Origin of the sequence: Oscillatoria sp. CS-180 (genome assembly GCF_028330965.1) — a bacterium.
GTDB lineage: Bacteria > Cyanobacteriota > Cyanobacteriia > Phormidesmidales > Phormidesmidaceae > Halomicronema.
In genome coordinates this window covers 1-57,671 of the sequence record NZ_JAQMUB010000071.1, presented here as the reverse complement: position 1 = coordinate 57,671, position 57,671 = coordinate 1, and the positions used below count along the sequence as shown (strand labels likewise).

The following is a 57,671-nucleotide window of genomic DNA, read 5'->3' as shown; positions in this document are numbered from 1 at the left end:
AATGTCATGGAAGAGTCATCCCATGGCTCCGTACGTCATCATCCCCAGCGACTAGCCCGAGTGCTGATGCGTTGGTATTCCCGCACTCAAGGTCTTTGGTAGTAACCGTTTCTCAGCACATTGCATTCGAGCGTCGCCGGTTCCGTTGGGACAAGGCGACAAGCCATCTGAGCGATGCGCTGAGGCGTTTTTGGAGTCATCAATATCCCCACGGAGGTTGGTGTTGAGGAACGAGCCCCCAACAGTCTCAAAGCCTCTATTTCGTTGGGTGTCCTGACGTCAACCGCCAACCTATTACCTTAGCTTTCTCAGGTAATTTCTGGTTTAGAACTCTCTTAAGCACCCAAATGCTATTGGGTGCACAAGTCTAGCTGACTAAAGCTATCAGGCCTGACGCAATTGAATCCGGTGGCCCTTCAAACCCCAAATAGGAAGAAGCCGGATTCAACGTCCCAAAATTGGGAATGCAGGGGCACATGCGTAAGACCCAGCTATATTTTCACAGCAAATTACCAAGCAAACCCTTAACTCTGAGACATAAGGCAGAAACCAGGTTTCTGTTTCTTGTACGCTTATTGAGGAGTTACTGCGGAACGGGTATGACCAGGCGGGTACTGTTTCTAAGTAATGGACATGGTGAAGATCTCAACGCTAGCCTGGTGCTCAAAGCCTTGTGCCGAATTGACCCAGAGATTGAGGTAGCGGCAATGCCCATTGTTGGCAAAGGCAACGCCTACAAAAGGTTGGGAGTCAAAATTGTTGGCCCGACGCGGCAATTGCCGTCCGGCGGGTTCAACTACATCAATTTTGGTCGCTTCCTAAATCCAGTGAACTGGTGGCGAGACACAAATCCCGTTAGTCTTCTAAAAGACCTCCTGTCAGGGCTAATCAGCTTGACCTGGAGACAATTTCAGGCCGTACAGCGATACAGCCCCAGCTGTGACCTACTGTTTGCCTGTGGTGACATTGTGCCAATCTTGTTTGCAAGGTTAACGGGTCGTCCCTTTGTCGTGTTCCTCGTTAGTACCTCCAGCTATTACGAGGGCATGGTCAAGCTTCCTTGGCTAGCGCAATGGGGCATGAAATCGCCGCAGTGTTTGGGCGTTCTGACCCGCGATCGCTACACCGCCAAAGATCTTATCAATCGAGGGTTTACCCGGACTCAGTTTCTGGGCTATCCCATCATGGATGTCTTGGCACCAACTGGAAAAAAGCTCGATATCCCGTTTCAAGCACCACTCATTGCTCTCCTGCCAGGTAGTCGCTTACCAGAAGCTCAGGTCAACTTCTCCCTGATGCTGGAACTGTGCCAAGCGATCGCCCCATTAAGACCAGCCCACTTCCATGCAGCTTTAGTGCCGAGCTTCACTCGCGATCACCTCAAAACCTTAGCCGAAACAGATGCCTGGGACGCCAGCGAAGTCGGCATGCTCAAAAAGCGAAACATCATCGTTTATTATCACTACGATGCGTTTGCGGACATTCTACATCAGTGCAATTTGGTCATCGGGATGGCAGGGACCGCTGTCGAGCAAGCAGTCGGCCTAGGCAAGCCCATCGTTCAAATTCCGGGACCTGGTCCTCAGTTCACCTATCTCTTCGCTGAGGCTCAGATGCGGCTTTTAGGAAAGTCAGTGATCACGGTAGGTACTCGTCCTGCCAATAGCAAAACCCTTCTGTCTGCAGCTCGCAAAATCGATCAGATTCTCGACGATGCTGACTATTTAGACCTTTGCAAGGTGAATGGACGAGAACGAGTGGGCGAACCCGGCGGCTCAGACGCGATCGCTCACAAAATCCTAGAAGCCTTAGATAATATCTCGAAAGAAGCCTCTATTGTGTAGGCAGTTTCGTTAGCATCTAAATGTGGTGTATTGGAGGGCTCAATGCTGGCATCGTCTCGCATGTCCCGTCAGGGCGAAATTATTGAGGTTGTATTCCGCAACGGTTGGGACTACATGCGGCGTCTGCTGAGTGGGGGTAAAGCTGATGAGCCTGAAATTCCAACACCTGAAGTCCTGCGCAACATCCTGACTGAACTAGGCCCCGTTTACGTCAAATTTGGACAGCTGCTGAGTACTCGCCCTGATTTGCTGCCACCCCGATACATTGAGGCACTCAGCAGCTTACAGTCAACAGTCTTGCCTGTTCCGGCTAGTCAGATGGAGGTGTTCATCCGCCAGAACTTGCCGCGTCCCCCAGAAGAGTTATTTGAGTCAATTGAATATTCAGCGATCGCAGCCGGTTCTATTGGGCAGACCCATCGCGCCGTTCTCAAGGGGGGGCGTCAGGTCGCCATTAAGGTACAGCGTCCTGGCATCGAAAACCTCGTTGAGCGGGACATGGCGCTGATTCGAGATGTAGCTCGGCTCATGTCAGCGACTCAGTTTGGTCAGCGATATAACGTTGTAGAGCTAGCGTATGAGTTTAGCGAAGCTATCCGGGCTGAGCTGGATTTTGGCACTGAGGCCGAATATACCGACTTGCTACGGCGTAATCTGCATAGCAGTCCTTGGTTCGACTCCAACCAGATTGTTGTCCCCGAAATTATTTGGGAATTGACCAACTCTAAGATCATGGTGATGGAATGGCTGGATGGTGCGCCTATCCTCACTACGCCTGTCGCCAAAGACACTTCCGAAAAAGCTGAGCGCAAGCGACAACAGATTACAACGCTGCTCTTTCGGACTTTCTTCAAGCAATATTTTGTTGATGGCTTTTTCCACGCTGACCCTCATCCAGGCAACCTTTTCTTTCTAAGGGACGGTCGCATCGCTATTTTAGACTGCGGCATGATGGGGCGTCTTGACCCACGCACTCGGGCCACGATGACGGAAATGGTGTTAGCGATCGCCAGCTCTGATGCTCAACGCTGTACTCAACTCACCCTGAAACTGACCGAGCCGCTACAGCCAACCGACCTCTCAAAACTGGAGAGTGACTTCACACGTTTGATGGGACGCTATTACGGTCTTAGTTTGGAACAGGTGAATACCGCAGAGATGTTTGGTGAAGTGCTAGAAGCCGGTACTCGCAATCACTTGCGCTGGCCTGCGAACGTAGGACTATTCACCAAGTCCCTCGCCAATCTAGAAGGCGCTGCCCGTCAATTCAACCCTCAGGTGAATTTGCTCTCCGAAGTGCGCCCGCTGATGGCAGATCTGCTACGGCAGCAGATAGCCGGCGATGATCTAGCTCAGTCCCTGCTACGGACAGGGCTTGAATTCCGTAACCTCTCTCTAGAATCACCCCGTCAATTTGCCTTCCTCTTGGATCGCCTCAGCTCAGAAACCCTGAAGTGGAATGTCAGTCTCAGCGGTTTAGAAGGACTCCGTCGTAGCATTGACGATGCCGCTAATCGTCGCGCCTACAGTACGGTCGTTGCTTCGTTGATTGTAGGCGCCGCGATCGTGTCTACCAATCAACAAAGCTCTCAGGGCATTATTCTCAGCAATATCCTGTTCGCCGCAGCAACGTTTTTAGGATTATGGCTAGTGGTGAGTATTTTGCGATCAGGTCGGCTAAAGTAGCGAAGTTGTAAATCGCTAAGGACAGCTACAGTCAATCGGTAGGAAATTAAAGACGCTGGAATTCTGTCTGGGCAGGAATTTGATCATCCTAGCCTTATCAGTGGCGCAGAGCGGTATTGTTCGAGGCATACCCACACCCGCATTTCTCCAAGTCTGCGCATCTAAGGAGCTAGAAGTGGAATCCTGACATGAGGCCAATGGGAGCAGGCAGCATCTCACCCCGAAAATCAAGGAGCTGTACCAAAAGCAAATATCCGATCGCCAGCAGCAAAGATAGCGCTCCAGTAACAATCGCAACAACTTTAGAACGGTTCATAGCGGTGCAGTTTCCGGTAACCTGAATACAATTTGGAGGAGCCATTCGCCGCGGCTAATCCTATCGCGGTTGAAAATGCTCCTGTTCAGCACTAGCGTGACATAAAATCCTATCGCAATGAGTGCCTCACTTCCTAGCTTTGTCGATGCTCCAGAACAGCCAGCTGCGCCAGCCGTTGTCCAGACGCACAATCTTACAAAAACTTACCGCACTGGATTTTGGCTCAATCAGCGAGTCACTTCCTTGCGGCAATGCAGTCTGACAGTACAGCCTGGTGAGACGTTTGGCCTACTGGGTCCGAACGGTGCTGGGAAAACGACTCTACTCAAGATCCTATTAGGCATTGTCCGCCCGACTAGCGGTCGAGCAACGGTGTTGGGGCAGCCTATCGGCGATCGCACTCTCAAGCATCGCATTGGCTACTTACCCGAAAACGCCTACTTCTATGACTATTTGACAGGCACCGAGTTGCTGAAGTACACGGCTGGTATTTTTGGGCTTTCACATCAAGAGCAGCGACAGCGAATTGCCGCTCTACTGGACATGGTTGGTCTTGACGCCAAAGCAATTCATAAAAAGCCGTTGAAGAAGTACTCCAAGGGAATGCTCCAGCGAGTGGGATTAGCCCAGGCACTCATCAACGACCCTGAGGTTGTTTTTTTGGATGAGCCCATGTCAGGGCTGGATCCGACGGGGCGATTTCGCGTCAGGGAGGTGATTGTAGCGCTTAAAGAGCGGGGAAAAACCATCTTCTTCAACAGCCACGTTTTGTCGGATGTGGAGACCATTTGCGATCGCGTAGCCCTGTTAGATCAAGGAGATTTGCTCTGTACCGGAACGCTAGATGAACTATTAGGCACCTCTGCCAGCTATCGAGTTGCGGGTCGGGGTGGCAACCTTGAGGTGCTTCAGAAATGGCTGTCAGGACTCCAGTTTGAGCACGGTCTTTGGCATGGAATGCTCAATGGTGAGCCTTATGATTTTCTATCAAGCCTCCGAGGTATGGGAGGCAAAGTAGTTCGCCTACAATTAGCCCGCCCGACACTAGAAGAATTTTTTCTAGAGCAAATAAATCAGCGGCATTGAGGGAGTTTCCGTCACCGAAACTCCGTGAAAACACCGACATAATGCAATTATGAATAGGTTAATTTTTCTTTGACGTGTACTGATTGTTTTGCTAAAAGATATGGGTAGGCTTTACTTACGACACCTTTACAAAAGGTTGCTTTTTGTAAGAGGTTAACGATTATCCATCAGGACTATAGATTGCGCCTGTTGTAGCTAACGATAAGTTTGCTGCACAGCATTAACTACAGGAAGTTGCATAAAGCGAGTCAATCAGGCATTTTTTTTCGCTGGTTAGCTAGTATGGGGCTGCCAGACGTTTTGCTTTGATTTTGCGAAAGCCTGCTATCGTTTCGTCGCTCTGACTTGCTATTAGGGTGAGCCACTATGTCTTCAGATCGTCACTATTCTCGAAAATCAAACTCCCGGCAGCCGTTAAAGCGGTTTATGCAGAGCCTCTTAAGGCTTCTGTTCCGTCTTACGGGACGGCGCACGCCTCAAGCCGGATTTGTTTTTCCCACAACGTTGCTACTAGTACTGATGGTGCTGCTCACCGTTAGTGCTCTGACCTACCGCACCTTCACTCGCAGCACTCAGGTAATTGGTCAGCGCGAGCAACAAGTGATTTACAACTCAGCTACCCCTGCCATTGACCGCGCCAAAGCAAAACTAGAGTTCCTGTTTCGAGAAGACGATCGCTATCCCACGGCTACACCCAACAGCGACTTTCTAGCCAATATGATGCTGCCGGAGACCGACCGTCTTCCAGGTGGTGTTGTCACCGGCGAAACCTTACAGCCACTAGCAGGCATTACTGATGCCTACACATTACCTGACGAAACTCGCCTTGACCTCAACGGGGATGGAAAGCGAGACAACGCATGGAGTTTCAAGACCGATATTAACGGTGATGGCACCGCTGAAGATGAGGAAATCGCTGTTTACTCTATTTTAGTAGACCATCAGGCTCCTGATCCCAGCGGCGGGTCTGACATTGATGTACAGGCTCAAGTTACTAATGAGAAGGCTCAAGCCCTGGTAACTCGCACCGGCCCTTTAGCAACTACTCTGGCAGGGAGCGAATGCCCTAATGCTGCTGCGGTTGACCTGGAAGGAGGGTGGACAGAAGCTCAAGGCAATATTCAAAAGAATTTTCAGGTTAATGTATTTGTCGCTAACTCTAACCCTGCTAATCAAGCCTTTGAAACCCTAGAGTTTCAGCAGTCTAGAATTGCTTCCAGAGCAAACAAATGGGGCGCTTGGTTCCGGTATGACCTAGGTATTTTTCCAGGTGCCGACTTCAAATGGAATGGGGCAATGCACACCGACGGCAGCCTCATTGTTGCTCGGGAAATCACGTCTTACATGGTGACGTCTCACAATTCCTGTATTTACACGGAAGATGCTTCAGAAATTACTTTAGGCGAAGTCACAGCGGATGCAAACGCGGGCATTGAAGCCTTTCAAGGGCAGGCAATCAAGGGTCAGTTAAAGGACAACAACTTCTCAGGCGGCAACGTCGAGTTTCACCTTTTCGATGGTCGGGGCCAGGAACCTATATTGGGGACTTTTCTGACAGAAGGTAATCACTCCATTGCAGGGGCCGGAAGACCTGCGGACGTTGCGATGAATCCGATTGCTCTGTTTTTAGAAGATAAAACAGAGCACATCAACCCAGATAACTGGAATCGACGCGATGGTTGGGATGACTCAGATTTCGTGCAGCAGAAGCGCATCCGAAATGACGAGACGGCTCGACCCTATGTAGACGACTTTTTCAGGGCAGACAATCGCTGGGGGCCTAAGCCTCGCTATGACAGTCGCGATCTCAATGTCTCTTTGGATAGAGGAACCGTTGATCCAGCCGACGACAATACTGTGGGTCAAAATATTGATCCTGCTACGTACGCCAAATTGATAAACGCAGAGGATGGGCTAGACGGATATTGGGAACGACAGGCTGTTCGGAGCGGTCTGCGCCTAATCGTTGGAGAACGGTTTGAGCTGGGCAATACCAACGGTTGGGGATATGACCCGAGTGACGGCACCGCGACGGGACCTGCGGTTGGTGATCCACTCTATCCCCCCCAAGCTCAGAAAACTACTCTGACTGCTAATACTCAGATCAGCGGCGATCACCAATATCGCCAGCACAAAGCGCTGAGAGACAATTTGGCGGCGGTTCAAAGTATGGCGGTATACCACTACGATCTGGGCGGTGATTTTCCAGCGGCGTGTATGGCGCTGACCGCTCATCCGGGTACGGAGGCAGCTATCATCAACAGCCGTAAGTTCCGGAGTTGGGATGATTACACAGAGCCAGCAATCGGAGCCAATGCGCCCCTGCGAACCGACTTTTTGACAGGTAACGGAACCAACGGATGGGAGTTCCAGTACCCAGATACGTTTGACACTGGTGCTGAATTTGCCGGTGCAATAGCCAGCGGCCAACCTTTGGGCACAGCCTTAAGAAACTTAGTCCGCTTCGCGGGTGATCCAAACGGCGGCGCACCGTCTTTTCCACCTGTTCAGGATGCGAACATTCACCCCTATCCGCTAATGAGTATGTGGGGAGATTTTTCAATAGCTCGCCGCATCGTTGATGAGCAACTTGATGGGACTCCAGCAGTTGCCTACAGTGCTCTCAGTCCTGCGGATCAGTCAACTCTTCATACGGCGGCCTGCACGCTCAGCATGTTGGCTTATAACTTGAATGCTTTAGAAGCGATTAAAGAGCAGGTTTATGAAACTGCCACTTTAGAGAAGTTGGGCGAAACTATCTACGAACTGGTAGACGGCGTCTACGATGACACTACTGAAGTCGTCAATGGCATAAGCATTAAGATTAATCCCGAAATCGCAGTCATCGTGGGTGAGGAGCCCGAGTACGAAGGCGAATACGGAAATACTTACACCATCACTATTGGAGACCGGGACGGAGATGGCAACATTGGAGACCCTGGAGATCTAATTGACCTCAACACCAACCAAGTTAGAAACAATGGAGTGAACGGTGTTGATCCGACTTACTATCAAAACAATATTTTCACATCCGAAGAGCTTCTTCTGGCAGCTCTAGTAGAGCTTAACGGAGGCAATTTTGGTAATGATATTCCGCTTGCCAGCATCAACTACGCCAGCACGTTATCTGAGGCACTTCAGGCGCGGCGCGATCGCATCTGGGGCTTTAAAGACGGGGGTTTAGTACCGCTTTCAACCGAAACAGCAATTAACGACTATGGGTGGGATCCCAACGTTAATAACGTCGCCACCATTGGAACGGCTTCTCACAAGCTCTACTGCGACCCTGACGTGTTTTCAGCAGTACCCACCGGTGCCGTTGATCGCGCTAACAAGAAAATTGGGCTAGCAATGGCCCTCTGTAGTGACCTTCCCAAATATCCTGCACTGTATTACGTGTTCCCTTACTCTGCCCACGAGCAAGATGGGGAAAGCGATACCGGAGCTAGTTTGAACGCTTCAACCGATCTAACGTTTGAACCGGCTGTTACGGTCAATCACGATCAATCGGCTGAGGAATACGGTGGGGACACTTACATTACTACGACCAACGGCAGCACAGAGATCTATGGGGTTGTTGACCCCAGCGCTATTGCCGGAGAGCCAGGGCTTACTACGCCTGCGAGTTGGGTCATTCCAGCAACGGCGGCATCGGCGAGCACAGAACTGACTGATCCCAATGCTACGGATCAAGCCTTTAGGATCCAGATTGGTGCTGACACTGCTTCTGATGTTGCTTTCCTAGATAAAGGCATGTTCAATGGGCGAGAGCAGCTTGCGATTCGCGTATTGGATATTGATATCGATGCCCTGACAACTCAAACTGTCCCTGGTGGAACTAACGGTGACTTTTGGCTCACTGCAAAACCAGACGATCCGGCGATTGATACTGATTTTGCGACTGAGGGAATTGTTTATGCCTTCCGCGAAGATGCCGTTCGAGAAGATGAAATTGTACGGCCTGCAAATGCTGGAGCCGCGAACTGTGATGGCAAAGCAGGAGGTAACCCAGTCAGATTCAATATCGAGACCGTTAATGCCTGCAAGATGATTGTTCGTCCAGGCGGTGGGACCCCAGTCGTACAAGATCCTCCTTTGCAGAAGAACGACGTTAGCATCAAGCCTGTTGATTTTCTACCCGATCCAGATCGTCGTCCTCACGGATTCCGCTTTAAGACAGCAAGCGGTGACCCGGCTGATTTCCGAGGTGATACTGTATCGAGTCGTGATTTTGGTATGACCTTCGTGACCGACAATGCTGCTTACATTCAGGGAGACTTCAACCTGCACAGCACTGATGGAACAAGGGCTAACTTTGTCGAAGAATTCACGGATACTCTGCAAAACAGACCTAACTTCAACCCGGGTAACTTCTACAACGATAGAGAAGCCGATGAACTTAATCTAGAAACCTTTGCAGATCCTAATGTCGACCATTGGAGACCAGTTGAAATTCTAGCGGACGCACTGTCTATTCTTTCTCTGGGGTACGAAGATGGTGACATTGACGATGCTTTTCAAGGGAATAACTCAACGGACTCTTCCTATGCTGCGCTAAACCGTCCAAGAAATAACGGGCCTTGGCTACGAGAAGACCCTGGTGTTGATACGTCGCCAATCTGGGTTGACCGCAATGGAACTTTCTATATCAAGCCCAACAACCAGCCTGCCAATGAGTACTACGATGTTCTCACCAACGATAACCAGTTCATTTCTATGGAGGAGAATGGCGATCGCTGGAATAACATCAACGACGCAACGCCAACCTACGTCAATGCTGTCTTTGTCAGCGGCATCGTGCCTGAGCGCCCCAATCAGAGCTATGGCGGTCTTCACAACTATCCTCGCTTCTTGGAGGACTGGTCAGGACAAGAGCTATTTATCTCGGGTTCTTTCATTCAGCTCAGCTTTTCAACCAGCGCTACCGGTCCATTTGACCAAGACGCTTGGGAGCCTGATGATGCGACCATACCTGGTGATGTTGGCGAATACTATTACCACTATCAACCGCCTAATCGTCGATGGGGTTTCGACGTCGGTTTGCTATACGTGCCACCGGCCCCTGCCGCTCGTCGTTTCAATCAAATTGGACAAGAGCGCAGTGAATACTATCGCGAAGTACCTTCCGATGACCCTTACACCGAGAATCTGAAGTGTGCGACTGATAATGGCACGAAGGTTTTCCCTCAGTTCTGTCCCCAATAATGAAACAAACCTTGTCAGCATCTAATGGAGGGAAAACCTAATGAGCAGTAGATCACAACTACAATCCTTGTTCCAAAAGCTGCTTCGAGGGCATGGCTGTGCCGCTCCTGATTCAAGCAGCGAGTCTGGTTTGACTCTTGTTGAATGCATTATCGCGCTTGTAGTGATTGGCGTGACTGGGGCCGCGATCGCCCCTATGATGCTAGTTTCAGTTGCCACTCGTGTGCAAAGCCAAAAAACGGAACAGGCTATTGAGCTGGCTCAAAGCGAAGTAGATCGAGTTCGAGTCCAATTTGAAACCAGAGAGCTGACTGATTTACCCGCGATCGTGACTGCGGCAGACGACAAGGCCTTCAACCACCCTGCCCCAGCAGCACTTGCTGATACTCAAGAGGTTGATGTCGACAAAGATGGACGGTTAGACTTTGCGGTTCAAAGCTTCTTAGTTGAAAAGCCAGGAATTGCTGACAACTACGAAATAGGCGTTCGGGTTTATGACCATAATGCAGTTGCTAATAACGCAGCTGCGCTTTCCAAAGAGGGAACGGCTCGGGCAGGCATCACGGATTCCCGAGGCGATCGCCTGGAAAAGCCTTTGGCTGTCCTGTACACCGATGTCTCGATTACTGAAGAGGAAAACTCCCTTTGTAATCTAATTGACTATACTGACCCCGGTACCACACCTGTCGTTAAGCCTCCATCTTGTCCCTAGTTCTCCGTCTTCTCACTCAACTGCGGTGCACACCTATGACACCAACGCTCTCGACCAAATTTAAATATAGACTGCTTGCGGCTCGTCGATGGAGTCAGCAGGGTTTCACGCTGCTTGAGCTGTTGATTGCAGTATTCATTGGCAGTATTATCACCAGCGGACTCCTCTTCTTGGTGATCGAGCTGATGACGGTCAATAGTCGTGAGGAGAGTTTGACGCAAACGCAACAGGACATGAGGCGGGCAATTGATTTTGTGAGTCGCGACGTTGGTGAAGCTGTTTTCGTTTACAGTGATTTGACGGATGTTCTTAGCGAATTAGATGATGATGACGTTGGTGAGTTAGTTGGAGCGACTCCAGTTTTGGGTTTTTGGCGACTTGATCCGCTCACTGACGATCAAGTTGATGATGTGACCAGCTATTGTAATAGTCAATCTGATGGTACTCCTGAGAAAGATGAGTGTAGTACTCTTCTTGTAAGGCAAAACTATTACACACTAGTCATATATTTTCAACAAGACAATGACGGCACTGATATTTGGGAAGGTCCCTCCAGAGTTATTCGTTATGAACTGCCCAAGTATCAAAGTATTACCTCATCAGCATTAACTCAGAGAGACGGTTACGCCGACCCAACTCTATCACTTCCAACAGGAAATGGCTTTAACTCTTTTGCCGATTGGACAGCAGCCTCTTCAAGCACAGACGGTATTACCGCAGTTCTGACTGATTTTGTGGATGAAGTCCCCGATCAAACAACTGCTTGTCCCACAGCAAATTACGCACGTACGCCTGCAGACACTGATAGTTTCTACGTTTGTGTCTCTCGCCCTTCTGGTACTCCAGGTAATGATCCAAGTGATAACAAGTCTGTCATTGTGTATCTCCAAGGCAACGCTTCGAAAAATCCTGACGATCCCGATAGGGTAGTAGGGCTGAGTGAAGCTAGCAGCTTGCCCAAATTAGAGTCTCAAGTATTGATTCGGGGCGTCATTCAAGACGATCCAGACGATCCAACTGCTCCCCCCTAAGCTTTTTGTAACCTTCAGCGCGTTGGCTTCTCTATCATCAAAAGAACTATGAAACCTCTTGTCCCCCAAAAACGAACGTCGTTGGCTGGATACACCTTAGTCGAATTGCTTGTTGTCGTGATAATCGTAGCGGTTTTAGCGGCGATCGCGGCTCCTAGCTGGTTGCGATACATGAACAGTCAGCGTATCGGTGCGGTTAGAAGTGACTTGGTACAGGTGATTAGGCAAGCTCAGCAAGATGCTATTCAACGCAGACAAAGAGTCAAAGTTACGATTAATACCGCATCAGACCTACCGTCTGTCAATGTAGACAGAACTGTTGATACCGATGTCCTTACGGCTGGGGACGGCAGAGACATTGCCCTTGCCCCAAGCGATGGCATTAGACCCGGCATGATCATTATTGAACCTCCTGAACAAGGCGGTTCCGAGGAGAGCATTATTTTCGATTACCAAGGCATGGTCAGAGAACAAGCAAACCTTCCCTATGTCATCGATATTACAGTAGACGGTTCTAACCGAAAGCAGTGCGTTATTGTTTCCAACATTATCGGTTCGATCAAAAGTGCTCGTGATGGTGAATGTCCTTAACGTGTCTTGACCCTTGATGCACTCTGAATCGTTGATTGATATTGATTTACGGTCAGCAGTAGAAGAAGAATTCAATTCTATTAACGTAAATAGCTGATAGTTTTATCCCGCTAGGCTTGTGCACTAAACACCATCGTGTGCTTGGCCTATAGCGCAATAGCTTGCCGTCTTGTCCTAACGGAATGGGCGATCGCGACACCAGCCATACCCACGAACAAAGCCTTGTTTCCAGTTGGAAACAAGGCTTTCAAAGATCACTAGATTAGCTGTGCCTAAAGAGAGAATCTGAGGTTAGTCAAACAAGCACTTTTCGATTCAGACAGCCCAAAGACGTCATATAGCTTTAATGCTAATACTTCGCTAGATTAATCCCCGCTTCGCGAGCCATGGCGTCAATTCCTTTCTTTTCGAGGGTCTTAATTGCTTTAGTAGACAAGCGTAGCTTCACGTAACGCTTGCCTTGAGGCCACCACACACGCTTCGATTGCAGATTAGCCTCTTGCAACCGCTTAGTACGACGGTGAGAGTGGGAGATTGAAAAGGCGTTGTTGGCCTTTTTTCCCGTGAGATCACAATGACGAGCCATCGGCTTCTCCAAGTACTTGAATTATCCACGAATAACCATCATAAGCTATATCACCAGGGGCATGTCAATGCGTCAAAGATATCCTCATTGACAAAGGAATAGAGATAGATCCATCCTTGGCCCAGGTTGAGTTTGAGTGCTTTCAATTGTCCAGATAGCGGGCACAACAGTTTATGAGTTCGAGCGACATAAAGCTGTTTTTAGGAATTCCTTTCCGTTGTTACTCAATAGCGATCAAGAGGGTGTGATTGCTATCGAGTAACGCCTTGGTCGATCGCGCTCACCAACTGCAACCGTTGTGACCGCTGCCATAGTCTCAGCAAACGCTGCTCTAGGCAAAGGTCCAGTTCAGTCAAAAAGATACCTATCTCTTGATTGGGCTCTTCAGTCAACCAAACGCCTGAAAGCGTAATTTCTAACCAGTCTTGATCGCACCAAGCCCAGTCTAGTGATTGAAATTGCTCCCAACCCTTCTGGTTGATGAGCGCAGCAGGAAATGGGATGCTCGCTTTCGTCGGCTGGATAGAAACAGCCCGTCGAGCATGAACATACATACGGACGCGATCGCTCAGTAAGAGGTCTAACGGTTCGACACAATATTCCAGGCAGATTCCTGTGTCGGCATAGGTCACTTTCAACATGGAGACACCAAAAGTTAAAAACACAAAGCGGATCCAAGGTTGGTGCAAAATGGCAACCCTTTAGCAGTCTGAAAACAACACTCCAAAGCGGTTCATAACGGAGAACCCCGGATTGGGATGTTTTCATCGCTAACGGCGGCGATCGCCCAACTCCCGGTTTGACAAAACACGGTCGGGTAAAGACGATTGCTCGACTCAGTATTGGCTGCGGCTGTTCTCGAAAAGCGCTCTGTTCGCTGCTTCGATGAACGAAAAACCGCTGGGTTAAAGGGTGACGTTTAGCCCTGCTGTAATTGCCAATGGATAACTGGCAAATGCCAATAACGTAGTCGATGCGGATATGGCAGCCCAGCAGCCATTCGTTTACCCGCTGTCAGAAGGCGATAACTAGAAGCCGTCAGCCCATAGGCTGGATCAAGCAAGCCGGTAAATCGCCGCATCGACACGCCAATCATGCCAACCAGCCCATCAATCGAGCATCCGGTAGCGATATCGCCAACGTTGCGAGTTTGGATGCGGAAGAATTGATCGAGTTGATTAAGCATGGCACCTGTCTCCATGTAGAGCATTCGACAAAGAATGCTTGGGCACGGTTGCGTTCTAGTGTCAATACTACACTCGTATTACAAAAGTGTCCAGAATTTTCCCAAAAAGAAATGAAGGAGTGTATCAGCGCAGAAACAGGAGGAGTAAGCCAGTGATTTGCGGGGTCTATTACTCCACAACACTGGCTTCAATACCCAACTATTTCATCACATTACGGGTGCCGCCTGCATAGCAACTGCTCGACTTGAGGGTTCCTGAAAGTCAAGGTCGGGACCCACTGGCACAATCCCGGTTGGATTGATAGTGCTATGGCTCTGATAGTAGTGGCCTTTGATGTGGTCAAAATGAACTGTATCGGCAATCTTAGGCATTTGATACAGTTCGCGTACGTAGCTCCAAAGATTGGGATAGTCCACAATACGCTTGCGGTTGCATTTGAAATGGCTGTAGTAGACGGCATCAAACCGAACAAGTGTCGTGAATAAACGCCAGTCAGCTTCCGTCAAGCGATCGCCACACAAATAACGATACGTGTCGAACCGATATTCCAGCCAGTCTAGGGTTTCAAACAGAGGCTCAACGGCCTCTTCATAAGCGTCCTGAGCCGTAGCGAATCCAGCCTTATAAACGCCATTGTTGACAGTGCGATAAATGCGATCGTTGATGTCATGAATCTCGTCGCGCAGGTCTTCAGGATAGTAGTCTCCTGGAATTGCGCCTAACTCATCAAACGCGGTGTTGAACATGCGGATAATTTCAGCCGACTCGTTGCTGACAATGATGTTGGTCTGCTTATCCCACAGCACAGGAACCGTAACCCGTCCGGTGTAGTCCGATTTTGCTTGGGTGTAAATCTCGCGTAGGTAGTCGGCTTGCATTAAAGGATCTGGAATGACGCCCTCACCCTCTTTAAACGTCCAACCGTTCTCTCCCATGAACCAGTGCACAACGGAGATGTCGATCATGCTCTCCAGTCCCTTGAGTGCTCGAAAAATCAGCGTGCGGTGCGCCCAAGGACAGGCATAGGAAACGTAGAGATGATAGCGCCCTGGTTCTGCTTTAAAGCCTTTCTGACCATCGGGACCAGGACTACCATCTGCCGTCAGCCAGCTGCGAAAGCTAGATTCTTCGCGCTTGAAGCGTCCTCCCGTACTGTCTGTGTCATACCAGCGATCGCGCCATTCTCCATCCACTAGCAATCCCATCAGATCTCTCCCTTAGCAAGACATTTCGACTATTAAAACCGTAACGATTCGGATTTTTCCGTGCATCTGTCGGTGGTGCTGAACAAAAACTAGTCATAAATAGAGCCGTAGCGACTGGGCGGCCAGTAGATTGTTTGAACTTTGCCGACAATGTTTTCTTCAGGCAGAAATCCCCACAGATGACTGTCGTAAGCATTGTTGCGGTTATCGCCCAGGACCATATAAGCTCCATCTGGAATGGTAACCGCTTCGAACGTATACTCTGGCGATTCTTTAATATAGGGTTCTGATAAAGGAACCTCGTCAATCAAAACCGTTCCATCTTTGACGGCTAAGGTTTCACCTGGTAATCCAACCACACGAAAGATAATCCAATCCCAACTGCTTGAGCCAATAGTGAGACTAGGAGGAGGCTCGAAAACAACAATATCGCCTCGTTCAGGCTTCCGAGTGTTGTAGAAGTCCTGAGAGGCGAGTATGCGATCGTCAGCCTCTAGAGTCGGCTCCATGGAACTCGACACCACATAGAATGCTTTAGGATTTCCGCCCGGAACACAGCCGTAGCTAAGAGCGATTGACACAGCTGCCAGAACAATGCTTAATTGCCTGCCAGCATGAGATAGAGCAGCATTTTGACGTCTGTTGATTCGATATCTATTAACGAATACCATCTCAAAAAACTCTGACTCAATCCGTCAACTGTGACGTATATCCTTGCAAAGTGCCTACCAAGATTTGCAAAAGTATGCTCAGATCAGTGGGTACCCGATACAGTGTCAAGTCCTGAGTAACCTGTCTTGCAGACCGTTCGTACCGACTAAACTGCCAAATCGTTCCCGTCGAAACGGCACCGATGAAGGTAGGCTGCTCCGTCTCTACCCATGAATCGAGCGCAATGAATTCCACCGCTAGCTGCACAAACCCCCGTTCCAGATCCTCGTTTTTCGCTTCAATGACCAGCAGAGTGTTTTCAGCTTGCAAGAAATAATCGAGCGACCCTTTCAGTAAGTTGCTCACGGCAACGGGATATTCCACATTCAAGGTTGCCTTCGTATAGTGCAGCACCTCCATCAGAACGGGAGCAATTAAAAACTCCCGCCGAGCCATTTCACTGGTGAGACTCAGGCGTGGCAGGCTTTCCTCGATACGACTTTGCAGGTCTGCCGTTCGATCTAACGGCTGAGAATGTTCAGGAAATTGCAAAAACTGCTTCTTCAAAGTCACTTGGAAGTGGCTCAGAATATCGCTGGGAGCATAGTTAAGCCGAAAATAGTCTGCAAATGTATAGGACTGATTCGGCTGAATGATTGGGAGTTTAGGCATGGGCAACAGTCTCCCAGCAGGGTGAAAACGCTAGAACAAAAAGTAGCGCTGAGCCATTGGTAACACATCAGCTGGCTCACAGGTCAGGAGTTCGCCGTCGGCTCGGACCTCGTAAGTTTCAGGATTGACCTCCATATGGGGCTGATAGGCGTTCAGCTTCATGTCGGCTTTGCGAATGCTGCGGGTGCCGCTGACGGCGATCGCAGTCTTCTGCAAGCCTATCTGCTCAGCCACACCTGCCTCGACAGCGGCTCGGGAAACAAACGCAAAGTTGGTCGCCCCGATCGCGCCTCCATAGCTGCCGAACATGGGCCGCATATGAATCGGCTGGGGGGTCGGAATGCTCGCATTTGGATCACCCATCTGTGCCCAAGCGATCGTGCCTCCCTTGATCACAATCTCGGGTTTGACCCCAAAAAAGGCAGGCTTCCAGAGGCAGAGATCCGCGAGTTTGCCTTCTTCTACAGAGCCTACATGGCCTGAGATGCCGTGGGTTAGCGCAGGATTGATGGTGTATTTAGCGACATAGCGCTTGGCTCGATAGTTGTCATTGCGGTCTGAATCTTCAGGTAAGGCACCCCGCTGTACTTTCATTTTGTGAGCCGTCTGCCAGGTACGGATAATCACCTCGCCTACCCTGCCCATGGCCTGAGAGTCTGAGGCAATCATGCTGAAGGCCCCCAAATCATGCAGAATGTCTTCCGCAGCAATGGTTTCGCGACGAATACGGGACTCCGCAAAGGCCACATCTTCGGGAATGCTGCGACTCAGGTGATGACACACCATCAGCATGTCCAAATGTTCTTCGAGGGTGTTGGTGGTGTAAGGCCGTGTGGGGTTCGTGGAAGAGGGCAACACATTCGTTTCGCCACACACCTTGATGATGTCGGGAGCGTGTCCGCCGCCTGCACCTTCTGTGTGATAGGTATGAATGGCACGCCCCTTGAAGGCCGCGATCGTATCTTCCACAAAGCCTGATTCGTTCAGCGTATCGGTGTGAATGGCGACCTGGACGTCGTAGTCATCAGCCACACTCAGACAGGTGTCGATCGTGGCTGGCGTTGTTCCCCAATCCTCATGCAGCTTCAGTCCCAATGCCCCGGCCTGCACCTGTTCAATCAGTCCAGGCTGCAAGGCACTGTTACCCTTGCCTAAAAAACCGAAATTGAGCGGGAACGCATCAGCGGCCTGGAGCGTTCGAGCCATGTGCCAAGCTCCGGGCGTACAGGTCGTCGCGTTGGTGCCCGTTGCGGGTCCGGTACCGCCGCCAATCATGGTCGTGACCCCTGAGGCGATCGCGGTCTCGATTTGCTGAGGACAGATGAAGTGAATATGAGCATCAATGCCCCCCGCAGTGAGAATCATGCCCTCGCCTGCGATCGCCTCCGTGCCGGGACCGATGATGATATCGACATTATCCTGAATGTAGGGATTCCCCGCTTTCCCGATCTTGGCAATCCTGCCATCTTTCAGACCGATATCGGCCTTAACGATGCCCCACCAGTCCAGAATTAGCGCATTGGTGATGACCGTATCGACTGCACCGTCTTCCCGCGAAATGGGAGACTGGCCCATGCCGTCTCGAATCACCTTACCGCCTCCAAATTTCACCTCATCACCATAGGTTGTGAAATCCCGCTCAACCTCGATGATGAGAGCAGTGTCGGCTAGCCGAACGCGATCGCCCACCGTAGGGCCATAGGTTTCAGCGTAGGCGCGTCGATCCATGCGGTAGCTCATGGGCAATCCTTTAAGACTAAAGAACGAACTCTACAGCGCAACTGTAGGGAAAACAATCACCGCAAGCCGCTAAATCGCTTACAGTCGGCAATATTCTACGGCGACTTGGCGGCTGCGATCGCCCGTTTCGATCTTTCGTAACGATGCAGCAGTTTGTGCCATTGATCGACTCCTCGTAGAATAAGCCAGCGGGATATACTGACAAAGCTGACGTTTTATGGATTGTTTACTTTTCTTCAATGGTCCCGACTGATTCCCTCCAGAGGCCGTCTTTTGAATCTCAATTTCAAAAGGCTGCTCAGGCTGGCAAATTTCTGGTGACTGCAGAGGTCATGCCCCCCAAGGGAGGAAATCCTGACCATATGATCAGCATGGCGCAGAAGCTGAAAGGGCGCGTGCACGCAGTCAATATTACGGATGGCAGCCGCGCCGTTATGCGGATGTCTTCTTTAGCCGCAGCGGCACTTCTCAAGCAGCGGGGTATTGAACCCATTTGCCAGATGGCCTGTCGCGATCGCAACCGCATTGCCTTGCAGGCTGACTTGTTGGGTGCCCATGCATTAGGTATTCGCAACATCCTAGCGCTAACCGGTGATCCGGTTAAAGCGGGCGACAATACGGATGCTCGTTCCGTGTTTGATCTAGAGTCCGTCCGGTTATTGAAACTGATTCGGCAGCTCAACTGTGGTTTGGACGCTCAGGAGCGCCCATTACCTGATCAACCAACGAATCTATTTGCAGGAGCCGCGATCGATCCTCAATGTCGCAGTTGGTCAGGGTTGCAGCGTCGATTTGAAAAGAAGGTTGAGGCAGGTGCCCAATTCTTTCAAAGCCAATTAATTGCAGACTTTGAGCGTCTGGAGAAATTCATGGATCAGGTAGCAGTAGGATGCGATCGCCCAATCTTGGCCGGCATATTTCTTCTGAAATCGGCGAAAAATGCTCAGTTTATTAATCGGAACGTTCCCGGAGTGCAGATTCCCGACTCGATCATCGAGCGTTTAGCTAAAGCTGCCGATCCGCTTCAAGAAGGCATCTGTATTGCTGCGGAACAAATCAAAGCAGCTCGGGAGCTTTGCCATGGAGTCCATATGATGGCGATTCGTCGGGAAGACTTGATCCCTCAAATTTTGGACTTAGCCGACATTAGTCCGATTCTTGATTAGCCAAGTCAACCGCAGCAGTTGCCGCAAAGCCGTTATTGTCTGGCGTATTGATGACAGTGTCCGCTGAGCAAAGATGCTCTAAAACCTGATCAGCGGCCATTAGTCGCTTGAGAACAACCTGTCCAATCGTTTGTGTGGAAGGTGTTGTTGGACGGACTTCAACCATCAAAACGGCTTCTTCAACTTGATAAAGCCAAAGCTTCTCACCATTTTCGACCATGCATAGGGGCATCTTTTTGAGATGAGGCTTACGCTGCCACGCAAATTCATTCCAAAGCCCGCCAAACTCCCATATTCTGCCCGTCTGCCATCCTTCTGAAAGGAAAAAATATTTCACCAGTACACTCCGCGATGCAGCGATTCAGTGTATCTCATCAGAAAACAACCCGAAAGCAATGCAGAGATCAGCCTATCTCCTGCTATTAGCGAAGATAGCCTACGCTCTTTTAAGACGGATAGTTACTTGGAACACTCTTTACGAAATTATCTAATGATTCTTGAAAATGCGATCGCCTAATTCGTGAAAAGATGACGTCTTATTCCATCGACCACTTTGTTTTAACCGTTCACAATTTGGACCGGACCTGTCGATTTTACGAACAAGTTCTCCATATTCCCGTGGTGACTTTTGGGGCAGGTCGCAAAGCCTTGCAGCTGGGCAACCAGAAAATCAACCTCCATGAGCTGGAAAGCCCTTTTTCACCCCACGCTCAACGACCAACCTCCGGCTCTGCCGACTTTTGCTTAATGGTGGATACGCCTGTCGATGTCTTGATGAATCATCTGACGGAACAGGCTGTGCCTGTTTTGGAGGGGCCTGTAGAAAGAACCGGTGCTCAAGGACGGCTACTGTCTATCTATATTCGTGATCCTGACGGCAATCTGATCGAGCTTGCCAATGACCTGTCAGCCTCCGAGGTTTCGCCAGGAACCTAAACCCAGCTGGATACAACTACGACATGTAAGGCTCCAGGACGAATAGCTTTTTGTGCAAATCCTGGTGATGAAAACGCCCTTATTTCTAGCCGTGAACAGCAGCGAATGTGGCCTTTATCCTTCTCTATTTCATCCCGATCGCCCCTTACAACAGAACTAATAGGACACTCAACTGCCACCATCATCTCGTTTTGTTGGGAGGGTTACCATGGGCGAGCGACTTCAAAAAATAGTTCGGCGTTTAGAACCACAAGACTTATGCGTCGGCAGTTACGGCCATGCTGTTTGGTCACTTCAATTAGCGCTGCAAGAGTTGTCTTTGTTCAACGGCGTAGCTAATGGCTTCTTTGGTGAAGATACTGACTTGGCCCTACGCCGACTTCAGAGAGCGGTCGGATTAGCAGAGACAGGCGAATTTAACATCGCGACCTGGTACGCCCTCACGTTTTGGATGAAACCCACGAAACAACTGGGATTGTCATCCTCTGTTTCAGTGCCCTGGCAGTGGCCGTTGCGTCTTCTGCAACTGTTCCGTAGCAGGTGTTCTGTTGCTATCGCTGAGAATTGCGAATATAGCCGTCGCCAGTTCCGTTAGGACAAGACGGCGAGCCATCTGGCCTATGCTAAGCACCCGGATGCTATTGGGAATGCACAAGCCTAGATGGCTAAAGCTATAACTTCCCCCTTTGACTAAATCATGGTTAAAACAACTACACCGTATTGGAATCCTCTCCGAGTCGAAAATGCTGATCAGTGGAGCGCGATCGCAGACACGAACGGCATGATTGAGCAAATAACCCTTGCTGTGGACGAGAAGACTGGCGACTATACCCGATTAACACGCTTCAAAGCAGGTGCCGACACTACAGCTATCGGTCCTCAGGTCCACCATTATCCCGAAGAGATTTTTATTGTGTCTGGTCAGCTTTATGATCAAGCGTTCGATCGCTGGCTAGAGCCCGGTGACTATGCCAGTCGTCCACCAGGCGAAGTCCACGGACCTTTTCAAGCAAAAACAGACTGTATTGTTCTGGAATGCTCCTATCCCAATGCCGCATCCACTTAAGGAGACTTTCAAATGAATTGCCTACAGGCTGAACACTATTGGCAGAATTACCTTCAAACAATGCCGAATAGAGGAAGACGCGATCAGCGCTATCTCGTTGATCAGTTTGGCGATACACCCGAACTGGCTGATGAGTTGGGGCAGCTCGTTTTGAGCAATACCAAAACAGCCACCTGTTCAGCGCTATGGGAATGGGAAGCTGAGAAAAGTCCGCTCCCGACCGTGGGCCTAAAAACCGTTGTCCTCGATGGTGCAGACCATCCAATTTGCATCATCGAGACCACTGAAGTGACTATCCTGACGTTCAACGAAGTTGACGCTCGGTTTGCCTATGATGAGGGAGAAGGCGATCGCACCTTGGACTCTTGGCGACGAGAGCACTGGAAATATTTCTCGCGAGCTTTGCCTAGAATCAGAAAGGTCCCGTCTCCTGATATGCCGCTGGTCTGTGAGCGATTTCGAGTCTTGCATCGGTTTTAGCCCTACGAGAATGAAGCACAATTTTCTGCTGATATTGAAACACTTGATATTCGAGACAAGTCACTCGCCAAAACTGTCAGGCTCTTTGAGGGTAAGGGTTTCGCCTGCAATGATTCACATTGTTACCGACTGAGAACTCACACAACTACGCATTTAATAATCAGGGACTGGCTTAAAGATATAGGACTTGTAGAAGACAGAATGGATGAACCGGAAGGGAACGTGAAGGAACTAGGAATGTTATTTAAGTTCATGGTCTCTCAGAGTACTTGCGCTCAAAGACAAGTCATAGAGCTAACTACAAACGACAAAGGTTTTGTAGTCGACTTTTCACTTTCACTCAGTGATGTTCATACTCTATATGAATATGGATGTAACCTGATTGACTACAAGAGCTAGCTGTAGGCATTCAATAGATCGTTGGTGCAAGCTCTGACTCCTACGTTTCGCCAACTAAGTCCAGAATCTGCTGGTATAGTGCTGGAGAAATTCTGAAGTTGGATGTGGCAATTAGGCTATCCATTAGAGGTTGGACAGCTAAAATCAGCTTCTTTTGCTTGGCTTCAACCAAAACGCCTAATAGTCCAGTAATTCTGATGCCCAGACGATCTGCCTCGATTCTGCCACGGCGCTCATCAATTAGAAGCAAATCGGCATCAAGCTCCAGTGCCAGAGCGATTGCTTCTGACTCGCCAGGATCCAGCCGTGCTTTAGTTCTGAGTTGCTGCACAATAGACTGGTTTATAACTGGCTGCACTTTGAGCCATTGAGCAGATTGAACTTCAACTTTTCCCGGAACCAGAGAATCGATCTGAGCTAACTCGCGATATACCGCAATGGGAATTGTGACTTGCTCATAAAGTTGAACCAAAAGGTCAAGTCGTTGAATGGCAGCCAGATTCGTGATGGCCGAGGTATCGCTAACGACGATCACAACCGCCCCAATGCTCGGAGATTTTTCAGATCGAGTTCGAAATCTTCAACGCTGTAGCTGTAAAGTGGAATGCTGCGCTGTTTGAGCAATTGCCGAAATGTAGTGATCGGCATTTCGGCAAGTTGGCTGGCATAGCCTAGCGTCAGCCGCCCGGTTTGGAAAAGATGGATGGCAATTTCTTGACGAAATTCATTAGGAGTCAGGTGAGCCGCTTGTAAGATTTCGTCTGAGATGACGATGCTCATAGCAGAAAGATAATTTGTAAGTGTTTTCAGCTTAGCCTACGCACACTTGACTCAGCGATAAACCGAATCCATATTCAACAGCCTCTATATTCAGGCAGCAACACCAGTAGGCAAAGAAGACTGATAGCGAGAAATCATTTTAGATAACCTGCGCTTAGTCCCGTAGGTGAAAATGTTGATATCAAGCAAATACTTCATTTCCTGATCTCGCTCCCTTGTCTGGATACAGCATGAGGAACAATAATTGAGTTTCATCGGGTTCTGCGTGAACACTCTACGTATGATTGATTGTCATCCGATCATCCTTTCCCCTCGTTAAACCTTGACACGTTCTAAGGCGAACCTGAGAAAAATTATCCATGTGGATATGGATGCTTTTTATGCAGCGGTGGAGCAGCGAGACAATCCCCTGCTGCGCGGCAAGGCGATCGCAGTGGGGGCGCTACCTGAACAGCGTGGAGTAGTGATGACCGCGAGCTATGAGGCTAGGCAGTTTGGCATCCATTCAGCCATGCCGTCTCGCACGGCCATCCTCCGCTGCCCGCATCTGATATTCGTCAAGCCTCGGTTTGATGTCTACAAAGCCGTCTCGGCTGACATCAGAAAGATCTTTTTCGACTATACCGATTTAGTCGAACCGCTCTCTTTGGATGAGGCCTACCTAGATGTGACTGTGGATAAGCAGGGAATGGGGTCAGCTGTGGCGATCGCGCAACACATCAAACACCGTATCAAAGAGTCTCTACATCTCACGGCATCCGCTGGCGTTTCTATCAACAAATTTTTAGCCAAGATGGCATCGGACATCCAAAAGCCAGACGGTCTCTATTTGATTTCACCAGAGCAAGCTGAAGGCTTTTTAGAACAGTTGCCGATTGAATCGTTTTACGGCATTGGTCCGGCGACAGCCACCAAAATGAAGGCGTACGGTATTGCCACAGGCGCAGACCTGAAGCAGTGGGAGAGAACACGACTAATCGCAACCTTCGGTAAAGCTGGCGATCACTACTATCGCATTGTGAGAGCGGAAGACAATCGCCCGGTCAATCCCAATCGCATTCGTAAGTCGATTGGGTCTGAGCGCAGCTTTTCTAAGGATCTGCGACGACGCGAAGATCTGGATGCCGCCCTCGTGAAGATTGCCCAGGAGGTCCATCAGCGGCTCACCCAGAATCAGCACTACGGCTACACCATCACCCTCAAGATCAAGTACGGCAACTACGAGACCATCACACGCAGCCGGACGTTGGATAGTCTCATTCGAGAACCAGAGGCAATTTTGCAATTGTCCCGCAATCTGCTGTCTGCCCACATTGATCCGAGCCGACCTGTCAGACTATTGGGCATCACGATATCGAACCTGGAAAATCCTCAAGTCTTTCAGCAGCTGACGCTAGACCTAGCCATTGAAAAAGAATATAGGTGAAAGATATAGCCCTGTGCAGTAGCTTGGTTAAGCACCGCCCACCCTGCGGTGCTCACCGAAACCAGCGTGAAGAACGTACAAAATCAGCATCGTAAGCAGTGCATAACCTATCGATGGACATTCTGCGTAAGTCCTGTGAAATCGAAAGTCGAGAATGGGTATCAGAGGGTCTGCCAAAAGATACGAATCGCCATCAAAAAGCAAACTGTGACTACGATTGGTTTGATCAGCGCAGCCCCAACTTTCATCACCATCCTGGCTGCAATAGCCGCTCCAATTGCCTGACCAATAATCATCACCCCACCAACAATCCAAACAATCTGCCCAAACAGGATGAAGTAGAGCAGCGATGAAAAATTACTCGTAAAGTTCAAAATCTTGGCATTTGCGGTGGCTTTTGAGAGGCCATATCCACACAACGTGACAAGGGATAAGGCGATAAAACTTCCTGTTCCAGGTCCAAAAAAGCCATCGTAAAATCCCAGTGTTGGAGCTGCGCTAATAGCAAAGATAGGCAGGCTAACTGTGTGCCGTTTGTCAGTGTCGTCGATGTTAGGGGACATCAGAACATAGCAGCCAACTAAGACAAGCAGGATGGGTAATGCTCGGACAAGAAATTCGGTATTGCTTTTTAGAACGAGCCAGCTCCCAATGACGGATCCTAAAAAGGTCGTCAGCACCAGCCAGCGGATAGTTCGAAACTGGATGGCCCCTTGCTTCAGGAAATAAGTGGTTGCCACCAGGGTGCCGCAGCTGCCTTGGAGTTTGTTGGTGGCGATCGCGCTTGCAGGCGGCATCCCCGTCAATAAAAGCGCTGGAACTGTCAGAAGGCCGCCACCCCCAGCAAGGGTATCAACCCATCCTGCTATCAACGCAACCCCAAAGAGAAAGACCAGCGTGCCCAAGCTGAATTCCATGAAATGATAGCGATTCCTAGTTCTTTGATTGGCTTTGCTTATCAGCGGAATAATCGGCTGCCCTTCGCAAAGGAATTATTGATGAAATCCCGCAGAACGAAGGATTTAAGAGACCCTGCCGAGCTATAGCAATCCTATTTGGATTTTGAATGTTTTTAAGAAAAACCTTATTTAAAAAGCTTTCTCACCCCCGAAATCATCTGGGATGGGTATATAACCTTAGCCATCCATGCTAGTGCATCCAATAGCACCTCGGTGCTTAGCATATCGCCCAATAGCTCGCTATTTTGGCCCGACGGAACTAGCGATGGCTATTATCAATTTAAATAAATGATTTGAATTATCTAAAATCATCTATAAACACTTATAAAATCGCTCTCTATAGTCGGGCTGCCTCAGCTATATTCGAGTTCATACCGATCGGTTTTGGAGGTCAGAAATACTACCGATTCAGCATTTTTGATTTTAGATTGGCCTGTAAACCCTAATTCCAGACTTGTATTTACAGCTTTAGCCATCTAGGCTTGTGCCCTGAATAGCATTCAGGTGCTTAGTTTATCGCCCAATGGCTCGCCGTCTTGTCCTAACGGAACTGGTGACAGCTATACATAACACTAAATGCTTAAGCGCACCAGAATTGTGTCAAAGGTGAAGCGGGATAATGAACTTACGCAACTAAGGTGATGACGTTTCCATCGACGACCCCGCCAACTTTATCGATAGTCCCTCCTGGCTACACTGTGATTGAGCAGCTACACCAGGGATCGCGGACCCGGGTTTATCGTGCACTGCATACGGCACAGCAGCAGTCGGTAGTCATCAAGATATTGCGAAACGACTACCCTACCTTTAACGACCTGGTCCAGTTTCGCAATCAATACGCGATCGCCAAAAACCTGCCTATCCCTGGCATTGTTCATCCTATCAGCCTGGAACCCTTGGGCAGAAGCTACGCCCTCGTAATGGAAGATTGGGGTGGAGTTGTCCTAGAAACCTACTGTCAACAGCAACGACTTGCACTGTCCGAAAGTCTGGGCATTGCCATACAGCTAGCCGATATTCTTCACGGTCTCTGTCAGAACCGAGTGGTTCATAAAGATATTAAACCTGCCAATATTCTCATTCGCCCTGACTCTAAAGCGGTGAAACTGATGGATTTTAGTATTGCCTCTTTGCTCCCCAAAGAGGCTCGGGAACTTCAAAGTCCAAACACGTTGGAAGGGACACTAGCCTATTTAGCGCCCGAGCAAACTGGACGAATGAACCGTGGCATTGACTATCGTGCTGACTTTTATGCGCTTGGGGTAACGCTGTATCAGTTGCTGACCGGTACTTTGCCCTTCACCACAGAAGATCCTTTGGAATTAGTGCATTGCCATATCGCCAAGCTGCCGCCCCCAATCGATCAGGTCAACCCTGAAGTGCCTGCAACGGTAGCAGCCATTATCAACACGCTGATGGCTAAAAATGCAGAGGATCGTTATCAAAGTGCATTGGGTCTAAAGCATGATCTGGAATGCTGCCTGCAGCAGTGGCAGACAACGGGCGGAGTGGTTCCCTTCGAGTTAAGACAACGGGATGTCTGCGATCGCTTTCTCATTCCAGAGAAGCTCTATGGTCGCAAAGCGGAAGTTCAAACACTTCTGACGGCTTTTGAACAGGTTGCAGAGGGCGCTTTGGAGTTGATGCTGGTGGCAGGCGTCTCCGGAATTGGTAAAACAGCCGTCGTTAGCGAGATTCATAAACCCATCACTCGCCGTAACGGCTACTTCGTTAAGGGCAAATTTGATCAGTTCAATCGCACCCTTCCTTTCTTAGGCTTTGCTCAGGCTTTACAAGATTTGGTAGAGCAATTGCTGCCAGAATCGGATGCGCAGCTAGCCAACTGGCGGACAAATATCCTGACAGCGTTAGGAGAAAGTGGTCAAGTCCTAGTCGATGTTGTACCCGCGCTAGAGCGCATTATTGGCAGACAGCCTCCTGCCCCAGACCTCTCAGGGACGGCAGCACAGCAACGCTTCAATCGCCTGTTTCAAAGACTGATCGCGATATTTACAACGGCCAAGCATCCGCTAGTCCTATTTTTAGACGATTTGCAATGGGCTGATCCAGCTTCGCTGCAACTCATCAAATTGCTGATGGACAATGACGGGTATCTGCTCTTGATAGGGGCTTATCGCAGTAACGAAGTGTCTCACGCACATCCTCTATGCGCGCTGATTGAGGAGTTGCGGCAGGGACAAAGATCTTCTGTTGACGTTCTAACCCTTTCACCACTAGGTTTTGCAGAGACCAATCAACTCGTTGCAGAGGCCATGCACTGTTCAATTGAGCGATCGCCGCCCCTCGCCAAACTGATTAATCGAAAAACGCGAGGAAATCCTTTTTTTATCACTCGACTTCTCAAACAGCTGTACGAAGACAAATTTATTCAATTTGACTATGAGCGAGGTCATTGGGATTGCGACATTACCCAAGTGGATGCGCCTTACCTGACTAATGATGTTGTAGAGTTAATTGCGCAACAGCTGCAAAGATTGCCACATCAAACACAGCAAGCCCTGAAATTAGCAGCTTGCTTAGGTAGTCAATTCGACCTAGCAACGTTGTCGATGATTTCAGAGCAAGGGGAAACAGCAATAGCAGCGGCCTTATGGAAAGCTCTGCAGGAAGAGTTTATCCTACCTGTGGATGAAACCTACAAGCTTTTTCAGAATGCTGATGTAGTCATTCCTGAAACAGTTTCAGTTCCATATAAGTTTCTGCATGACCAAGTGCAACAGGCTGCTTATCGTCTCATTCCTGAAGTTGAAAAGCCAAGCACTCATTTAAGAATCGGCAGATTGATAATCAATCAGCTCTCTGATTCAGAATTAGAACCACGCTTGTTTGACGTTGTTAACAGCATGGGGATAGGTAAAGCACTAATAACTGACCCCAGTGAACAACATCAGTTCGTTCAGCTTCTCTTAAGAGCATCCTATAAGGCTAAGAGCACCACGGCCTATGCTTTGGCTGTTCAATACTGCCAAATGGGTATTGACATGCTGGGGCAGCAGGCGTGGAAACATCAGCAGACGTTGATTCAAGAACTGTGTGAGGTTGGTGCAGAAGCAGCCTGCCTAGCCAGCGATTTTGAAAAATCCGAAGCATTGACAGCACTGGTTTTAGAACAAGTCAACCCTGTTTTTCAAAAGATCAAAAGCTACGAAATCAGAATCCTATCTTACACGATTCAAAATAGAACATCAGAAGCCTTGCGAATAGGCTTTCAGGTGTTATCTAAACTGAACATAGAGTTTCCATCAAATCCTAGCTCAGCTGCGGTTTTATGGGGATTTCTCAGAACAAAAGTTTTGCTGAGAAGACGCTCTATTCAATCGTTAAAAGAGGCTCCAATTATGCTGGAGCCTGTAGCTAAAGCCAGAAGCACTATTATCAAAGCAATTCTTCCAGCAGCTTACATTAGTGCTCCTGATTTTTATCCCCTGTTAATCTTCAAGCAAATTGAGCTTCTTTTAAGGTACGGCAATAGTGAAGTAGCTCCCTCAGCCTACAGCTCCTATGGTTTAATCGTAAGTAGTTTTTTAGGAAATATTGAAGCAGGGTATCAATTTGGAGAACTGGCTCTCGGGCTGATGGAAAATCCTGCTATTAAGCTAAATATTGAAGCAGGCGTTATTTTTACGGTTTATGCCCTCATTAAACATTGGAAATATCCGCTTCACGAAGTCAATCCCTTCTTATTTGAAAACTATCGAAGAGCACTAGAAGCGGGAGAAAATGAATATGCGGCCTGGTCAATTTTCTCCTATTTACGCAATGCTCGCTCGGCAGGGATGGAGTTAAACGAAAATGCTAGACAACATATTCTCTACATCAAAGCACTCGAAAAATCTCAGAAAAGAGCCGTTCTGGATTATGCCTATCCCAGTTACCAATTCACGCTCAATTTACTAGAATCCCAAGACGTGCTTGATGCTCTAAAGCGCCAAGGGTTTGATCGGGCTAGTCTGCTCAGATCTTTAGCGGAAGCAGACGATCGCTCTGGATTTTGTGCATTTTATTTGTATGAACTCATGTTTGCCTACTGGCTAGGTGATCTTGAGGCTGCCCTAGCTGCCATCTCGCAGTGTCGCCAATATCTAGACAGCGTCATCGGCTTCTACGAAGTCTTGCAATTTTGGTGGTTTGCGGCCTTAACTTGGTCGGCAGTCTATTCACAGTCCCCACAGCAGAAGCTATTGCTTAAACAAATTCAGCAGAGCCGAAAAAAGCTAAAAAAGTGGGCTCACCACGCTCCCGCAAACGTCCGCCACAAATGGGATCTGATAGAGGCAGAACACCACCGTATTTCAGGCAAAAAGGCATTAGCAGCTGACCTTTACGATCAGGCCATTCGTGGTGCCAAAACGAGCGGATACATTCAAGAAGAAGCGTTGGCGAACGAACTTGCAGCAAAGTTTTACCTGGAATGGGGAAAGGAAAATGCAGCCGCAGGCTACATGCAATCCGCCTATTATGGCTATGCTTACTGGGGAGCGAAGGCCAAAACCAAAGATTTAGAAAAGCGCTATCCTCAGCTTCTGCAACCTGTTCTTCAACAGACCGCAGTTGATCCTTTTGAAGCATTAGCGACGATCGCCCCCCCAAGCCTTTCTGTCCACAGCTCTGCTGAGTTGAGTCAAGCTTTTGGCCACCACTTCAACAGTGCATTGGACTTTACTGTTGTTCTTAAATCGTCTCAAGCCCTTTCAAAACTGACCCAGCTTGACGATCTCTTGTGGCAGTTGACCCAAACGATGCTGCAATCTTCTGGCGGCGATCGCTGTGTTCTAGCCTTACCGAGCCATCAGGACACTTGGCAAGTGCGGGCGATCGCGACTCCTGACTGCGTTGATCTCTGCGCAGAGCTTTTGGTGGATAGTTCCAAGGTTCCGGCTCAACTGATGCACTTCGTCAAAAACACCCGTGAAGTTATCGCTATCGACAACCTGACGACAGACCTCCCTTTTGTAGACGACTACCTCACCTACCATCAGCCTCAGAGTGTGGTCTGTCTGCCCATGCTGCATCACGATGACCTCGTGGGGGTGCTGTATCTCCACAATCAGCTCACCCGAGGTGCCTTTACGAGCGATCGCATTTTGGTGCTTAACTTTCTCTGTGTCCAAGCCGCGATCGCCTTGGAGAATGCTCATCTCTACCAGCAAGCTCAACGCTACAGTCAACAGCTTGAGCAATCCCAATTGCGGATTATCCAAAGCCAAAAGATGGCTTCTTTAGGCAATATGGTGGCTGGAGTCGCCCATGAAATCAACAATCCAGCCGGGTTTCTCAATGGCAGCATCAACAACGCTAAGAGTGATCTACATGACCTGCTAGCCTATATCGAACTCTATCAGCACCATCACCCCGAGGCCGCTTACCCCGTGCAGAACAAGGCTGAGGCAATTGACCTTGACTTTCTCAAGCAGGATTTCCCAAAATTATTGACTGCCATGCAGGGGGCAACTGACCGGATCAAAGCCATTAGTAACAGCTTGCGCGTCTTCTCTCGCGCCGACGCCGAGCATCAGGTCAGTGCCGACCTACATGAGGGGTTGGATAGTACGCTCCTGATTTTGAAATATCGGCTAAAAGACAATGAGCGGCGGCCCGCCATTGAAGTGATACGGCAATATGGTGACCTACCAGTAGTGAAATGCTTTCCTGGACAACTGAACCAGGTCTTTATGAATATCCTGGCGAATGCCATTGATGATTTTGATGAAGCCGCCCAAAGTGCCTCGATTGCCGACCTAGAAATGTCTCCTCAGCGAATTATGATTACGACTGCGCTAAAGAATCTAGACACCGTTGAAGTTCGCATCAGGGACAACAGTCGAGGCATGTCGGAAGACGTCCAGAAACGAATTTTTGACCATCTCTATACGACGAAAGGAACGGGCAAAGGAACCGGGTTGGGACTGACGATCGCCCGACAAATCATCGTAGACAAGCACCACGGTTCCCTAACAGTGCAGTCTGAGCCAGGTCAGGGAACCGAATTCTGTATTGGTTTACCCGTAAACGGGCGAGGTTGCCAAGACGAAATCGCCAACATAGATGCCTAAATCACGAGCCGTTTGGACCCAGAGACTGTCGAGTTCTACCGGATTGGGACACAGGTGGGTACGATGCCGTTCCTTAATCATCGGCATGACGGTACCAAGAGGCTTGCTATCGACCCGTCCCTGAGACCAGATCACAAGCTGCTGATACTTTTCCGCAGCAATCAGCTCGACAGCCTTGCAACCAAAGGCAGCAGCCAAACGGCGATCGCTCGACGAGGGAACACCGCTGCGCTGAATGTGGCCCAGCGTGGTAGCCCGTGTTTCCAAATGCTTCAGATGGCAAAATTGAGGCTGTCCGGTTTCACAGAGCCGTTGCCCATAGGTTTGAATTTGCTTTGCCAAAGTATCACCGATGTACTTTTCTTTCCCATCGGCCTGATTGCGAACGCCCTCGGCAACCACGACAAGCGCAAACTGGCGATCGCGCTGGCGTAACTGCACGATTTGCTGGCAAATGCCATGAAGGACGCGATCGTTCAGCTTCGGAGTCAGCTCAGGAATCAGGATCACATCAGCCCCACCGGCAATGCCCGACTGTAGAGCCAAATGTCCTGCATCGCGCCCCATTACTTGCACCACAATAATACGGTTATGGCTAGCGGCAGTGAACGTCAGGTCGTAAAGGGCACGAGTCACCGTGTTAACCGCCGTATCAAAGCCCAGAGAGCACTCCGTAAAAGGAACATCATTGTCAATTGTTTTAGGAATCGCAACCCAGTTCCATCCCCCTTTTTCAGCTAGATCATTGAGAATGCTGAGACTACCATCGCCCCCCAGCGCAATCAGCGCATCGAGTCCTAAATGTCGATACCCTTTCAAAATCTCATCTGCACTGGCAAAATCATCGGGGCTGCCGCTATTCAACGCGCCTAAAATGCTGCCACTCAGGAACTGAAGAATATCAACGCCGCGAAGCAGACCTGGAATGTCGAAACCGTGTTCTTGCAGCCGTAAATCCTGCCTATCGCAGTTGCCCTGCTCCAGATTAATTAATCCCTGGGTTCCATAGGGAATGCCATAAACCTCCCAACCTCGCTGCGTCGCGCATTTGACAACAGCTCTGATGACACCATTAAGACCAGGACAGTCACCACCGCTTGTTAGAATACCGATTTTTTTAGAGCGGGTAGAAACAGACATCTAAAACTCATTTCCTTAGTATTACCCAAATAGCATTATTCAAATTAGGCGGAAAACGACGGAATTTGAAGCTAACTGCATGAGTCTTAGCTAAATTTCAGATTTCTAGCTTAGAAAAAGAATTTGAGGAAGTTGTGAAGATGTTACCAAAGGCGGGAAGATGCAGCCTACTTCTACCCTTCACGCGACCTCACCAAACGATATAGCGCATCGTACAAGTCATTGAGCTCAACGGGTTTGGGGAGATGCATCTGGAATCCTGCTGCGATCGCCTCTTGCACATCTTGATCAGAGGTATAGCCGGTCAGGGCGATCGCCGGAATGTCGCCGCCCTGGTCTGAAGGGAGCGATCGTATTTGTTGTATGAACTCATAGCCATTGATATCGGGCAGACCCACATCGCTAATAATGACGTCTAACGTTTCCTCAGGAATAATGTCAAGGGCTTCAGCAGCGGACTGGGCAGTGAGAACAGTTGCTCCTATTTCCTGCAAAGCAAACATGTAGAGCGTTAAACTGGCCTCCGTGTCATCGACTATTAGCACCCGCATACCCTCTAAGCTGACATCTTCGGCAGGGCGTGGCTCAGTAGGGGATGGTGGAGCAATATCAACGACCACCCAAGGCAGCGTAATGGTGAAGGTGGTTCCTTGATTTTCGCCTGAACTTTCAACCTCCACATGTCCCTCATGGGCTGCCACAATAGAGTGGACGAGGAACAGGCCAAGCCCAAGTCCTCCTGTCCGTCGGGTATTGGTATCATCCGCTTGGCGAAAGATATCAAAAATGTAGGGCAACAATTCAGGTTCAATACCCTGTCCCGTGTCACTAATTTGCACTCGCACTTGAGAGGGGGTATAAGTCAGTCGAACGGAGATCTGGCCTCCTGATGGTGTGAACTTGACGGCATTGGACAGCAAGTTAGAAAAGACTTGGCCCATGCGACCCGGATCTGCCATCAGCCGATTTGAACAGTTTTCTAAATCGACATTGAGCTGAAGAGACTTTTCATACGCCTGAGGTTGAATAGCGGTGACCGCTTCCTGCACAACAGCAGTTAAGTTAACGGGTAATAATTCAACCTGAAAACGGTCCTGAACAATGCGAGAAGCATCCAGCAAATCTTCAATGAACTGAAGCTGAACCAAAGCACCATTGCGAATGGCGGCGATCGCCCGATTCACATCAGCGTCTCGTACTTGTCCCTGAATCAGAAGCTGTGACCAGCCCAGGATGCTATTGAGGGGAGTTCGTAATTCGTGGGAAAGGACCGACAGAAACCGATCCTTGCTAGCGTTGGCAGCGCGGGCAGCTTGTTCTTGCTCCTGCAATCGCTGTCGCTCTCTTTCAGCACGCACCAAACTAATAAACCCGGATGCCTGCCGCGCGTAGAGATCTAGCAGTCGCAACTCCCGCTCGGAAGGACGATAGGGCTGCGAAAAGTGGGTAGATAGAACCCCCAACATCTCGCCGTTGTGGCTAATCAAAGGAGTTGCCTGAAGCGCTTGAATCCCGGCATCTGCGGCAATTTGACGATAGCTCTCAAACTCAGGATCAGTTTGGATATTCTCAATCACAACGCGCCGTCTCTGCAGAAGGGTACGACCATAGAACGTCTCGTCTGTTAGCGCAATGTCTTGAAAATAGTCCAAGAAGTCTTGGTCGATCTCGCGATGAGCCACGATTCTCAAAGTATCTCGTTCTGGATCATAAAGATGAGCACAGCCCTGTTCGGCTTGATGGATAGCGATCGCCGCATCCAGGACTTCGTTCAACGCCTGCTCCAAATCAAGAGAGGCGAACAGTTGCAGACTCAGTGTCCGCATGTGATTCATGGCCACCAGTTCTCGCTCAAGCTGAGCCTGACTCGCCCGCAACTCTTCCTCGGTTCGCCTCAGATTGTTGATATCAATCAGCGCAATGACCGCTCCATCAATCTGATTCTCAACGGTTCGATAGGGACGAATTCTCAGCAGATACCATCGTCCTTCCTCGTCCTTGACCTCCTGTTCGGTGGAATTAAGAGTGTCGATTACTTCTTGAATCAGGACTTCCAAATTCGTGATGTTGACATTGGGTCGAATGTTGTTGATGGGTCGACCCACATCGGTAGGAATGAGGTTAAAGACGCCGCGAGCAGCTGGAGAAAAACTGCGAATGTGCAGATTGCTAGACAACATCACGATGGGAATGTTGACGTTGTTAATCAGATTGATCAGGTCATCGTTGGCCCGTCGTGATTCGGCATTACGACTTTGCAGTTCTTCATTGGTGGTCTTTAATTCCTCGTTAGCCGATTGAATTTCTTCCTTCGCGGTTTGCAGTTCTTCATTCGTACTTCTGAGTTCTTCGTTGCTGGATAGCACTTCTTCATTGGCCGCGACTAACTGCTGATGCGTAGCTTCCTGTTCCTCAACAGTCATTTGCAGAAAAGTGCGAGCATCCAGCAGTTCTTGACGCACCGTTGCCAGTTCTTGGCGTAATTGAACGACCTCAGTAGTTGGGTCTCCAAATTCGTCGTTCGTTTCTGCATCCGTTGTCAGTTCTAACGGTACAGACGAACTGTCTTCTTCTTGCTCAAATAAAACTAAGAAGCAGCGGCCTTGGGACACATTGAATGGAATGACCTCAAGAGATACCCCGACTGTTTGCGTTTCCTCAATGCGTAAATTTTGTCGCCTGATAGTGACGCTCCGCTGTTTTGCCTGCTCGATCGCTGATCGCACCTCATTCAACAGGCTAGGCCGAATCATCTTCAGCAAATTAAAGCTGGGTTCGCCTAAGGGCGGCCTCAAGAAGGGACTCGTTTCCCCTCGGAACTGCAAAATATCTAACCGGTCATTAATCACGATACCTACAGGGGCATATCGGTTTAGCACAATTTGATCGGCCCATTGCTGTATGCTGGACTGGCTGAGAGACGCCGAAAAATCCGGCTGCTGTCTAGAATCCGCCGCTTCAGGATGCTTGCTGCTGACGAAATCAAAGTTGATGCGGGAGGGCACCGCCTCTCGCTCATAGACCTTGGCTTGGGCATTAAACACCTGAAAGAGGTCTGACGTTTCGCCCACGCTTTCAGAATTGCCCAACATCAGCAGACCTGTTTGCCTCAGACTGTAGTGAAAGATGGACAAAACCCGCCGCTGCAAAGAGGGCTTAAAGTAGATCAACACATTACGGCAGGTAATCAGATCAATATCGGAAAAGGGGGGATCGCTACTCAAATCGTGCTTAGCGAAGATGCAGAGTTCCCGAACAGATTTATTAATTTGGTAGCCCCCATCTACCTCTGCAAAAAAGCGCTGTCGTCGCCCAGAAGACACCCCCTCCATGCGATTCTCAGGATAGTATCCAACGCGGGCATCTTCGATCGCCTGATCGCTTACGTCAGTCCCAAAAATTTGGATCGTTGGACTGATCATGAGTGGATCAATGCATTCCAGCAGACAAATCGCAACAGAGTAAGCTTCCTCACCCGTAGCGCATCCCGCGACCCAGACCCGAATGGAATCGCTTGCAGAAGGTTGTTGCAGAATGTGAGGAAACACCTGCTGGCGAAGCGTGGTAAACACCTCTGCATCGCGAAAGAAGTTAGTAACAGTGATGAGGACATCTTGATAGAGGGCCTTAACTTCAGTTGGATTGTCCTCCAAATAGTGAACATAGTCAGCCAAATGAGAAATCTTGCGCAGGGCCATCCGCCGTCGCATTCGCCGCTCAAAGGTCGTCTGTTTGTAGTGAGAAAAGTCAACCCCAGTATGCTTTTGTAGCAGACTAAAGATGGTGGAAAGTTCGCCGTCGTCAAAGACAAACGAATCGTCTGCTTCACCCGAAGCAGTTTCGCACAGGTAAGGATGCTTGCTGATCTTGACAAGCTCTTCAGCAATCTTGTCTGGAGCCAGAACAAAATCAACCTGCCCTGTAGCAATGGCAGCGCTAGGCATCTCAGGAAACTCGGTTGTCGTTCTGTCCTGAGCGAAGGTAATGCCACCGGCTTCTCGTACGGCTCGAATGCCTGTTGCACCATCATCGTTGCTACCAGAAAGGACGATCGCGATCGCATTGTTCTTGCAGTCATTTGCCAGAGACTGGAAAAACGGATCAATGACTTTGGGGTATCGTTGCCCTGGGCTGCGGGATTCTAAACAAAGTTGCTTGTTAGCAATCGTCATCCGTGCATCGGGTGGAAGCACATAGACATGATTGGCTTCTACTGTCATGCCATCTTCCGCCGTAGCAACTGGAAGTTCAGTAGCCCGCCCTAATATTTCACTCAATAAGCTTTCCTGATCGGGATTAAGATGCTGCATCAAGACAAACGCCATTCCGGTATCTAACGGCAAATGACTCAGGATTTCTGAAAGAACATCTAACCCGCCAGCAGACGCACCAATACCGACAACTAATAGAGCATTTTCATTGTTTTGACCGCTGACAGGTTGATCCGTCATTACAGAAGTTACGGTGGAAATTACATAGGGTTGGTCACAAGCTACCACCTAATTCAAAACTTCAGTCCATACCGTAGACAACCTAAACACCCAACCCTTTACCCATGCCCAAAAAAAGTTGTTAAGAATCTATAAATGCTGTTTCTAGTTGTTGCCCAGACTATAGGACACGGAGCATCAGAAGAGGACTCTAAAAACCTGTTTCAGAGTAGTGGAATTAGTGCAGAATAACCCTTAGTGAATTTGAGCTAAGGCGTTAGGTATGTTAAGCAGTTTTTGGCAGGGCATCACCTTAAACCGATTTGCGCTGCATCAGTGGCGTGAAGTTAGCCTGCTGCATCAGTTTCTGGGATTTGCTCGGGCATGGCGACGCGGCAGTTGGCTCTTGCCCTGGGGTGATGTCATTGCCCTAAGTATCATTGCCCTTCTATTCGCCTTAGCACCCTACGTTTCGACCACGCTGATTGGCGTATTGCTGTTAGCCTGTGCCGCATTCTGGTTTTTGCTAACCCTGTCAGACGAGGCAAGTGAAGGGTTGACTCCCATCCATCTAGTCGTCATTGTCTATTGGGGCATCATGCTACTGGCAACAGCCCTATCGCCTGTGCGAGCGGCTGCCATTTCAGGTCTCATTAAACTGACGCTGAACGTTTTGCTGTTTCTCTTAATGGCACGAGTGCTGCGGCGTCCTCGGCTCCGGACCAGCTTAGTAACGGTTTACCTGCTCACCTCTCTAGTGGTCTCAGTTGTCGGACTGCGTCAGTGGTTCTTTGGGGCTGAAGATCTTGCTACCTGGGTCGATCCCACCTCTAACTTCGCTGGCACCACACGAGTTTATAGCTATCTCGGTAATCCCAATTTGCTGGCAGGATATCTGATTCCAGCCGTCATGCTGAGTGGTGCTGCCGTGTTCGCGTGGCCTCGGTGGACCCCCAAAGCCCTTGCCCTTCTCTCAGTTCTAATTAATATGGCCTGCCTAGTGCTGACCTTCAGCCGAGGCGGCCTGCTAGGCTTCGTTGCAGGCGGCTTTGCATTGCTGGTACTGCTGGTCCAGTTCTGGAGTCTCCGCTTCAATCAGTTCTGGAAGCAGTGGGCCATTCCTGTGCTCATCGGTGGGGCAGCGGCATTTGTAGTGCTAGCAGTGGCGGCCTTGGAACCGTTGCGCGATCGCGTCCTCAGCATCTTCGCCGGTCGTAGCGACAGCAGCAACAACTTCCGCATCAATGTTTGGGTCGCCGTCATCGATATGATCAAAGACCGCCCCATTCTCGGCATTGGTCCCGGCAACGACGCCTTCAACCGAGTCTATCCCTTCTATCAAAAACCCCGCTACACCGCTCTCAGCGCTTATTCAGTCTTCTTGGAAATTGCCGTCGAAGCTGGATTTATTGGTCTGTGCGTCTTCTTTTGGCTACTAACCGTTACCTTTGGACAGGGATGGCGACAGCTACAGCGACTGCGAGAAATTCAGTCCGTGCAGGCTTATTGGCTCATCGCCGCCTTAGCTACTATGGTCGGCATGCTCGTACACGGCCTAGTAGACACGATCTGGTATCGTCCTCAGGTCAGCACCCTGTGGTGGATGATGCTAGCCCTCGTTGCCAGCTACTACACCAGCAAACCCAAAGCCCTATCCCCAGAATAGATACCGTGGGGAAAATGGACTGTGGTGGGACGCGATATCTCGAATCCTCACACATAGCTTGCATCTCATCCATCCATTCGCTTATCTACCTCATCTACCCACCCAATGTCCCCCCAGCCCTTACCCACAACCTTTCCGCCATTCCTGCCGCCCGCCATTCAATCGCTGACAGAACCAACCTCGATCGCCCTTGCTCAAAACATTCGCCAAATCTCCCTTCAAACTCCGCTGAGCGATCGCCCCATCCCGACCACCTATGCTCAACAAGGTCAGGCACAGCCGCCCATTGTGTTGCTACATGGATTTGACAGTTCACTGCTAGAGTTTCGGCGGTTAGTTCCCCCACTAGCAGCATTCCGAGAGACGTGGGCACTGGATCTGCTAGGATTTGGATTTGGCGATCGCACGCTCGTTCCTGACCTCACGCCCGCAGCCATCAAGCAGCATATCCATAGTTTCTGGCAGCATCAGATTGGACAGCCTGTGGTGTTGGTTGGGGCCTCAATGGGGGGAGCCGCCGCGATCGATTTTGTGCTGACTTATCCAGACGCCGTCAGCCATTTGGTGCTACTGGACAGTGCTGGACTTGCCGCAGGACCAGCAATGGGGCGTCTCATGTTTCCTCCGTTCGATCGCTGGGCCACGGGCTTCTTGAAAAATCCTGGTGTGCGACGGCGCATCAGCCTGCAAGCCTACCACGACAAGACCCTTGTGACGCCCGATGCGGAAGTCTGCGCCGCCTTACATCTGGAATGCCCTAGCTGGTCCGAAGCGCTGATCGCCTTCACGAAGAGTGGCGGCTATAACTTTCTCACTAAGCGCATTACCGACATTGCCCCTCCCACTCTGATTGTTTGGGGACGACAGGACAAAATCTTAGGGACCCAAGATGCTACTCGGTTTGAGGCTCTCATTCCAGACGCACAGCTGATCTGGATCGATGAATGCGGTCACGTCCCTCATTTGGAGAAAGCTCAAGAGACCGCAGCCGCCATTCAGTCCTGGTTAAACGATGCCAGATAGTTGCCAACTGCCACCCAAGCTGATGCACCCAATAGCATCTAGATACCGAGCGCTCGTCATCGGGTCGCAACAGAACTGGCAGCACTCATTGGCATCAAACCGACCTTGTCTCTTTCCCTCCGCAGAAGGGCCTACTTAGAGCAAGTCTCTCCCCTATGGACGAAGGAGATCACCGTTTCAGCCCTTTACGCTGACACCAGATGTTTTCTCACGGCAAGGTGAGACGAACATTCTGAAACACGATTGTCAGGATTTTTGAAATGGAAGATTCCATGCGCACCCAAACGCCTGCAGACAAACAGGCAGGCGATTTAGAACGTTGGGCTTCAATTGTTGGCGGTGGGGCGTTGGTGTTGAGCGGACTGAAGCAGCGATCGCTACGAGGTATTCTGACGGCGATCGCCGGAAGCGGCTTGGTTTATCAAGGTGCCCAACGCAACAGCACTGTGAAGCAGGTCGAAGACGCATTGGGATTAGATCATGCCATTCGCGTCGAGAAAACTATCACCATTAATCGTTCTGCTGCTGACCTCTACAGCTTTTGGCGAAATCTAGAAAATTTGCCGAAGTTTATGAAGCATCTTCAGACTGTTCAGGTCAAAGACGACATTCATTCCCATTGGGTCGCTAATGCTCCTTTGGGTCAAACTGTCGAGTGGGATGCTGTCATTGTTAACGATGAACCCAATCACCTCATTGCCTGGACGTCTGTTGATGGCGCTGAGATTGAAAATTCTGGCTTCGTCCGCTTTCAACCAGCACCAGGAGATCGCGGGACTGAGGTCAAAGTCGTGATGGAATACCAACCGCCTGGTGGTGCACTCACAGCAGCGATCGCCAAGCTCTTTGGTGAGGAACCTGAGCAGCAAGTAGGTGATGAGCTTAACCGCTTTAAGCAGCTTATGGAAACGGGCAAGATTGCCACCGTTGAAGGCCAATCTCAAGGTTAGGAAAAGACAGCAGAGATAATCCTCAGGTTGCGTAGGCTTTTGCCCGTTCAACGGTTTGAGCCGATGGTGGCAAAGATGGTGGCAGATCTCCGTACGGCAATAACCGAAGAATCCCTAACGTTCACTCTTATCCCAATTCAGTGAGTTCTTTTTCATGTTTCAAGATTTTCATTTCCGACCCTCTTCAATGCAGTTTTCAAATACTGAGACGACTAGCCGCCTATCTTCAAAGTCCTGTCAAAGTTCAAAGGGGGTACGCTCAGTTAGCCGACGTCGAGGAACAGGCCGCTGGATTTCAATGGCCGTGCTGGCGATCGCTCTCTTTTTTGGCAGCATGGCGATCAACATTGCCCCCGTCCATGCCGCCGCCACTCCCGAGGCCGAAGCCTACGACCCCGGTCCTGTTCGTCAAACCCGTAACCCCATCACTGGCGAGAATTTTGATGGCGGCGTCGATCGCTCCGCCCTTGACGAGGACGTTAACCGCCGCATTGCTAACGATGAAGAGGAAGGTCCCATTGAGTCTTTTGTCGATAGGTTGAGAGGCGACAATGGGGCAGAAACATCTTCAGCTAATCCCGGCACCCAAAAAAATCCCACCCTAAAGCGCTATACAAACGTCCAATAGGCCTATAACAGCCCCCTTTCTCCATCCCCATCCGCTGGGCGATAATAAGCTGCCTTTAGCAAGATGAAATTAGTGGGAGCAGTTGCCAAAGTATAGCTTTAGCCATCTAGACAGTGCACTAGGCAGTATCCGAACGCTTGACGCACCGATGGCGCGCCGTCTTGTCCTAACGGCATCAACGACGGCTGTAAACCGGAAGACAATTGGAGTAAATTCATCATGGCTACAAGCACACAAACTCAACAAACCATCAGCAACCTTGAATATGACTGGTTGACTGTCATGCATAACAAAGCCCAAGCGTTGCAAGCTTATGACAAGTACATTCAAGATGCTCGTGAGGCGAATGCTCAGCAGTGCGTCGATCTGTTTACGAAGCTCAAAGAAAGCGACATGGAACAGATTCAAGAAATCCGCAAGCACTTGATGGACGTTATGCCCCAGAGCTAGGCTTCCAAAAACCGCTTGACAGTATCCACAGTATCCGTTGGCTGAAGGGCTAGCGGATACTGTGCTTTTAAAAAGCAGGTAGCTTAGATATTCATCTAGGCTTATGCCTCACTGCTGGGGTTGGCGCTTGTTCTGCGATCGCAATGCAGCAAGCCTTCCTTACCCCAACCATCATCTTCAAAATCTTGCAGGAAAATAGTCACGGCTTCAGGGCCAAGGCCATAAGCCTCTTGAAATGCTTCTGTAACTCGTTTAACCAAGAGCCGCTTTTGGTCAAGGGTACGTCCTGATGACTGCTGAATAGTGACGATGGGCACTGATCTCTCCTGTTCGTGCTACGTTTCCTTTGGCGACGCTTTTGTAGGTGCTTTTGCACAGAATACCAATATGTTTGACTGCATTATTGTCGGGGCTGGCCCAGCAGGGAGCAGCACGGCCTATCATTTGGCCCAAAAGGGCTGTTCTGTCCTTGTGCTGGACAAGTCCTCGTTTCCCCGCTACAAATCCTGCACAGGCGCACTCTCACCCTTAGTTGCCCAATGGTTTGATTTTGATTTTGATTTTGATCCCGCCATCGATCGCAAACTGCGTCGAATTCGCTACACCTGGAAGCTTGGCGATGAGATCGCCTCAGAATTGCAGACCCAAGATCCCATTTGGATTGTGAAGCGAGATTGGTTCGATGCGTTTATGGTGCAGCAGGCGATCGCTCAGGGAATCACGTTTCAAGACAATACAACGGTTACAGGCGTTGACTTCTCAAATTCCCATTGGACGGTTCGCACCCCTCAAGAAACCTTTCAGAGTCACTACCTCGTTGCTGCCGATGGTGCCGAGGGACCCTTGGCAGAATGGCTGGGGTTTAGCACGCCTAAGCTACGACAGGGCGCTGTCTTTCAGATTCCAACCGAATTGCCGGGGGAAGACGCCGCTCTCAATTTCGAGTTTGGCTTGCTCAAGAATGGTTGCCTGTGGTGCTTTCCCCAATCCCAGGGATACATTATGGGCGGCATCACCTTTCTAGGCAGAAATCAGCCTGACTATAATTCCATCTTCGCAACCTATGCCAACAGCTTTGGTGCAGATAGCCAGTTGGGTCAGATTTATCGTCATCCGCTCAAACTGTGGGACGGTAACAGAGCGCTCCATACTCAACAGGCCGTTTTGGTGGGAGAGGCCGGGGCGATCGTCGATCCCCTCTCTGCGGAGGGATTGCGCCCTGGCATGTACAGCGGCATGAAAGCGGCTGAGGCCATCCACGCAGCCCTACAGGGAGAAGCAGATGCGCTAGCGAGCTACACCGCCGCCATGCATGAATGGGGCAACAATATTCAGTGGGCACAACGCATCGCCAGCGTCTTTTTCCGAGTCCCCGGAATCGGCTATCGAGTGGGCATCAAGCGCCCCACCATGACCACTCGCATGGGGCAACTGCTCGCAGGCGAAATTCAGTACAGCGACATTGCTAATCGAGTCCTTAAACGGCTGTCGACAGGCTTTTTGCCAGGTCGCTCGTAACGCTGAAGTGGGGACTAAACCAGGGTTTGCAGAAGATGACTGCCGTTGCAGTCATCTTCTGCAGGTATGACCCTTGCGCGATCGCCCCTTTCCACCCGAGCACTTACGGCAACCGTTGTAGGGAAGAAGGTCATCCACAATACCAGAGTCGGAAAGCAAAGTCATATCTGCGGCGATATTCAGCCGCTCTGCCACGACTTCAACATCAAAAATTGCAGCCCCATAACTGATCATAAGTTTGCGATCGTGCCGATCATTTACGGGAAGCGCGCGATCAATCCGCATAGACCGCCAACTTGCAACTCGAAGCCTTGCAGCTTCTAAACTTTGCTGTGCTTTGAGCAGAAGCTCTCGTTGTTCATCGGTCACAAAGGGATTCCTTCTTTACGGATATTGCGAAGGAGAGAACCATTGCGGGTTTGGTAGTGAGTTTCGTCCATGAATAGGCAGCTAATAACTACATCATGATGAAGGGAGATATCAGCGATTATCTTGCCTGTTCGTTTAATTTCTTCACCAGGATGCACAGGAGGCTTAAGCACTACCAACACATCAATATCTGACCCCGGTTCAGCGTCACAACGGGCTTGGGATCCAAAGAGAGTAAGATGCCGCAAGCGATCGCCGTAAAGAGCCACAAGGTCTTGCTTGAGACGAGTCAAGATAAATTTGAGGCTAACATCCATGACAGAGGAAAAATTGCAAAACCTTCTTTCTACAATACAACCCACACTATATGTAACAGCTTGAGAACTCCTAGCCATAGACAACCCTTCAACCGTGCCTCCACAAAGAGCTGAAGGTGGCATAACGTTCAGGATCACCGAGCGGGGAGTTAACGTTGCCGAACGAAGTGAACCCACCCGCGTTTTCCCGCTCCGGTGTATCCGTTTGTTATGCGTCGTACATCCTGTGAGCTAACCTCAGAGTCCAAGCAATTCAACAAAGGCATCGAATGAGGAACTGATCTCACGATAAATGCATCTATTGCCGTTAGTCCAATCACCGCCAACCACGCGCGGTGAGTTGTCGGTACGATAATCGAGAGCAATCCCAACATCGTCACCCGGCCATTTGTTGCAGATTACAAATAGCGTTCGCTCAACGTCGATCCACGGAAGGGAGCGTTCACCAACCTCAGAGCCACGGTATTCGGAAAACATTTCGTTTTCGATCTCGTCTGGCCCCATTAGAGGACCAGACTCGAACAGCATATTGTCTTTTGAACCGAGAAATACTAGAGGATCGCGAATGAACGGAATCTTCGCGAGCATGACATCATCGCCAGGATGCACCCACTGACCAGATTCGATCATCTCGATGAGCGTTGGCGGCAGCGGTAGTTGATGGCGCAGTTTGTTGAGTTTTTTTAGACGCATAACAATCTCGTTAGACAGAAAGTTTCTGCATGTTATCCCTGAAAGGAATGATACAGAAACTTTCTGCCTATCACCTGTAGGAGCGAAGATCTCAAGAAATTTTCTGCATACTATCCAAGTCTGGGTGGATCGCAAGGAACTTTCCACCCTATGTCGGATATAGTACATACAGCTTATTTAGTGATATTTGCTACGAGACATACTGATTTTAGTTGAGTCTCTTGCTCGGCAAAAAACAAAAAACTGTTGGATCGGATTCGTGATTCGATGCAATTGAAGCACTATGCTTACCGCACAGAAGAGACCTATTTGCAGTGGGTCAAGCAATACATCTTGTTCCAGGGAAGCGTCACCCAAAGACATGGAGCAACTTGAGATCGAAGCCTTTTTAACAGATCTAGCGGTGAATTAACCCGTTGCAGCTTTAACCCAAAATAGTGAATGAGTCGAATTAGCTCTACGGTTGACGCGAGTACAAAAGTTTCCTATCTTCATCCGCAAGGTTGTGTCTCTCACGCAGCCTAAATTCAGAACTCAATTGACTTAGCGCTACTGGAAGGTGTTGACGCACCAACCAGCAGCTGACCCCCACACTGATGAAGCCAGTCTGGAGGCTAGGGCCTATTGTGCCTTAGCTACCCCGATTCGCACTACGTTATGGGGTAGCTAGGCCATTTGAGTTCTGGTTTCCTTCCGTAAATCAACGTTTCTGGAGACCAGACTCATGTTTCAGCCTTCTGTTTCGGGCGCAGCCGCGTCCACCGTTCCTACTGCGAACGAATTCTACGATCCGCAATTTGACATGGTGCGTCACATGCTGTTCGGCAGCGTCAGTGCAGTGCAGGCCACGATTAAACTGCTGCACAAACTCAACTACGCCGAACCAAACGACTGGAGCAAGCCGATACCCACAGGCAAGTCCAACGAAGTGGTCGTCGTGCTCACCAAACGGGTGCGCGTCGTTTAGCTAGAGTGACGTCGTTGGCGTAAGCCTGTCTACAAGGCGATCGCGCTCGCCATGAACACCGAAAGACTCAGAGGTGGGTGCGATCGCGGCCTATCATGCCCCATTGCAAGCAGCAGCCAGAAGCCCCAGTGTTTGAGGCTTTGACTGGCTTTTGCCTAATAGATAACAATTTTTGGGACGATGGGGTAACGGGCCTAACAAAACGACCTAAATCTCAGGAATATTTATACTCATCAAAAAGTCAAAAGGCACCCCAGATTTCCTCTCTCTCGATTGATAAAAGAGGGATAACAAAAAGACGATAGAATTCAACTAATTTCCAAAGTTAGATCTAAGCGGACAATGTATTGCGGATTCACCTTTGATAGTTCTTCTGCCCTATAAATACATTGAGTTTCCTGATTTCTTGCGGGTTTACTTTGAAAGTCCCGTTGCAATTTGATAACTTCGTTCTCTATGCGCTCTTCTTCACCTCTTATAATCTCAGGATCAACAGCTTCAATGAGTTTTCGAAGTTGCTGAGGTAAGTCGTCGTTAAGGAGCTGATTCTGCTTTTCCTGAACCAACCGACTATGTAAAAGTCGCGCTAAACGATCTCTTGTAGCTTTAGGGATCTCGGAAGGTAGGATATTTGAAATTTGTCTAGGAGTGAGGCCATAATCTTGGACTTGTCCCTCGACCACAGCTTCAAATGCTACTGGCAATGAAATTTTCGCTTCAACCACTCGAACATGACTAGGGACAGCATCTCGCAAAAGTTCGCTGCTGTCATAAACGCGCTGCCAGTGTGCACGATTGATATCAGCAGACACACTAGCTCTGTCGATATCGCGGACAAGTGCAGATAGGATATCTTTCAGCGGTAGAGCCATGCACCGACCTCTCTAGACAACCATAAATTAAATTCCTGTGTAAAAACGAATTGTTGTTATTCAGAAGGATTGGCACGATTGATAGCTTCTGTCTCGGTAGCAATTCGTTCTGCAATATCTAATAAACGCTCAATTCCTCTTGGCTGAGCAGCTGCATTAGCCTTAATACTGATTCTTAGGTTATATTCTGATTCTCTCGTTTGGCCATAGCGAAGTGTAAAATCCGTTTTAGAAGACACTTCAACACTCATTGCGCCCCCAACACCAATAGGTAAGCCTGCTATTGGCAAAGAGCCTCCAGCGTTTCCTGTACCTGATTGCTCAGTTTCAATAACTGTGTTTAGGTCAGTTTCAAATGCTTCAATACGCTTTAGCTTGACGTCAAAACTCCAATCTAGAGAGTCAATCTCAAACGCTGGAATATTGAAGAGAGAAATATAAGGAATCTCAACGAGTTCCTCAATATCAACCACTTCCCCCTGATCATTCAACCCTTTTTTACGAACTCTTATCGCCGCAATTCGGACATCAGAACTGTCATCTTGTTCTAGGCGATCAAAGAGAGACTTATTTTTGGGATCAACAAATCCAACACGTTTAATAAAGTCAGCCGTAGACATCGCAGCTTCAGTTTGAGCTTTGATAACTGCGTTTAGGGGAGCACTAATCAAGTCTTCAAGAGGGAGACTGCGGAGCTCTCTAACTTCTCTAGAACCGTTCTCTGCCATGTTTAAACCTCTTTATTACGGATTTGATTATGCGAATATACACCAGGAATATCACTATCCCGGCCCATAAAACAAGAAAAATTTGTTTATTAAACAAAACTTGAATATTGTTTTTGAGGCTTAGCATTTTTAGATTGCTAGAGTGTATGTATTGGTGCTCAATCGTCAAACAAATGCAATTTCGCCGTATGACATATCTGCATAACTTGCTTTTAGATAGAAAGTTTTCAACCCAATTTTCTCTACTTGAAAACTAGACAGGTGAACACTAAAAGTGCTTTTTCTGTGAGTGCTTTTGTTCTGGGTGAGTCGTGTCGCTAATAATGGCTTGAGCCACAGAATTATTGCTGCCCGTAAGACCGTCTAACCTGCGAGCTAGAAAGAGAAACCAGGCAAGCGGAGCGAAACTTGCCGCGAGGTTGGCGGCCACCGTGCCCAACAAACTTAAGATCAGTAGCGGCTTACGGCCAACCCGATCAGATAAGCGACCAAGAATAGGAGTTCCCTAAAACTGTGCTACCGCATAGACCGTCGTCAGCAAACTTGCCTGAAAGTCGGTGAGGCCAAACTGCTTCGCGTAAGGGTATAAAACCGGAATAATAACGCTAAAACTAACTGCATTGATAAAAGCTACCAGCGTGATAATCCAAAATCGCCACGGTAGCTGTCTAGAAGCATCGGTCATCACTTTGCCTATAAGACGCTGGCTCTATCAATGACTGAACTGGGTTGTGGCAGGACTGAAACCCTATAGAACGATGGGTATCCGCTCCGTTGCCTGCTAAGCCCGATCGCCTCGTTCACAAATTCGATTGGCCGTTCGCAAAATTTGTCCTGCTAGCATTGCCGCGCCAAAGCCATTGTCAATGTTCACCACGCCTATTCCAGTGGCGCACGAATTCAGCATCGTCAGGAGCGCCGATATGCCGCCGAAATTCGCACCGTAGCCAACGCTAGTCGGCACTGCCACAATCGGACAGTCTGAAAAACCCGCTACAACGCTGGGCAAAGCACCCTCCATTCCGGCCACCACAACCAAGACGTCAGCTTGATCAACGACGGCTCGATGGCGCAGCAAACGATGAATGCCTGCTACACCAACATCCCAGAGCCGCACGACGTGAAAGCCCGACAACTCAGCTGTTACAGCTGCTTCCTCCGCAACGGGCAAATCCGCCGTCCCCGCTGTCAGGATGCCGATAGTACCGGCATAGCGGGGTTGCACGTTGATGGGAACCAGCGCACAAATACGGGCTGTGTCATAATACATCGCTTCCGGCAAGGCAATTCGAATCTGCTGGGCAATCTCCGGCTCGATCCGCGTCGCCATCACGATGGGCGTGCGATCGCGCATCGCTTTCATGATGCTCACGATTTGTTCAACCGTCTTACCCGGACCCCAGATCACCTCGGGAAATCCTGTGCGGAGCGATCGATGGTGATCCACTTTGGCAAAATCTTCTACTGGCTCAAATTCCAAATACTTCAGCTTGTCAAACGCTGAATTTGGACTCACCTGCCCCTGAGCGATCGCTTCCAACAGTTGTCGTAAAGCCTCCGGCTGTGTCACTCATCATCCCCAACTGCAACATGTCTAGGCTACCGCGCGGTAAGGAGGGAAGACGGTTTTGTCTGTTTACAAATCGAAATCATCAGAGAGAAATGCCGAAGAGCAGTAGACCCTATCTCGTGCGGATAGACTTCCATACCTAAATGCAATTACGCAAAATATTTCTTGCGACCCCAACAGGCTTACAGAATATTCAAAGGGCTTTTCAGCAGAATCCTTTTAGCTAAGAAAGGCTCAAAGTTCTGAAGTTAAAAGCATTCGAAAATCCCATCAAACTTGAAACCCTAACTAAGTCCCATAAAAACGAGGGCTTTATTTGAAGTGAATATGAAATCACTCCAATTTTTCTTGAGTATCCTCTCTGTCGTACCAGACCTTTCCAAACGTTATCTTCAGAACGTAAAAGCTGTTCCCTGATATGACTATGACGTTTTCCTTCACAAAACTAGCCGTGGCTGCGAGCCTCGCGACAGGTACTTTGCTCACCTTGGGTGGCAACGCAAAGGCTTTAGATTTTGGCTTCGAGTTCACTACAACCCTTTCTGAATACAACTCACCCACTGGCAATGTTCTGCTAGAGTCCGTTCAAATCGGCGACGAAGTTGTCAGTGACTTTTCTTACATTAATGCTGCCGAAATCATCTACAACGATCCTTTTCTAAATGGCAATACAGGTGCTGCTAGCGCCGATACGGGAGATGACGTGACAGACGGTGTTCGAGCTGAAGACGCCACAGCTGCCGATGTTGTGGCCAATCTGGGAACCAACAACTTGAACCACATCATTGATACAGAAGACAATGGCACGTTTGTCATCGATTTGCAGTTCAGCAAGACCATCGACAACTTACTAATTTGGGAGCGCGGACGCAATAGTAAGTTGGGCGTTCAAGCTGTTGATGCTAATGGCAACCTGATTGGCGAGCGTCGCGTTATTGGCAAGAACATGTGGTCCGATGCAGGGTATTCAATCGATACCCACGAAATCGGAGGCGCTCAAGCCGTTGGCTCATTGGGAATCAATATCTCTGAAGACCTAGGGATTGAAAGCGGTCAAGCGGAAACGATCCGCTTTTTCAGCGAAAGTAGTTTCAACGGTCCTGATTGGAAATTTGTCGGAACCAATGCGAATAGAGGCATCGATGCAGAATCCGTTCCCGAACCCGCTCTCGCTGTAGGTATCACCATTTTTGGCAGTCTCTTGATGTTTAGAAAGCGTCCTCAACTCGCCTGACACTGCATCGAAAATCTAATCTAAATGCAAAGCGAAGCTAAAAATTCTTAGCTTCGCTTTTGCATATGCGTTGCAGCGGTGGCCATCGGGAAACCCCAACGTATTCCTTGCTAATGTCGGTTTACTCCGCGAGAAAGCAACGCCTGCACTACGTTCTATGCTTCGGAAAGCTATCCGCCTTAGCGTTGAATTCTGTAGAGCTTTGCTCTTCTCGTTCGCTTCTAGCGCTCTCGAAGAGTAGCGTATTTTACGTTTTGAATTTCGCGTAGTGATACTAGGCGGCTAAGGCTAGACTTCAGCCTTGAACTTATCAGTAATTCGCTGCATGGCCATTTCTACATTCTTGCGGCTGTTGAAAGCTGAGATACGGAAGTAGCCTTCTCCCGCTGCACCAAATCCTGATCCCGGAGTTCCCACAACGTTGCAAGTTTGGAGCAACTTGTCAAAGAAATCCCAGCTTGAGAGACCATGGGGCGTTTTGACCCAAACATAGGGAGCATTAACACCGCCATAAGTTTGAATGCCTGCTTTCGAAAGCTGTTCTCGGATGATGCGGGCGTTCTCCAAATAAAACTGAATCAGCTCACGGACCTGAGCCTGACCCTCATCACTGTAGACCGCCTCCGCGCCTCTCTGCACGATGTAGGAAACACCATTGAACTTGGTTGATTGGCGACGATTCCACAAGCGGTGTAAATCAACGCTGGTCCCGTCAGATGCTGTGACTTTAAGAGAAGTTGGCACCACGGTTAACGCACAACGAGTCCCGGTGAAACCAGCATTTTTAGAGAAAGAACGGAACTCGATCGCGCAATCCTTAGCTCCAGGAATCTCATAAATGGAATGAGGAATAGCCGGATCGGTGATGAAGGCTTCGTAGGCAGCGTCAAAAAGAATCAGCGATCCGTTAGCTTGAGCGTAATTGACCCAGTCTTGCAGGTGCTCTTTTGTCGCTGTTGCTCCCGTTGGGTTATTAGGGAAACACAAGTAAATGAGATCAATCTTCTGGCCTGGGATACTAGCCGTAAAGTTGTTTTCAGCGGAAATAGGCAAATAGACCAGTCCTTCATAGGTACCGTCCTCTTGGACTGGTCCGGTATGTCCAGCCATGACGTTTGTGTCCACATAAACCGGATACACCGGATCCGTCACTGCGATTGTGTTGTCGTGGCCAAAAATATCAAGAATATTGCCACAGTCACATTTGGAACCGTCAGAAATAAAGATTTCGTCGGCAGTGACATCACAGCCACGGGCCTGAAAATCGTGCTCAACAATTTTGTCCCGAAGAAATTCATAGCCTTGCTCTGGACCGTAGCCTCTAAAGGTTGCGCGATCGCCCATTTCCTCGACCGCCTCAATCATGGCTGTCCGACAGGCCGCAGGCAACGGTTCGGTAACGTCACCAATTCCCAGTTTGATAATGGGTGCATCGGGATTAGCGGCTGCAAATGTATTGACACGACGGGCAATTTCTGGAAACAGATAGCCTGCTTTTAGCTTCAGATAGTTCTCGTTGATGGTGACCATGTCGGAATGAAACTCGTTGCACTGTGTATTCAAACAGCTTACTTGAACGAGGACTTTGCAATGCACTGATGTCTAAGGCGGTTGATATTGCACTTAGCCTGTCAAAGGGAGGTCCTGAAGAGGGCTGAATTTCAGACAGAGTCGGCAGGACGCCCCAAAGTTGTGATGTACAAAACGGCTTCATCCTCAGGGATACCCAGCACATCGTTTACCTGATCGTCAAAGAATCCGCCAATCCCACTGACCCCCAAATCCAACCGAACTGCTGCAATGTTGATGCGCTGCCCCAAGTGTCCAGCATCGAGATGCAGATAGCGATAGGCGCGATCGCCATGACGAGCGATCGCCTGCTGCAGGTCAGCTGTATGAAAGATAACGGCTCCAGCATCTCGCCCCAAAGCTTGCCCTAGACAAAGATACTCCAATTCTTGCCGGAAGTTCTTGAAGCGAATCTGCCGAAATTCTTGCTTGTAAGGAGCGTAGTAATAACAGCCCGCGTCTAAACTATCTACTCCTGAAACGGCCACAAAGGTCTGGATCAAGCTGAGGTCAAAATAATCAGGATCACCGTCCAGTCCCTGCTCAACATAGTGATGGGGCTGATAAACAAAGTCCAAAACAGTGTTCAGTTCATCTAACGTCAGGTTAGCACCACTAAAGCGTCGAGTTGAACGCCGCCTGAGAATGGTTCTTTCAAGTCCTTGCAGACGATCATCCCAATTAATCGGAGAGGTGACCGTGGGAACCCTAAGGCAAAATGGAAAGTTGTATTTGTCGTCAGGGACAGCTTCAGTGTTTGGGCTTGACTGGTCGGCTAAACTCGGAGAACGAACCTGCCAACGAAAATCTCCCTGCGCCTCAATACAAGTCACTTGGTGCATGTAGGGCAAGAGTTCACCGTCGGCAACTTTGGGAAAGTCAGTTTGCGATCGCGCAGGTTGGGTAGTGGTCGAATGGGACAAATTCTGCTCTACCTGCAATAGATCGGCCAATGCAACTACGGCTAACGTGCTTTCAGCACTCTCATCTAAATAAAGCATCTGATTGAGGGCTGAGTCAGCAAACCCGCCAATCAGATGGGGACGATAATCAACTAGCGCACTAGCGAGTTCCAAGTTGCCCAAAACGTGCCCCGCATCAAGGCAAATGCGGCGATAGGCTCTATCCTGGTACCGCCAAGCAGAACGGTAAAATACTGTAGATAGCACCATCGCAAGCTGAGTTTGTTCTAAAGCAGGATGCCAAAAACAGGACTCCTGCAGCGCTTGCCACACATGGTCATCCCAAAACCGCAATAGGCTATGGGTTCGCACTTGATAGTTATAAAGTCCAGCTGGCAGAAGCTGATTTCCCCGCGAAACCAAATACAACTCCGTGGGGTAAAGACCTCCTGCTGATGGGGCTGATCTGAGGTAGAAAGCTTGCCCAAACTGAGTCTTTAATTGAGCAGTCAAGCCATACACATTGATCAGAAAATGGGACAGTCGCGCCCAACCTCGATCTTCGGAAGACGCCTCTGGCGAAACCTTTGACTCATGCAAGTAGGGCTTCAAATCCACTTCTGAGCCGAGTCGGTAAGACTTGAAAAGCTCGGGTTGTGGTCCTTGCATCGCCCCTTTGATGTTGGCGATCGTGTCTGGGTCATACTTAGTGCGGCTGTGAAAATAAGTTGCAAACGAATCCTTTTGACTCATAACTCATTCAAAAATCCGAAAGGCTAGCTGCTTAAACCGTCAGCTCGTTTAGCAATACAGACAACCAGTTTCGCAAAGTTTCAGTGATTCAGTAAAGGTCTGGTCATGCTCAGCCGAATTCCCTACAAGGAATGTGATTCTCTTTCGAGGACAGTTGAACTGGAAGGCACCTTCAGCTAATGACAGTTAAGGCGATACACCAAAACCCAACATTACTTGGCTACCCATAATTCTCGCTAATTCTAGGGAATTCAACCACAATGCTAATTTTAAGCCCTTGCAGAGTTGAAGTTCACACAAGATACGCTGCCTGCAAGCAGAAGGATAGAGAATCTCACCTTGATGGAAGTTTGAGCGATTGAGCAGCTTACCCCACAAGTGTTAAGCCTTCATCTGTTCCAGCCCACTGTAACAAAAACTGTGCCTTCAATCGGTTCACTCCCTTGTCCACTTGCCTATTTTGCCTACCGTTGTCTAAACATCCGCTTCTCGGTCACAGCATCGGTCCGATAAGATCTTACAAAAGACACAGCTTTTCACAGGGAATTTTCAAGCATTCAACTCAACAGAAACCTTAACAATAAATTCACAAGTCAGTCCTTAAAAGTTGCAGTCAAGACCTGAATATTCTTTTTGACAAATCAAATAGATATCTTTATCTAAAAACAAGAATCACCTATCTATTCATTTAAGTTATCAATCAGTTCTTCGCAACTTATTATCGCAAATTAAAACGCTCATAAATCGGCTTAATTTGCCATTGAATCCGAAAACATCTTTAAGCCCCAAGAAATTCACGTCTGCGGGTTGTAGATTAGCGAAGGTTTGTTAATTTTTGTAGCAACGCATGAAGGTATGACTGACGCGACTTCTCAAGGACTTTCTGGGTATCTACAGCACTATTTCGGCAGTACTTTAATGCATACACTCCGAAACCTTCGAGAATTTGTCTGTCAGCTGAAGCGTTGATTCGTAGTCTATGGAAACAGTAGATTTTCAGGTCATTCTTGAGCAATATCAATCAGGCGAACGGCAATTTCATAGCGTCGTTATTGATGAAGCAGATGGGTTTGAATGCGATCTACAACGGATTGAGTTAATCGATGCTGTCATTAGCAATGCCTACTTACCCTATGGCAATTTGAGTCGAGCAAATCTGCGTGGACTAACTATAAAGCGTGGAAATTTGGGAGACGTTAAATTGTTTTCGGCAGATTTGACAAAGGCTATTTTAGTAGAAATTAACTTGATTCGTGTCGACTTGCGGTATGCCTGTCTTGAGGGTGCTAACTTACAGGGAAGCGACCTAAGCAATGCGGATTTACAAGAAGCCAATCTACGAGGAGCCAATTTGAGAGGGGCCAATCTGAAAGGGGCAAACCTATTTCAGGCTCAGCTCGAAGCGACCTGTCTTCAAGGAGCAGCACTCTTCCGAGCTGTCAATGTTGATCTGAGTGCGGCAATCTGCGATCGCTCGACCATCATGCCCGACGGCCATTACTACAGCTGAACCCTCAGACATTGCAGAGACAATGACGCAGTGCCTCAATAATCTTGACCGACATCCTCACGGGTCTGAGCATGACCATTGGTCCCTCCCAAGCGTTGACGAACATCGTCGATTGCTGAGTTGAGCTGTGCAATCTTGTCTTCCAGCCCTCGTCGAGCGATTTCCATCTCTTCTTCAGAAGGATTTAGGGCTTCGGTATTCGCTCTCTCCGCGTCGTCGTCAAGACTGAAGGTCTGCTGTTCCCTGCTGCCAGGAACCACACGAGACGCCACAACTGCGCCGACAATACCACCTAGTACTCCGCCAAATAGAGTACCGACTAGGAAACCACTACCAAAGTTGTCTTGCTGACTCATAATATTTCCGAGAAGGATCAAAACTAACTGCTGAAGCTATGCGAGCTTGAAGGCAAAATTTTTCAAACTCTATTGTTGCTGATCACGGGGATTGATCGTGTCACTTTCTCAAAAGATGTCATTGAAAACCGGCTGACGGCATCTGCAGATAGAACAATTAGGTGCCAAACGTGCGATCGCCCGCATCCCCTAATCCAGGCACAATGTAACCATTGTCATCTAGACCTTCATCAATAGTCGCAGCATAAATGTTGAGTTGGGGGTAAGCATCTGCCAGCCGTTGCAGCGCAGAGGGAGACGTCACGATAGAAATAATCCGAATATTTTCAACGCTAATGCCTCGCGAGGTGAGGTCCGCCATTGCTGCCATGATAGTGCCGCCGGTTGCCAACATCGGTTCACTCACCAGAACGCGGGTTTCAGCAGACAACGACTCAGGCAGTTTATTGAGATAACAGCTAGCCTCCAGCGTTTCTTCATTACGGACAAACCCCACGTGATACACCGAAGCTAAGGGCAATACGGCCTGGGCACCCTCCATAAGCGCTAATCCCGCCCGCAAGATCGGCACAATCACAGTGGGAACTTGGGGATTGATAAAAGTTGCTGGACAAGGAGCTAGCGGTGTTTCAATCATCCTGTCCATCGTGGGTAACCATTCACGAGTGGCTTCGTAGGTTAACCAGCGTCCTAACTCGGTCATCGAAGTACGGAAGAGCGATGAAGGGGTATTAGCATCCCGAGCGACCCCTAGCCAGTGCTTGATTAGCGGATGGGGAGGAACGAAAACACGAAGTTGGAGGGCCATAAATCTGTTGCGGAGCTAGGGTCTGCATAATAATACTCTGTCATTGACGAGATTTTGAGTCTCACAGTTGCGTAAGTCGATTTGTAGTCGCCAACTCGTTTGGGACAAAAACGGCAAGCCATTGGGCTATGCACTAGTACACTGCGGCAGAAATAGGCTCACCATTCAAAACACCGGAAAAGCTTATTGCCTTAGTTTTGAATTCTGTAGAGCTTTCCTCTTCTCGTTCGCCTTCAGCGTTCTCGAAGGGTAGGGTATTTTGCATTTTGAATTCCGTGTAGCGGTACTCAGCGCCCGGGTGCTATTGGGTGCATCGGCCTAGATGACTGAAGCTATATTTTACTAAGCCCTCAAGGGAAAACTATGAGTAATAAAAAGATAGAAGACTTGCCTAGCTTCACTGAGAACATAAAGCACCTTGAGCAAGAAAAAATCAAAGCTGAAATAGCTAGAATTAAAGCCCAGGAAGCCTTAATTAGAGACAAGATATCAACCAAGTGGTATGAAGAGTCTTCAATTCTCTCGCAATTTACTAGAGCTATTTTTCAAGGGATTGCGACTGTACTCATCGGTGTTCCTGTACTTTGGTTTTATGTAGAAAACGTTGTTAAGCCCTCTGTTGAAGTTAGGGTTTTAGAATCCAGAAAGCACAACTTAGAAGAAGAAATTGAACTGAATCAGAGAATTCAAGATGTCAATGAGAGTCTTCGTAATGCTCAGGCGTCTCATACTCAAACCAAAGCGCAGCTCGAAAAAGCTAATCAGGACTTAGAACAGTCAATCGAGAGGCTCAGAGTGGTCAGGGCCGAACTTGAACAGTTAAAAACAGTTAATGTTCCGCCAGCTTTCAACGAAACGTTAGATTCTGCTACAAATCAGATCAATAGTGCAGAACAGGCAATCGATACGCTCCAGCAGAGTGTTCAAGCCGAAAGCCGAAACGCAGAAAATCGCATTGAGGAAACCAATCAGCTGCAGGATCAACTCAACATTGAACAGCCTTCTCTCACACCAGTTACACCAGAGTCTTGACGGTTTTATTAGACCTTGTGAAAACAAGACTACGATTGCTGCGGTTAGTATTTGCTTAGGCGATTCATGCTCTTTTCAGGATATTGGTTGTGGCCTTCATCGATTTTGGGTTCCGATTGAAACATCGACAACTTTTGGTCTTCGCTAGCATTAGTTGCCTGCTGACGATCGCTTACAGCCTATTTGCAAATCCGGCGATCTCAAACATGGCAAGCCCTGAGCGATTTGGCGATTTGACCAGCGAACCCTTAGTGGTGCAGAAAAGTCCTGAAAGCACTGAAAATTGGTGAGTCTCAGATGAGATGGGTTGGGTAAAGTGGGCGCTCCATGAGATGCTCAAGTTCCCCAACTTACCAGCATCTACATGGAGACTCCTCTACTGTATCGT

Annotated in this window: 56 protein-coding genes (1 of these 56 running past the window's edge); 27 read left to right on the top strand and 29 right to left on the bottom strand. The window is 49.1% G+C overall.

Annotated elements, in window-relative coordinates; genetic code table 11:
• From PN498_RS17345 to PN498_RS17335, 3 genes are all read left to right on the top strand, one after another.
• Window positions 1–102: the 3' end of a gluconeogenesis factor YvcK family protein gene (locus PN498_RS17345; RefSeq protein ID WP_442951429.1), read on the top strand. The gene continues 1,287 nt to the left of window position 1, outside the view; only the last 102 of its 1,389 coding nucleotides appear in the window; its start codon lies beyond the left edge, outside the window; its stop codon occupies window positions 100–102.
• A gap of 497 nt (window positions 103–599) precedes the next feature.
• Window positions 600–1,844: a lipid-A-disaccharide synthase-related protein gene (locus tag PN498_RS17340; RefSeq protein WP_272064288.1), complete on the top strand. Its 1,245-nt coding sequence runs from the start codon at window positions 600–602 to the stop codon at window positions 1,842–1,844.
• 42 nt (window positions 1,845–1,886) lie between these two features.
• Window positions 1,887–3,530: an ABC1 kinase family protein gene (locus PN498_RS17335; RefSeq protein ID WP_272064286.1), complete on the top strand. Its 1,644-nt coding sequence runs from the start codon at window positions 1,887–1,889 to the stop codon at window positions 3,528–3,530.
• Window positions 3,531–3,699: 169 nt separating this feature from the next.
• Here the strand turns inward: PN498_RS17335 and PN498_RS17330 are convergent, their stop codons facing one another.
• Window positions 3,700–3,846: a hypothetical protein gene (locus tag PN498_RS17330; RefSeq protein WP_272064285.1), complete on the bottom strand. Its 147-nt coding sequence runs from the start codon at window positions 3,844–3,846 to the stop codon at window positions 3,700–3,702.
• Between the two features lie 117 nt (window positions 3,847–3,963).
• Here PN498_RS17330 and PN498_RS17325 point away from each other — a divergent pair, with 117 nt between their 5' ends.
• The 5 genes from PN498_RS17325 to PN498_RS17305 all read left to right on the top strand — a co-directional run bounded on the left by PN498_RS17325 (window position 3,964) and on the right by PN498_RS17305 (window position 12,471).
• A complete protein-coding gene (locus PN498_RS17325; RefSeq protein ID WP_272064284.1) occupies window positions 3,964–4,932 on the top strand; it encodes an ABC transporter ATP-binding protein in 969 nt (322 codons plus the stop codon).
• 366 nt (window positions 4,933–5,298) lie between these two features.
• On the top strand, window positions 5,299–10,137 hold the full coding sequence (hpsA, locus tag PN498_RS17320; RefSeq protein ID WP_272064283.1) for a hormogonium polysaccharide biosynthesis protein HpsA: 4,839 nt from the start codon (window positions 5,299–5,301) through the stop codon (window positions 10,135–10,137).
• A gap of 40 nt (window positions 10,138–10,177) precedes the next feature.
• The gene (locus PN498_RS17315; RefSeq protein ID WP_272064282.1) at window positions 10,178–10,849 is read left to right on the top strand and encodes a prepilin-type N-terminal cleavage/methylation domain-containing protein; all 672 of its coding nucleotides are present in this window, start codon (window positions 10,178–10,180) and stop codon (window positions 10,847–10,849) included.
• A gap of 35 nt (window positions 10,850–10,884) precedes the next feature.
• Window positions 10,885–11,880: a PilW family protein gene (locus PN498_RS17310; RefSeq protein WP_272064281.1), complete on the top strand. Its 996-nt coding sequence runs from the start codon at window positions 10,885–10,887 to the stop codon at window positions 11,878–11,880.
• Window positions 11,881–11,928: 48 nt separating this feature from the next.
• A complete protein-coding gene (locus PN498_RS17305) occupies window positions 11,929–12,471 on the top strand; it encodes a prepilin-type N-terminal cleavage/methylation domain-containing protein (protein ID WP_272064279.1) in 543 nt (180 codons plus the stop codon).
• Window positions 12,472–12,820: 349 nt separating this feature from the next.
• Here the strand turns inward: PN498_RS17305 and rpmB are convergent, their stop codons facing one another.
• From rpmB to ureC, 7 genes are all read right to left on the bottom strand, one after another.
• Window positions 12,821–13,057 (bottom strand): 50S ribosomal protein L28, encoded by a 237-nt coding sequence (gene rpmB / locus PN498_RS17300; RefSeq protein WP_272064277.1) that lies wholly within the window; start codon window positions 13,055–13,057, stop codon window positions 12,821–12,823.
• A gap of 251 nt (window positions 13,058–13,308) precedes the next feature.
• The gene (locus PN498_RS17295) at window positions 13,309–13,722 is read right to left on the bottom strand and encodes an alr0857 family protein (RefSeq protein WP_272064275.1); all 414 of its coding nucleotides are present in this window, start codon (window positions 13,720–13,722) and stop codon (window positions 13,309–13,311) included.
• 254 nt (window positions 13,723–13,976) lie between these two features.
• Entirely contained in the window at window positions 13,977–14,243 is a 267-nt protein-coding gene (locus tag PN498_RS17290; RefSeq protein ID WP_272064274.1) for a hypothetical protein, read from the bottom strand.
• A 207-nt stretch (window positions 14,244–14,450) separates the two neighbouring features.
• Window positions 14,451–15,449, bottom strand: coding sequence for a glutathione S-transferase family protein (locus PN498_RS17285; protein ID WP_272064272.1), 999 nt, complete (start codon window positions 15,447–15,449; stop codon window positions 14,451–14,453).
• 89 nt (window positions 15,450–15,538) lie between these two features.
• Entirely contained in the window at window positions 15,539–16,030 is a 492-nt protein-coding gene (gene lepB / locus PN498_RS17280) for a signal peptidase I (protein ID WP_272064270.1), read from the bottom strand.
• Between the two features lie 106 nt (window positions 16,031–16,136).
• Window positions 16,137–16,772, bottom strand: coding sequence for a hypothetical protein (locus PN498_RS17275; RefSeq protein ID WP_272064269.1), 636 nt, complete (start codon window positions 16,770–16,772; stop codon window positions 16,137–16,139).
• A 30-nt stretch (window positions 16,773–16,802) separates the two neighbouring features.
• Complete coding sequence (gene ureC / locus PN498_RS17270; RefSeq protein WP_272064267.1) at window positions 16,803–18,512, bottom strand: urease subunit alpha; 1,710 nt, start codon at window positions 18,510–18,512, stop codon at window positions 16,803–16,805.
• Window positions 18,513–18,751: 239 nt separating this feature from the next.
• On the opposite strand from ureC, the gene PN498_RS17265 reads away from it, so the two are divergent.
• Window positions 18,752–19,678, top strand: a complete 927-nt coding sequence (locus tag PN498_RS17265) for a methylenetetrahydrofolate reductase (protein WP_272064264.1) — start codon at window positions 18,752–18,754, stop codon at window positions 19,676–19,678.
• Here PN498_RS17265 and PN498_RS17260 read toward each other — a convergent pair.
• Complete coding sequence (locus tag PN498_RS17260; RefSeq protein ID WP_272064263.1) at window positions 19,659–20,015, bottom strand: hypothetical protein; 357 nt, start codon at window positions 20,013–20,015, stop codon at window positions 19,659–19,661. The two genes, PN498_RS17265 and PN498_RS17260, sit on opposite strands and share 20 nt — an antisense overlap.
• Window positions 20,016–20,206: 191 nt before the next feature.
• Here PN498_RS17260 and PN498_RS17255 point away from each other — a divergent pair, with 191 nt between their 5' ends.
• The 4 genes from PN498_RS17255 to PN498_RS17240 all read left to right on the top strand — a co-directional run bounded on the left by PN498_RS17255 (window position 20,207) and on the right by PN498_RS17240 (window position 22,160).
• Window positions 20,207–20,614, top strand: coding sequence for a VOC family protein (locus PN498_RS17255; RefSeq protein WP_272064261.1), 408 nt, complete (start codon window positions 20,207–20,209; stop codon window positions 20,612–20,614).
• A gap of 208 nt (window positions 20,615–20,822) precedes the next feature.
• Window positions 20,823–21,209: a peptidoglycan-binding domain-containing protein gene (locus PN498_RS17250; protein WP_272064259.1), complete on the top strand. Its 387-nt coding sequence runs from the start codon at window positions 20,823–20,825 to the stop codon at window positions 21,207–21,209.
• Between the two features lie 102 nt (window positions 21,210–21,311).
• Window positions 21,312–21,680: a cupin domain-containing protein gene (locus PN498_RS17245; protein WP_272064257.1), complete on the top strand. Its 369-nt coding sequence runs from the start codon at window positions 21,312–21,314 to the stop codon at window positions 21,678–21,680.
• Between the two features lie 12 nt (window positions 21,681–21,692).
• Window positions 21,693–22,160, top strand: coding sequence for an ASCH domain-containing protein (locus PN498_RS17240; protein WP_272064255.1), 468 nt, complete (start codon window positions 21,693–21,695; stop codon window positions 22,158–22,160).
• Window positions 22,161–22,599: 439 nt separating this feature from the next.
• On the opposite strand, the gene PN498_RS17235 is transcribed toward PN498_RS17240, so the two are convergent.
• Together PN498_RS17235 and PN498_RS17230 are read right to left on the bottom strand one after the other, a co-directional pair.
• On the bottom strand, window positions 22,600–23,094 hold the full coding sequence (locus PN498_RS17235; protein WP_272064253.1) for a DUF3368 domain-containing protein: 495 nt from the start codon (window positions 23,092–23,094) through the stop codon (window positions 22,600–22,602).
• On the bottom strand, window positions 23,091–23,339 hold the full coding sequence (locus PN498_RS17230; protein WP_272064251.1) for a UPF0175 family protein: 249 nt from the start codon (window positions 23,337–23,339) through the stop codon (window positions 23,091–23,093). The genes PN498_RS17235 and PN498_RS17230 overlap by 4 nt, the downstream gene beginning before the upstream one ends.
• A 322-nt stretch (window positions 23,340–23,661) precedes the next feature.
• Between PN498_RS17230 and dinB the strand changes: the two genes are divergently transcribed.
• The gene (gene dinB / locus PN498_RS17225; protein WP_272064249.1) at window positions 23,662–24,765 is read left to right on the top strand and encodes a DNA polymerase IV; all 1,104 of its coding nucleotides are present in this window, start codon (window positions 23,662–23,664) and stop codon (window positions 24,763–24,765) included.
• Window positions 24,766–24,926: 161 nt separating this feature from the next.
• On the opposite strand, the gene PN498_RS17220 is transcribed toward dinB, so the two are convergent.
• Window positions 24,927–25,682, bottom strand: coding sequence for a TSUP family transporter (locus tag PN498_RS17220; protein WP_272064247.1), 756 nt, complete (start codon window positions 25,680–25,682; stop codon window positions 24,927–24,929).
• A 683-nt stretch (window positions 25,683–26,365) separates the two neighbouring features.
• Here PN498_RS17220 and PN498_RS17215 point away from each other — a divergent pair.
• Window positions 26,366–31,798 carry a trifunctional serine/threonine-protein kinase/ATP-binding protein/sensor histidine kinase gene (locus tag PN498_RS17215; RefSeq protein ID WP_272064245.1) on the top strand — a complete coding sequence of 1,811 codons (5,433 nt, stop codon included), beginning with the start codon at window positions 26,366–26,368 and terminating at the stop codon, window positions 31,796–31,798.
• Here PN498_RS17215 and PN498_RS17210 read toward each other — a convergent pair.
• Window positions 31,745–32,938, bottom strand: coding sequence for an ATP-dependent 6-phosphofructokinase (locus PN498_RS17210; protein WP_272064244.1), 1,194 nt, complete (start codon window positions 32,936–32,938; stop codon window positions 31,745–31,747). The two genes, PN498_RS17215 and PN498_RS17210, sit on opposite strands and share 54 nt — an antisense overlap.
• A 173-nt stretch (window positions 32,939–33,111) precedes the next feature.
• On the bottom strand, window positions 33,112–37,389 hold the full coding sequence (locus PN498_RS17205; protein WP_272064243.1) for a chemotaxis protein CheB: 4,278 nt from the start codon (window positions 37,387–37,389) through the stop codon (window positions 33,112–33,114).
• Between the two features lie 262 nt (window positions 37,390–37,651).
• Between PN498_RS17205 and PN498_RS17200 the strand changes: the two genes are divergently transcribed.
• The 4 genes from PN498_RS17200 to PN498_RS17185 all read left to right on the top strand — a co-directional run bounded on the left by PN498_RS17200 (window position 37,652) and on the right by PN498_RS17185 (window position 41,635).
• Complete coding sequence (locus PN498_RS17200; RefSeq protein ID WP_272064242.1) at window positions 37,652–39,034, top strand: IctB family putative bicarbonate transporter; 1,383 nt, start codon at window positions 37,652–37,654, stop codon at window positions 39,032–39,034.
• A 105-nt stretch (window positions 39,035–39,139) separates the two neighbouring features.
• Window positions 39,140–40,057, top strand: coding sequence for an alpha/beta fold hydrolase (locus tag PN498_RS17195; RefSeq protein ID WP_272064240.1), 918 nt, complete (start codon window positions 39,140–39,142; stop codon window positions 40,055–40,057).
• 260 nt (window positions 40,058–40,317) lie between these two features.
• Window positions 40,318–41,007 (top strand): SRPBCC family protein, encoded by a 690-nt coding sequence (locus PN498_RS17190; RefSeq protein ID WP_272064238.1) that lies wholly within the window; start codon window positions 40,318–40,320, stop codon window positions 41,005–41,007.
• A 187-nt stretch (window positions 41,008–41,194) separates the two neighbouring features.
• A complete protein-coding gene (locus PN498_RS17185; protein WP_272064236.1) occupies window positions 41,195–41,635 on the top strand; it encodes a hypothetical protein in 441 nt (146 codons plus the stop codon).
• A gap of 98 nt (window positions 41,636–41,733) precedes the next feature.
• Here the strand turns inward: PN498_RS17185 and PN498_RS17180 are convergent, their stop codons facing one another.
• Entirely contained in the window at window positions 41,734–41,856 is a 123-nt protein-coding gene (locus PN498_RS17180) for a hypothetical protein (protein ID WP_272064233.1), read from the bottom strand.
• Between PN498_RS17180 and PN498_RS17175 the strand changes: the two genes are divergently transcribed.
• Window positions 41,855–42,085 (top strand): hypothetical protein, encoded by a 231-nt coding sequence (locus PN498_RS17175; protein ID WP_272064231.1) that lies wholly within the window; start codon window positions 41,855–41,857, stop codon window positions 42,083–42,085. The two genes, PN498_RS17180 and PN498_RS17175, sit on opposite strands and share 2 nt — an antisense overlap.
• A 101-nt stretch (window positions 42,086–42,186) precedes the next feature.
• Here PN498_RS17175 and PN498_RS17170 read toward each other — a convergent pair whose 3' ends face one another.
• Window positions 42,187–42,402 carry a tautomerase family protein gene (locus tag PN498_RS17170; protein WP_272064230.1) on the bottom strand — a complete coding sequence of 72 codons (216 nt, stop codon included), beginning with the start codon at window positions 42,400–42,402 and terminating at the stop codon, window positions 42,187–42,189.
• 70 nt (window positions 42,403–42,472) lie between these two features.
• Between PN498_RS17170 and PN498_RS17165 the strand changes: the two genes are divergently transcribed.
• A complete protein-coding gene (locus PN498_RS17165) occupies window positions 42,473–43,603 on the top strand; it encodes a geranylgeranyl reductase family protein (RefSeq protein ID WP_272064228.1) in 1,131 nt (376 codons plus the stop codon).
• A gap of 51 nt (window positions 43,604–43,654) precedes the next feature.
• On the opposite strand, the gene PN498_RS17160 is transcribed toward PN498_RS17165, so the two are convergent.
• The 3 genes from PN498_RS17160 to PN498_RS17150 form a co-directional block, all read right to left on the bottom strand.
• The gene (locus PN498_RS17160) at window positions 43,655–43,972 is read right to left on the bottom strand and encodes a hypothetical protein (protein WP_272064226.1); all 318 of its coding nucleotides are present in this window, start codon (window positions 43,970–43,972) and stop codon (window positions 43,655–43,657) included.
• Window positions 43,969–44,289 carry a nucleotidyltransferase domain-containing protein gene (locus tag PN498_RS17155; RefSeq protein ID WP_272064224.1) on the bottom strand — a complete coding sequence of 107 codons (321 nt, stop codon included), beginning with the start codon at window positions 44,287–44,289 and terminating at the stop codon, window positions 43,969–43,971. The genes PN498_RS17160 and PN498_RS17155 overlap by 4 nt, the downstream gene beginning before the upstream one ends.
• Window positions 44,290–44,526: 237 nt before the next feature.
• Window positions 44,527–44,982, bottom strand: coding sequence for a hypothetical protein (locus PN498_RS17150; protein WP_272064223.1), 456 nt, complete (start codon window positions 44,980–44,982; stop codon window positions 44,527–44,529).
• 246 nt (window positions 44,983–45,228) lie between these two features.
• On the opposite strand from PN498_RS17150, the gene PN498_RS28625 reads away from it, so the two are divergent.
• Window positions 45,229–45,357, top strand: coding sequence for a phage integrase N-terminal SAM-like domain-containing protein (locus PN498_RS28625; RefSeq protein WP_442951428.1), 129 nt, complete (start codon window positions 45,229–45,231; stop codon window positions 45,355–45,357).
• A 349-nt stretch (window positions 45,358–45,706) separates the two neighbouring features.
• A complete protein-coding gene (locus PN498_RS17145; RefSeq protein ID WP_272064221.1) occupies window positions 45,707–45,949 on the top strand; it encodes a hypothetical protein in 243 nt (80 codons plus the stop codon).
• A 308-nt stretch (window positions 45,950–46,257) separates the two neighbouring features.
• On the opposite strand, the gene PN498_RS17140 is transcribed toward PN498_RS17145, so the two are convergent.
• From PN498_RS17140 to larB, 5 genes are all read right to left on the bottom strand, one after another.
• Entirely contained in the window at window positions 46,258–46,821 is a 564-nt protein-coding gene (locus PN498_RS17140; RefSeq protein WP_272064219.1) for a hypothetical protein, read from the bottom strand.
• 56 nt (window positions 46,822–46,877) lie between these two features.
• On the bottom strand, window positions 46,878–47,549 hold the full coding sequence (locus PN498_RS17135) for a DUF2589 domain-containing protein (protein ID WP_272064218.1): 672 nt from the start codon (window positions 47,547–47,549) through the stop codon (window positions 46,878–46,880).
• Window positions 47,550–47,817: 268 nt separating this feature from the next.
• Window positions 47,818–48,045, bottom strand: coding sequence for an MFS transporter (locus tag PN498_RS28620; RefSeq protein WP_442951430.1), 228 nt, complete (start codon window positions 48,043–48,045; stop codon window positions 47,818–47,820).
• A 9-nt stretch (window positions 48,046–48,054) separates the two neighbouring features.
• A complete protein-coding gene (locus PN498_RS17130; protein WP_272064216.1) occupies window positions 48,055–48,234 on the bottom strand; it encodes a hypothetical protein in 180 nt (59 codons plus the stop codon).
• A 96-nt stretch (window positions 48,235–48,330) separates the two neighbouring features.
• A complete protein-coding gene (gene larB / locus PN498_RS17125) occupies window positions 48,331–49,119 on the bottom strand; it encodes a nickel pincer cofactor biosynthesis protein LarB (protein ID WP_272064213.1) in 789 nt (262 codons plus the stop codon).
• A gap of 418 nt (window positions 49,120–49,537) precedes the next feature.
• Here larB and PN498_RS17120 point away from each other — a divergent pair, with 418 nt between their 5' ends.
• Complete coding sequence (locus PN498_RS17120; protein WP_272064211.1) at window positions 49,538–50,353, top strand: exosortase-dependent surface protein XDP2; 816 nt, start codon at window positions 49,538–49,540, stop codon at window positions 50,351–50,353.
• 288 nt (window positions 50,354–50,641) lie between these two features.
• Here PN498_RS17120 and PN498_RS17115 read toward each other — a convergent pair whose 3' ends face one another.
• Both PN498_RS17115 and PN498_RS17110 read right to left on the bottom strand, forming a co-directional pair.
• Complete coding sequence (locus PN498_RS17115) at window positions 50,642–51,883, bottom strand: LL-diaminopimelate aminotransferase (protein ID WP_272064209.1); 1,242 nt, start codon at window positions 51,881–51,883, stop codon at window positions 50,642–50,644.
• A gap of 131 nt (window positions 51,884–52,014) precedes the next feature.
• Window positions 52,015–53,577 carry a SagB/ThcOx family dehydrogenase gene (locus PN498_RS17110; RefSeq protein WP_272064208.1) on the bottom strand — a complete coding sequence of 521 codons (1,563 nt, stop codon included), beginning with the start codon at window positions 53,575–53,577 and terminating at the stop codon, window positions 52,015–52,017.
• A gap of 979 nt (window positions 53,578–54,556) precedes the next feature.
• On the opposite strand from PN498_RS17110, the gene PN498_RS17105 reads away from it, so the two are divergent.
• Window positions 54,557–55,087 (top strand): pentapeptide repeat-containing protein, encoded by a 531-nt coding sequence (locus tag PN498_RS17105; RefSeq protein WP_272064206.1) that lies wholly within the window; start codon window positions 54,557–54,559, stop codon window positions 55,085–55,087.
• Between the two features lie 35 nt (window positions 55,088–55,122).
• Here the strand turns inward: PN498_RS17105 and PN498_RS17100 are convergent, their stop codons facing one another.
• The 3 genes from PN498_RS17100 to PN498_RS17090 all read right to left on the bottom strand — a co-directional run bounded on the left by PN498_RS17100 (window position 55,123) and on the right by PN498_RS17090 (window position 56,516).
• Window positions 55,123–55,443 (bottom strand): hypothetical protein, encoded by a 321-nt coding sequence (locus PN498_RS17100; protein ID WP_272064204.1) that lies wholly within the window; start codon window positions 55,441–55,443, stop codon window positions 55,123–55,125.
• 157 nt (window positions 55,444–55,600) lie between these two features.
• Window positions 55,601–56,251, bottom strand: coding sequence for a uracil phosphoribosyltransferase (gene upp / locus PN498_RS17095; RefSeq protein ID WP_272064203.1), 651 nt, complete (start codon window positions 56,249–56,251; stop codon window positions 55,601–55,603).
• Between the two features lie 133 nt (window positions 56,252–56,384).
• Window positions 56,385–56,516 (bottom strand): hypothetical protein, encoded by a 132-nt coding sequence (locus tag PN498_RS17090; RefSeq protein WP_272064200.1) that lies wholly within the window; start codon window positions 56,514–56,516, stop codon window positions 56,385–56,387.
• A gap of 98 nt (window positions 56,517–56,614) precedes the next feature.
• Here PN498_RS17090 and PN498_RS17085 point away from each other — a divergent pair, with 98 nt between their 5' ends.
• Both PN498_RS17085 and PN498_RS17080 read left to right on the top strand, forming a co-directional pair.
• On the top strand, window positions 56,615–57,283 hold the full coding sequence (locus PN498_RS17085) for a hypothetical protein (protein WP_272064199.1): 669 nt from the start codon (window positions 56,615–56,617) through the stop codon (window positions 57,281–57,283).
• Window positions 57,284–57,372: 89 nt separating this feature from the next.
• Entirely contained in the window at window positions 57,373–57,573 is a 201-nt protein-coding gene (locus PN498_RS17080; RefSeq protein WP_272064197.1) for a hypothetical protein, read from the top strand.
• Window positions 57,574–57,671 lie beyond the last annotated feature (98 nt).

Coding starts and splice junctions, on each gene's coding strand:
- PN498_RS17340 (WP_272064288.1), top strand. CDS start 600: ATGACCAGGCGGGTACTGTTTCTAAGTAATGGACATGGTGAAGATCTC.
- PN498_RS17335 (WP_272064286.1), top strand. CDS start 1,887: ATGCTGGCATCGTCTCGCATGTCCCGTCAGGGCGAAATTATTGAGGTT.
- PN498_RS17330 (WP_272064285.1), bottom strand. CDS start 3,846: ATGAACCGTTCTAAAGTTGTTGCGATTGTTACTGGAGCGCTATCTTTG.
- PN498_RS17325 (WP_272064284.1), top strand. CDS start 3,964: ATGAGTGCCTCACTTCCTAGCTTTGTCGATGCTCCAGAACAGCCAGCT.
- hpsA (WP_272064283.1), top strand. CDS start 5,299: ATGTCTTCAGATCGTCACTATTCTCGAAAATCAAACTCCCGGCAGCCG.
- PN498_RS17315 (WP_272064282.1), top strand. CDS start 10,178: ATGAGCAGTAGATCACAACTACAATCCTTGTTCCAAAAGCTGCTTCGA.
- PN498_RS17310 (WP_272064281.1), top strand. CDS start 10,885: ATGACACCAACGCTCTCGACCAAATTTAAATATAGACTGCTTGCGGCT.
- PN498_RS17305 (WP_272064279.1), top strand. CDS start 11,929: ATGAAACCTCTTGTCCCCCAAAAACGAACGTCGTTGGCTGGATACACC.
- rpmB (WP_272064277.1), bottom strand. CDS start 13,057: ATGGCTCGTCATTGTGATCTCACGGGAAAAAAGGCCAACAACGCCTTT.
- PN498_RS17290 (WP_272064274.1), bottom strand. CDS start 14,243: ATGCTTAATCAACTCGATCAATTCTTCCGCATCCAAACTCGCAACGTT.
- PN498_RS17285 (WP_272064272.1), bottom strand. CDS start 15,449: ATGGGATTGCTAGTGGATGGAGAATGGCGCGATCGCTGGTATGACACA.
- PN498_RS17275 (WP_272064269.1), bottom strand. CDS start 16,772: ATGCCTAAACTCCCAATCATTCAGCCGAATCAGTCCTATACATTTGCA.
- ureC (WP_272064267.1), bottom strand. CDS start 18,512: ATGAGCTACCGCATGGATCGACGCGCCTACGCTGAAACCTATGGCCCT.
- PN498_RS17265 (WP_272064264.1), top strand. CDS start 18,752: ATGGTCCCGACTGATTCCCTCCAGAGGCCGTCTTTTGAATCTCAATTT.
- PN498_RS17255 (WP_272064261.1), top strand. CDS start 20,207: ATGACGTCTTATTCCATCGACCACTTTGTTTTAACCGTTCACAATTTG.
- PN498_RS17250 (WP_272064259.1), top strand. CDS start 20,823: ATGGGCGAGCGACTTCAAAAAATAGTTCGGCGTTTAGAACCACAAGAC.
- PN498_RS17245 (WP_272064257.1), top strand. CDS start 21,312: ATGGTTAAAACAACTACACCGTATTGGAATCCTCTCCGAGTCGAAAAT.
- PN498_RS17240 (WP_272064255.1), top strand. CDS start 21,693: ATGAATTGCCTACAGGCTGAACACTATTGGCAGAATTACCTTCAAACA.
- PN498_RS17230 (WP_272064251.1), bottom strand. CDS start 23,339: ATGAGCATCGTCATCTCAGACGAAATCTTACAAGCGGCTCACCTGACT.
- PN498_RS17220 (WP_272064247.1), bottom strand. CDS start 25,682: ATGGAATTCAGCTTGGGCACGCTGGTCTTTCTCTTTGGGGTTGCGTTG.
- PN498_RS17215 (WP_272064245.1), top strand. CDS start 26,366: ATGACGTTTCCATCGACGACCCCGCCAACTTTATCGATAGTCCCTCCT.
- PN498_RS17210 (WP_272064244.1), bottom strand. CDS start 32,938: ATGTCTGTTTCTACCCGCTCTAAAAAAATCGGTATTCTAACAAGCGGT.
- PN498_RS17205 (WP_272064243.1), bottom strand. CDS start 37,389: ATGACGGATCAACCTGTCAGCGGTCAAAACAATGAAAATGCTCTATTA.
- PN498_RS17200 (WP_272064242.1), top strand. CDS start 37,652: ATGTTAAGCAGTTTTTGGCAGGGCATCACCTTAAACCGATTTGCGCTG.
- PN498_RS17195 (WP_272064240.1), top strand. CDS start 39,140: ATGTCCCCCCAGCCCTTACCCACAACCTTTCCGCCATTCCTGCCGCCC.
- PN498_RS17190 (WP_272064238.1), top strand. CDS start 40,318: ATGGAAGATTCCATGCGCACCCAAACGCCTGCAGACAAACAGGCAGGC.
- PN498_RS17185 (WP_272064236.1), top strand. CDS start 41,195: ATGCAGTTTTCAAATACTGAGACGACTAGCCGCCTATCTTCAAAGTCC.
- PN498_RS17175 (WP_272064231.1), top strand. CDS start 41,855: ATGGCTACAAGCACACAAACTCAACAAACCATCAGCAACCTTGAATAT.
- PN498_RS17180 (WP_272064233.1), bottom strand. CDS start 41,856: ATGATGAATTTACTCCAATTGTCTTCCGGTTTACAGCCGTCGTTGATG.
- PN498_RS17165 (WP_272064228.1), top strand. CDS start 42,473: ATGTTTGACTGCATTATTGTCGGGGCTGGCCCAGCAGGGAGCAGCACG.
- PN498_RS17155 (WP_272064224.1), bottom strand. CDS start 44,289: ATGGATGTTAGCCTCAAATTTATCTTGACTCGTCTCAAGCAAGACCTT.
- PN498_RS17150 (WP_272064223.1), bottom strand. CDS start 44,982: ATGCGTCTAAAAAAACTCAACAAACTGCGCCATCAACTACCGCTGCCG.
- PN498_RS17145 (WP_272064221.1), top strand. CDS start 45,707: ATGTTTCAGCCTTCTGTTTCGGGCGCAGCCGCGTCCACCGTTCCTACT.
- PN498_RS17140 (WP_272064219.1), bottom strand. CDS start 46,821: ATGGCTCTACCGCTGAAAGATATCCTATCTGCACTTGTCCGCGATATC.
- PN498_RS17135 (WP_272064218.1), bottom strand. CDS start 47,549: ATGGCAGAGAACGGTTCTAGAGAAGTTAGAGAGCTCCGCAGTCTCCCT.
- PN498_RS17130 (WP_272064216.1), bottom strand. CDS start 48,234: ATGACCGATGCTTCTAGACAGCTACCGTGGCGATTTTGGATTATCACG.
- PN498_RS17120 (WP_272064211.1), top strand. CDS start 49,538: ATGACTATGACGTTTTCCTTCACAAAACTAGCCGTGGCTGCGAGCCTC.
- PN498_RS17115 (WP_272064209.1), bottom strand. CDS start 51,883: ATGGTCACCATCAACGAGAACTATCTGAAGCTAAAAGCAGGCTATCTG.
- PN498_RS17110 (WP_272064208.1), bottom strand. CDS start 53,577: ATGAGTCAAAAGGATTCGTTTGCAACTTATTTTCACAGCCGCACTAAG.
- PN498_RS17105 (WP_272064206.1), top strand. CDS start 54,557: ATGGAAACAGTAGATTTTCAGGTCATTCTTGAGCAATATCAATCAGGC.
- PN498_RS17100 (WP_272064204.1), bottom strand. CDS start 55,443: ATGAGTCAGCAAGACAACTTTGGTAGTGGTTTCCTAGTCGGTACTCTA.
- upp (WP_272064203.1), bottom strand. CDS start 56,251: ATGGCCCTCCAACTTCGTGTTTTCGTTCCTCCCCATCCGCTAATCAAG.
- PN498_RS17090 (WP_272064200.1), bottom strand. CDS start 56,516: ATGCAAAATACCCTACCCTTCGAGAACGCTGAAGGCGAACGAGAAGAG.
- PN498_RS17085 (WP_272064199.1), top strand. CDS start 56,615: ATGAGTAATAAAAAGATAGAAGACTTGCCTAGCTTCACTGAGAACATA.